Here is a 57,671-nt window from a genome sequence, read left to right on the forward strand (position 1 = left end):
TCTTAACATTCATCATCGTACTGCCGAATGTGTTAACACTCACCTTGACCAATGGCTTGCCAAAATACCACGGCACCTCTTAATGTAACATCCTGCTGGAGGTCCTTAACCACTGCAAGGGTCGAACGATAGTTAATGGGTAAATAGCTAAACGAGCTTTGCCATTTCATATTTATTTTCCTCCACCATTTAATTGATAATGCCATAAATCATCACTTGGAATATACTTGATCGGAACTTGGTGCTTAGTTAGGTCACCAAGCCAATCTTTAGCGTACTTGGCCCCTAACTCCTCAAAGTTAAAATGACCAGGATTAATGCAGGCCATTTGCTGGCCAAGTTGCAGGCCATCGCGGATATAGGAAAGCACCGTCCAATCAACCGTTTCGCCTGGAATTATTAAATGAACATCGTTTTCCTGCATTGTCCTAATAATTTCTGTCGTATAATCTGTCCATGAGCCATTATCCTTATAATGTGCTGAAATGAATGCACCGGGATAAATATGACCGGTAAAAGATAACCGCTCAAATTGATCATCAGGATTTCCGACATACCGTAATCCGTTTAGCCCAATTTTTTCGATTAATTCTTCACTTATCTGCCGCAACGTTTTTGGTTGGGGAAAATTAACCGTGTAGCCAAAAGGAATGGGCTGTTTTTTGTCTAAATAAGGTAACCACTCTAAATATTTAAGAACACCGTGAAAAATACTATCGGGTTTATTTGCATGCATATGATCATGGTCACGAACCAGCACAATATTATTATCCTTAATTAACTTAATCTTTTGATCATACACTTTGCAGTCAAAGTCAGCTTTCCACTCGGGCCAATCAGGTGTCAGATAGGAAACCGTTTCATGTACAAATAACAAATTAGCACCTAATTTAGCCGTCTTTTTAATAACATCGACTGTTGGTACTAGTGCGGTAACAACCCCCGTACATTCTTGGTCTGTATTACCAAACTTAACGCCATCGCACCCGGTATAATCGGCACCGAGATCGGGATGGTAGGCTTTAATACTTTTCAAGATTTCATTGATTTTCATTTTCATTCCTCCAAACTGATCAACTATAAGATTAGCTAAAAGCGCTTAATTAATCTTTGCATTTCTTGACCGGTAATTTGTCATTTTTTGCGATACTTAGTTACTTAACTCATAAATTCATACCAAAAGATCCCTAAAAAAGAACCATTCAGAACTTTATTTAAAATTCTGAATGGTTCTTTTTTATTATGATGAACTACCTGACTCATCCGTTTCCTAACTATTAAGTGTCAAGAAATCTACGAATACCTCATCAGGCGACTGGCAACTTTTTCCGATTTCTCCTTCATCCCCGCTTGGTACCATTGCATAATTGTGCTATTTACGCCCCGGCTAAAAATACTTTTGCCGGGTAGCTAACCTCCCGATCAAAGTTAATTGCAGTATCTTGAAGTTTTGACTGGAGGACTACGTTCATTAACATCGGGGCTGAATAATTAGCATAGACCAAGTTAGGGTACTTAGCACAAAACCGGCAGGATTCCAAAAACACCTGATAAATTTGCGTCGCCGGGGGCTGCTTACCGTGGCAGGCAGCCATCAAAGCATTAATTTCCTGCCGGTAACGTTCGATGATTATATCAGCAAGAATATGATAATAGCGGTAAAAGGTCGTACGTCCGACCTTCGCCTCCTGGCAGAGAGCCGATACGGAAATATCATTTAACCGGTGCGCCTTCAGTAAGCGGCAGAGGCCTAAAAATAATAGGTCGCGACTTCCCTGCTGACGAGTTGTTTTCTTCACCATTTTTCTTCCTACTATTCCCAAATCTGGAACATCTTTTGCCGATCCTGTTCTACTTCATCCCTTGATATAGACATGGTTTCCGCCCCAGGCTAAACTAAAATTAAGTTACGCGTGACAAATTAAAATGAGGTGATCAGATGTCAAAAAAATGGATAACATTTTAAAATCAATGCGCCAAATGGGAGCGGGGATGTTCAATCAGGGAGCCATCGCTGCTGGACTCTCCCTTAAGTCATTCAGCGAATCGTTCATTGAGTAACAGGCCGGGTCATTAAAAAAGAGGCTGATAATGAAATCTTTGTAAAATTCATTGCTTTCGACCGGTATTTTATTCTAATCCGTTAGTTATACCCTAAAACGAGGATATCGCTTTGCCTGAATGTGCCCTCATTTCCATTAACCTGGAAAGAACCACGAGAATCATGATTAACAATAATTACAATTACAATTCCACTTTCCTTAATTTCACACGAAGAAGGAAAAAGTTCTTCAATTTTAATATCCATTTTCTAACCTCTACTAAAATAGCTTTTGAAAGATTTTCTTCAAAGCGGTAAATATATCGTTACAATCGACAATTACAATTAAATTTCACTATCTCTACTTTAGCAACTAATGGTATTCTAGTAATAGTAACTTTTTAAGGATGATGAAAATATGAGTCAACGCGTGACTATCGCAGACGTTGCGAAAGCAGCTGGCGTCTCCGTTACCACGGTCTCTAGAATTATTAATGGCCACTATGAAAAAATGCGTCCAGCAACCCGTAAACGGGTAGAGGACGTGATCAGCAAACTACACTTTGTACCAACTGCCTCGGCCCAACGGCTCCGCCAAAATCAGGGCCACGTGATTGGTGTTTTAGTCGGTGATATTTCAAACCCCTTCTCCTCCCTCCTCGCCAAGGGAATTGATGACGTACTCAAGCAGGCCGGCTATGACATCTTACTGATGAATACTAATAACTCGCTTGATACTGAAAAACGAGCTCTACAACGGCTCTACCAGCAACAAGTTGATGGGATTATAGTTCAACCTAACTCAGGACACTTTAACCAGTTTGCCAATGTCGTTAAGTCTAACATCCCCCTCGAAATCGTTGACCGGGAAGTTTGGGACTTACCCGTAAACGTTGGGACAGTAACTAGTGCCAATAAGGATGCCTGTTACCGCCTTGGCAAGCTCCTCGTCGATCGTGGCTACGACAATATTATTGCCATCAGCGCCCACTTTGCAGAAGCCTCCGGACAGATCCCACGAATTGCCGGATTGGAGACCGCCGCAAATGATTTTGGCCTCTCTTACCATAATATTGAAACCCGTGGCCACGACCGTCAGTGGCTTTCGTCCGCCTTTACCCACCAACTCGCTCAGCTAAGCGGTCGAACCGCTGTTATTTCCTTGATGGGGCCAGTACTGTTTGACCTTCTGAGTATTTTCAGGGAACACCACCTCACCTTTCCCAAGGATTTTGGGTTAATCAGTTTTGACGATTGGGAATGGTCCCAATACGTCGGTAACGGTATCTTCCTCTTAAAACAAGATATGGAGTTAATGGGCAACTATGCGGCCCACCGCTTGCTTACCCAGGTCGAAGATGGACGAATTGCCGGTGGAACTACCATTTTACCAGTTAAGATTGTGGACCACCCTTCAATATAAGCTTTATTACAGCGGTTACGTAGTATTTTAAACCAAATAAAAACTGGACCAGCGCTACTAGCGTTAGTCCAGTTTTTATTTGGTTTATCTCTTATTAGCCTTCAAATGCATCCGTCAATGGCGGTACCACTTGCTTCTTCCGTGATACAACCCCTGGCAGGTTCATCCGGTTGTTATCGTCCAACTTGTGGTTAAAGGCTGCTTCAACCTTGTCCTTGTTGTCACCAACAACCAGCAGTTCTGAATCACTGTTCAGGATGTTCGTTGCAATTAAGATGAAGAGTTGGTAACCATTTTGGTCCATTAATTCCTTCATCTTCTTTTCAAGGTCAGCTTGACGCTTGAAGACATCTTCCAATTCAACGGCGTTTACTTGGCCGATCCGCATCTTAGTGCCACCAAGTTCAAAGGTCTTGGCATCACCATCAACGATTTCGGTATCAGACTTAGCATCAACGTTAGCACCAGCCTTCAACATTTCAACCCCGTACTTGCTGTAGTCAGCTACACCAGCAACCTTTGCCAGGTACTCAACGGCTTCGCGGTCATGGTCAGTCGTTGTTGGTGAGTTTAACAGCAGGGTATCAGAAATGATTGCAGAAAGCATCATCCCAGCTAAGTTAGCAGGAATGTCAATGTGCTTTTGCTGGAACATTTCAGTTAAGATTGTTGAAACACAACCATATGGCCGAACAGTTGCCCACAGTGGTTGAGCAGTATTGAAGTTTGCGATCCGGTGGTGGTCAACCAGGTGGGTAACCGTTACCTTGTCAATGTCACTAACACTTTGTTGAGGTTCGTTATGGTCAACCAGCATTACCTTATCAACTTCATTTGCAGCAGTCTTGATCACCCGGGGTGCCTTCATGCCAAACTTGTTTAATGCATATTCGGTTTCGGGGTTTGGTTCACCTAAAGCAACTGCTTCTGTTTCATAACCAAGTTGGTTTTGGAAGTATGAGAAAGCCATCGCAGCTGTAATTGCGTCAGTATCTGGCTTTTGGTGTCCAAAGACTAATTCTTTTTCCATATAGTGATTCCTCCATTTTTCCTTCCACTGGCCTAACAAGAACCGTTGTGAAGAATTATTCAATAACTATTCTATCATGATTAAGTACCGGGTGCGAAATATTGGTCAATTAATTCCGCCCTTCAAAATATTTTTTCAATATTTGCCACATTTTGGCATGCTGACGATTAAAGAAATGTGGTGGTTCACCTGCGATTGAAAAGTACTTCGTGGTTACCGTCTCTGATGGTTTAACCGCATAGTGGTGATCATCCACCGCCCGAACCAGGTAAAAAGCATTAACCGGCTGCACCTGGTCACCATTCGGGTACGTATACTGGTCGTCATCTTGCATTTTCAACAGCTTAACCGGGGTCACCGCAATCCCAGCATCCTCCTTGAATTCACGCTGGACCGTTTGGGCAAAGGTTTCACCAAAATCCATGTAACCACCTGGGAAACCCCAATCGCCCGTGTCCGCACGTTCCTGCAATAAAACTTCTTGTCGATCATTCACCAGTGCACCCGATGCACTAGTAAAAATAAGGGGCCGGTGACCGACCGCTGCCCGAACATCCGCTACATATGCCATATTAACCCTCCTTAAGAATTATGATTCTCACGGGCCTGGTCAAGGTAGCTCCGTAAGTAGAGTTGACATGCCACCATCCGCAGCAGGTTATCAAGTACCCGCTTCTCTTCACTATCTTCGGTACCAATTTCTGGTAAATCCGGACGGAGGCCAAATGCATAATTATAATTCTCCTCCAGCTTAGCACAGAAGTAGTCATATGCCGTCTTAAAATCATGCGTCCGTTCCTGAACCTGTAATAAGAAACGCAAATCATCGGCTCCCAGAGCCCGCCGACAAGCGGCAATAAAAATTAAACGTGCTAGTTGGTCACGACCATAACGGCGGTTTTGCGGGTGCTCCACTAGCCCCCGTTTGACGTAACTACTAACGGTCGTACTAGAAAGATGGAGGTCCGGTACGCTATCAAAAGTACTGTTCACATAACGCGTTACCTGTTCTAAATAGAGCCCTAACCGGGGCAGGTCATCGTACCGGGGTAAAATCAACTCGCGCGCTGCTAACTGTACTTGGCGTTCAACTATCCCCATCGTATTCACCTCATTTTAAACAAAAGGGAACCAGCATCAGTAAACTAGTTCCCTCCTTTATTAATTACTTATTTAACAATGATTGTTGCTCCGGATCATTTAAGACATTCGTCTCTTTAACCCGAATTTTTACTGGTTGCCCCTGTGTTTCAGTATCAATCACAAAGGTACCATTGGACTTAATTGAGCCAAGGTGGTGGTCGCTAACTGCCACATCCTGGAAGAGTGGTCGGTCAGTTATCACTTCAAAGGACCCCGCAAAGTCGGCGTCGTAGGCTAGGAAGTCCGCGATCCTGTGCGGATGACTCTTCAACCGGTGGAGAACTAATTCACCACGGCGGGCACGAGCACCAACCGCAATTTCATCAACCGGCATTTCCTTAAATGCACCACGTTGTGTAATTGATGCAACCCGTTGACCATCAGCAACGATTACCAAATCGGCTAATACGTCATCATCCTTGAGGTTAATTGCCCGTACACCAGCGGTTCGAATCCCCGTAACCGGAACATCGGCAATATCAAAGCGGACTGCATAACCATCACGGCTAATTGCCAGTAACGACCGGTTCTCGTCACTAGGTTCATAGTAATCGACACTCACTACCCGTGTGTCCTTGCTCTTTAATTTAACCGCAACGCTAGCATGGCTCTTGTAACGTGAACCAGGCCGGTAGTCAGTATAGGCGGACTGCTTAACTTGACCATCCGATGTACCAAAGATGAAGGTACCCGGTAATTCAAGCTTATCAAAGACCATGGCCTTAATAATCTCTTCGTCCTCCGCTAGGCCGATTGTCTGCGAAATGTGCTCACCAGTATCCTTCCACCGGGCATCAGCCAATTCATGGACTGGCCGGTAGATCACGTGTCCTAGGTTAGTAAACATGAAAAGGTGGGCCAATGTATTCGTATGGGCAACAAAGAGTGGGTAGTCATCTTCCCGTAAGCCATTCTCATCAATTGAAGAAGCCTTAAACGAACGAATGCTACTCCGCTTAATATACCCGGCATGTGATACAAGGATTACGCAGTCTTCATCGGCAACGGTAACCTTCGTATCAATTTCAAGTTTTTGAACATGGTTCTCAATCTTGGTCCGCCGTGGGTTGGCAAATTCCTTTTTAACTGCCTTCATTTCCCGTTGGACAACCTTTGCTAGTTCATCATCATTGGACAAGATCAATTGATACTCATCAATTAAATCATTCAGGTGTTGTTGTTCATCTTCCAGCTCTGTCACATCGGTATTAGTCAACCGGTACAATTGCAAGGTAACAATTGCCTCCGCTTGTTCATCAGTGAAGTCATACTGGTCAACCAAGTTTTGCTTTGCATCCTTCCGGTTTTTACTTGCCCGGATGGTTTTAATAACCTGGTCAAGGATTGACAGGGCCTTGATCAGCCCTTCAACAATATGAAGCCGGTGTTGGGCCTTTTTTAAGTTATAGTTGGTCCGCCGCCGAACGACTTCCTTTTGGAATGCTAAGTACGAGGTCAAAATATGTTTTAACCCCACCCGCATTGGTCGCTGGTCGTCGATCGCCACCATATTAAAGTTATAGTTAATCTGGAGGTCGGTATTCTTCAACAGGTAGTTTAAGATCCCCTCAGCATTGGCGTTACGCTTCAACTCGATCGCAATCCGTAAACCACTCCGGTCAGTCTCATCACGTGCCTCAACAATTCCTTCAACCTTCTTGGCTAAGCGCAAATCGTTGATCCGCTTTACTAATTGGGCCTTATTAACCTCGTATGGAATCTCCGTCACGTTAATCTGTTGACGACCGCCACGAAGGTCAACAATTTCAGTCTTTGCCCGCACGACAATCCGTCCACGGCCTGTTTGGTAAGCCTTCTTAATTCCATCGACCCCTTGAACAATCCCACCAGTTGGGAAGTCAGGACCCGGGACAAATTCCATTAGCTTATCAAGGCTTGCATCCGGGTGCTTTAACAAGTACATCAGAGCATCCAGGACCTCACCCAGATTATGGGTAGGGATTTCCGTTGCGTAACCAGCCGAAATACCAGTTGCACCGTTAACAAGCAAGTTAGGAATCCGTGCTGGCAAGACCGTTGGTTCTTTTTCTGTATCGTCAAAATTCAACGTCATTTCAACGGTATCCTTATCAATATCTTGAAGCATTAGGCCGGCAATCTTGCTTAAACGGGCTTCTGTATACCGCATTGCGGCAGCTGGATCACCATCCATCGACCCATTATTACCGTGCATTTCAACCAGCGGTTCCCGTAGCTTCCAGTCCTGACTAAGCCGAACCAGGGCTTCGTAAATTGAACTGTCACCATGGGGGTGGAAGTTACCCATGACATTACCAACGGACTTTGCCGACTTCCGGAAGCCCTTATCGTAAGTATTGCCATCCTTATTCATCGCGTACAGGATCCGCCGCTGCACCGGTTTTAACCCGTCACGAATATCCGGCAGGGCCCGCTCCTGGATAATTGATTTGGAATAACGACCAAAGCGCTCACCCATTAACTGTTCGAGCGACATGGTTTCAATCTTTGCGTCTCTCACAAAACTGGTTCCTTTCTCTTACTCTATCTATTGTTTCAAATGCTTCTTGCTTGCAACCAATTCATCTGATTCTTGGTCATCACTAAGGGTAAATTGAACATTATCTTCAATCCATTCCCGCCGTGGTTCAACCTTATTACCCATCAAGGTAGTTACTCGCCGTTCAGCTAACTCGGCATCCTCAATCCGCACCCGAATCAGTGTCCGGGTTTCTGGATTCATGGTTGTCTCCCAAAGCTGGTCAGCGTTCATTTCCCCAAGGCCCTTAAACCGTTGGAGCTGAGCCGTCTTCCCCATCTTCTTGGTTAACTTCGTCAGTTCTTCATTGGTCCAAGCATAGGTAATCTTCGTCTTTGCACCCCGACCCTGCTGTAAACAGTAGAGCGGTGGCAAGGCAATGTAAATCTTGCCTGCTTCAATCATCGGCCGCATGTACTTATAGAAGAAGGTTAACAGCAAGATTTGGATGTGGGCACCATCGTCATCGGCATCCGTCATGATGATAATCTTGTCGTAATTAGAGTCTTCGACGTCAAACTCAGAACCGGCACCAGCACCAACCGTGTAGATGATTGTGTTTAATTCTTCGTTTTTTAAGACATCGTCAAGCTTGGCCTTTTCAGTGTTCAAGACCTTGCCCCGTAATGGCAAAATGGCCTGGTACTTACGGTCACGACCTTGCTTGGCTGAGCCACCGGCGGAATCACCTTCGACAAGGAATAGCTCATTCTTTTGGGCATTTTTGGACTGCGCTGGCGTCAGTTTACCAGAGAGGTTCCGTTCTTTCCGGCTCTTCCGCTTACCGCCACGCGCTTGGTTCCGTGCCTTGCGGGCAGCTTCACGTGCTTCACGCGCTTTTAGCGCCTTGCGAATCAACATCTGGGCGAAATCGCCGTTTTCCATCAGGGCATAATTTAATTGTTCACTGACAATATTGTCGACAATCTTCCGCGCCTCTGGTGTTCCCAGCTTATCCTTTGTCTGTCCTTCAAATTGGAGAAGACGTTCCGGGATCCGGACAGAGATAACGGCTGTTAACCCTTCTCGGACATCGCTACCTTCCAAATTCTTTGCATTGTCCTTCAGCAGGCCAACCCGCTTTGCATATTCATTGAAGGTCTTTGTCCACGCATTCCGAAAACCAGCCTCATGGGTACCACCATCAGGCGTCCGGACATTGTTAACAAAGGATAGTAAGGTCTCAGAATAACCGTCATTATACTGGGCTGCAACTTCAACCTCGACCCCTTCATCTTTGCCATCAAAGTATAGGATCTTGCCCAGGGTATCCTTTCCTTCATTTAGGTAGGAAACAAACTCTTGGATCCCATCATTAAACTGGAAAACGTCCTGCTTCTCTTGACCCTGCCGTTTATCAGTCAGGATGATCTTAATTCCCTTTAAGAGGAAGGCTGACTCGCGCAGACGGTTAACAAGGGTGTTGTAGTCATAAGTAGTAGTGGTAAAGACGCTCGGGTCCGGCTTAAATGAAACAGTTGTTCCGCTGCCCTCCCGCGTCTTGCCAAGCTTCTTAAGGGTGCCCACGGGCTGCCCACCGTTTTTAAACTTTTCCTGGTAGCGAACGTGGTCACGGACAATTGTTAATGTCAGCTTAGTAGAAAGAGCGTTGACGACGGAAGCACCAACCCCGTGCAAACCACCAGAAGTCTTATAGCCATCTGCCTGGCCAAACTTACCACCAGCGTGAAGGACCGTCATAATAACTTCGGGGGTTGGTTTGCCAGAAGCGTGCATCCCCACTGGCATCCCCCGACCATGGTCCTGAACCGTAATCGAATTATCGGCTTCAATCGTAACGCTAATCTCATCACCGTAACCAGATAATGCCTCATCAACAGCGTTATCAACAATTTCATAAACCAAGTGGTGAAGACCCCGCGCATCGGTTGACCCAATATACATTCCGGGCCGCTTACGGACGGCTTCAAGTCCTTTCAACACTTGGATTGATGATTCATCATATTTAACCTTTTTCGTGGTCACCAACATGACCTCCCATATCATTAGTAAACATATGTTCGATAAAATAATTTTACCATGGCCAGCAAGCACTAGCAACTTTTCTTAGCCGGTCACCGTAAAATAGTTACAGTATTGATAATACTCAAATTCCCGTTTTTTCGCAAACTCGATTCTTAATTTTGCTGGTAAAGCTACCGTCACTTAAGATTTCATGGTATCCTAATTATTTGATAAGCAAACTATTTTGAGGAGCATTTTAATTATGATAATAAAAATCGTCGGGATGGTTGTGATTGCCTACTTGCTAGGTTCAATTCCTTCTGGCCTGTGGATTGGACAAATATTCTACCATAAAGATATTCGAAAGCTAGGCAGTGGCAATATCGGTACTACCAATACATTCCGGACTTTGGGCCCCAAAGCTGGGGTGGTGGTCCTCTTCATGGATATCTTGAAAGGGACATTAGCTGCTAGTCAGCCTTATATGCTTGGTGTCAGTCATTCCGTTAACCCACTTATAATCGGGTTATTCGCTTCCCTTGGGCATACGGTTTCTATTTTTGACCACTTCCACGGTGGCAAGGCTGTTGCTACTAGTGCTGGGATCTTACTAGCGTATAACCCGCCACTGTTTGGCCTCGCCTGTGCAATCTTCATCGGCACAATGTTGTTGACATCTATGGCCAGTGCCGCCAGCATTATTGGCATTACTTCAATCTTCATTATTGCCCTGTGCATCCACGATTGGATCCTATCCCTGGTTGCTGGTGTACTGACTGCCGTGGTTCTCTACCGTCATAAAAGCAATATTAAACGAATCTTTACTGGTAAAGAATCGCTAGTTCATTTTGGCCTTGTTTATTACCTTCAGCAAAAGCGCCAGAAATAGCCAGGTCAAAAGCAAATCAATATGTACTTTCAAAAAGGGTCCAGAGCGCGGCAATTATAGCTGCACTCTGGACCTTTAGTAATTTAATCTTATTTTAGAATGGCCTAATACTAAAGTGGTAATCAGCACTTTGACCAGGTGCCAACCGTGACATTGCTTGCTTATGCAACAGCAAGCCGTCCGCATTGACATTATCCGCAATTCCCCACCACGGCTCAACACAGGCGAAGTTTGCCTTGGCTGGGTAGGCAGACCACAGGCCCACATACTTAGTACCCTTCGTTGTCACAGTGACACCATGCTGACCAGTCTGGTCAGTTAGCGTCGCCGCAAAGTCACTCCCCCCTGTCTTGAAAATGATCGCGTCATTATTAAATAATTCATGGTTCAACATGAAAGGCTTATGCATATCAATCAATTTGGGATGGCCAGAATCATTGTATGGTCCGTGAAGAACAACACGTGAATATTCTTCGGCCGGCTCAACACTAAATTGAATATTCTCAAAAGTGCCCGCACTAGTCAACGGCATGTTAAAACCGGGATGGGCACCGATGGCATAAATTAATGAATGGTCACCGGGGTTGTCAACTTGGTATTGGATTGACAAGCGGTCACCATCGAGACGGTAGCGGACTTGAAGGACAAAGTCAAATGGGAACACCTTATGAGTCTCATCATCATCCCGCTGTTCTAATAATACCTGGTCAGTTTGCTGGTTAATTACTGTAAACTGACGGTCCCGTGCAAAACCGTGTTGGGTTTGGTGATAACTTTGGCCATTAAAACGGTACTGGTCATCCTTCAACCGTCCAACAAACGGAAAGAGGATCGGTGCTTGCCGTCCCCAGCTCTTAGCGTCACCTTGCCAGAGATACTCAATCTGATTATCACGCCGCTTAATGCTGTGGAGCTGTGCGCCAAGTTTATTGATTTCAACCGTTAATTCGTCATTCTGCAAAGTAATCATATTCAGGCTCCCTTTTTGATAAGCGTTTAACATACAGTATATCCAAAATCCTTCACCTGCACAATACCAGATCAGAATAGCGCTTTCAAGCAATTATAAAGTAAAAGCTAGTAAAACTTTACCTAACAGTTTTACTAGCTTTTCACTATTTTTGTACTGCTTCTTCATAATCACCATTTGGACAGATAACCTGCTTGCCGCCCTTGACCTTTTTCTCAACCAAAAAGTGGCCATCCTTTGGACAGTTACGGCCAATTGGCTTATCCCATGAAACAAAATCGCAGTCAGGGTAACGGGAGCAGCCATAGAATACCCGGTTCTTCTTCGACTTCCGTTCGACCACTGTTCCTTTTCCGCAGACAGGACAGGTAATCCCAGTATCCTTAACAATTGCCTTCGTGTTCCGGCAGTTAGGGAAACGGGAGCAGGCGTAAAACTTACCATACCGCCCCATCTTTACCACCATCGGTGCACCACAGATGTCACAGTCAATCCCGGCAAGCTCATCCTTCATCTGGATCTTGGCTACTTGCTCTTCAGCGGATTTAACCTCTTTTGAGAATGGTTGGTAGAAGCTGTCGACTACCTTGACCCAGTCTTGCTTACCAGCTTCAACCTGGTCCAGCTCTCCTTCAACATCCGCAGTAAACTTGGCATTCACGATGTCAGGGAACTGCTTTTCGATGATCCGGTTAACAATCTCTCCGAGTTCGGTTGGCTCAAAGTGACGGGAAACAAGCCGAACATAGTACCGCCGCTGAATCGTATCAAGTGTTGGAGCGTAGGTTGAAGGACGGCCAACACCATTGCTTTCAAGGGTCTTGATAAGTGCCGCTTCAGTGTAACGAGCCGGTGGTTGGGTAAAGTGCTGGGCTGGATTATCACTAATCATCCGTGCCTGGTCACCCTCGTTTAATTCTGGCAAGATATTATCCTTGTCATCGCCACGCTTGTAAATCTTTGTGAACCCTGGGAACTTGACTTTTGAACCATTAGCCCGGAAATCAACCCCGTTTTGTTGGAGGTTGACGTTCATTGTATCAATGACTTCCGGCGTCATCTGGCTAGCCACAAAGCGGGACCAGATTAAGCTATAGAGTTTATACTGGTCATTAGTCAAAAATGGCTTCATTTGCGCCGGTGTCCGGTGAACGGAGGTTGGACGGATGGCTTCGTGCGCATCCTGTGCTCCTTCTGGCAGCTTCCCCTTGATTGGTTTAACGGCTGCGTATTCACCACCGTACTGCTCATGAATGAACTGGGATGCTTCGTGCTTAGCAACTGAAGCAATCCGCGTCGAATCGGTCCGCATATAAGTAATCAACCCGACTGCAGCTCCCTGCTTAATGTCAATTCCTTCGTACAGCATCTGAGCTGCCATCATTGTCTTCCGGGTCCGGAAATTAAGGCGACGGTTAGCGTCCTGTTGCATGGTTGACGTCGTGTATGGCGGCTGTGGCTGCCGGCGCCGTTCCTTTCTCGTTACCTTGGTAATCGTAAAGTCTTGTTTTTTATCTAACTTACCAAGGATCTTTTGCACTTCATCATTATTAGCTAGCTTAACCTTCTTGCCATTTTGACCATAGAAAGTAGCCGTAAATTTATCCTTACCGTGCTTAAAGTCAGCATCAATCGTCCAGTATTCTTCCGGCTTAAAGTTCCGAATTTCATTTTCCCGTTGGATAATCAGGTTCAGGGCAACTGACTGGACACGTCCAGCACTAAGCCCCTTCTTAACCTTCTTCCACAGAATTGGGCTAATTGAATAACCAACAAGACGGTCAAGGACCCGCCGTGCTTGCTGAGCGTCAACCAAGTCCATGTTAATGGTCCGTGGTTCCTTAAAGGCGTTCTTAACCGCATCCTTAGTGATTTCATTAAAGGTAACCCGGTTCTTTTGGTCATCATCAAGCTTGAGGATGTTTGATACGTGCCAGGCAATAGCTTCCCCTTCACGGTCGGGGTCAGATGCCAAGTAAACGGCCTTGGCGTTCTTAGCGTCCTTCCGTAATTCCTTAATCACGTCACCCTTGCCACGGATTGAAATATAGTCTGGCTGATAATTATTATCAACGTCGACACCCATCCGGCTCTTTGGTAAATCGCGAACGTGACCAAGACTAGCAACAACCTTATATGAGCGACCGAGAAAACGGCCAATGGTCTTTGCCTTTGATGGTGATTCCACGATCACCAGGTTCTTTTTTACTTTAGCACGACGACGCGTTGTCTTTTTCTTTGGCGCCGTCTTTGTTGTCTTCTTAACTGTTTTGGTTGCCATGAAATAGGCTCCTCACATTTAAATTTTTTCTTCATTAATACTTCTATATTATTATTCCATAATACTTCTATATTATTATTCCATGTGACGGTGATCTGTCAAATAGAAAAACTGATTTTAAAGATTTTTGTGAGGAAAGTTCTACTTAAACTAGGAGAGAAATTCGTCAAGCAAGTCTTGTGCCCGTAAGATCGGTTTAGCTCCTGCCGCAATTAATTCATTACACCCTAACGAGCGAAATGTATCAATCCGCCCGGGAACTGCACAAACGGTCCGGTTTTCTTCCAGCGCAAGATTAGCAGTTATTAAGCTCCCGCTCCGCTTCTTAGCCTCTATCACCACCACCACGGAAGATAGCCCTGCAATAATGCGGTTTCTTTCTGGAAAATGGTATGCCAACGGCGGTTCACCACGTCCATACTCCGATAAGATCAGCCCTTGCTTTGCTACTGCCTCGTATAATGGGCGGTTTTCTAACGGGTATACCCGGTCAAGGCCACAGCCAATAACGCCGATTGTTGCTCCATTATTGGCAAGTGCCAGGCGGTGACTCATCCCATCCACCCCCTTCGCTAGCCCACTGACAACCGCAATCTGGTGTTTAGCTACCTGGGGAATTAGTCCCCGCAACACTGTTTCTCCATAAGCTGACATGTCCCGTGCACCGACCACGCCGAGCTGCGGACAGCGAAGCAAATCAAGGTTTCCCTGATAATAGAGGACCAATGGTGGGCAAAAGGTCTCACGTAATTGTGGCGGATATTCTTCATCAACAATCGTAATCTGGGGGTACTGCTGGTTCAGCTCAACCGTCTGTGCTAGCTCTTCGCTCGCCCAGTTATTAAGCAGTGCTTCCTTCGCATTGGGCCCCAATTGTGCTTGCTCAGCCAAGAATTCAACCCGGCTAAAGCAACGGTGTTTTTGTGCCACTTGCCAAAGTCGCATCTTACTGACCCGACCAAGGCCCCGGCACAAGCTAAGTTGTTGTAAAAATTCTCTGACGGTTAACATAAAAAAGCCTCCTGTATATAAATACGGAGGCCTTTATCATCTGCATTATAAATACTTGGGAACCGGGTTAAAAGACCGCCGGTGAATTGGCGTCACACCGTATTTCGCAAGGCCAGCCAAGTGTTCCTTGGTACCGTAACCCATGTTTTCCGCAAAGCCATAGCCCGGGTAAACTCGGTCATAGTCCTTCATTAAGTGGTCACGGTACTCCTTAGCAACAATACTGGCCGCAGCAACACTAATGCTCTTCTGGTCCCCCTTAATCAACGTCGTCTGGTGATAATCAAACGGTAGCGGTACCGCATCAACAATTAAATGGTCCGGTCGGTGGTAGAGGCTATTGACTGCCCGCATCATAGCATCCTGGGTGGCCGCATAGATATTCATCTTATCGATTACTTCACGGTCATTAACCGCAATGCTGACTTCAACCGCTTCATCGACAATCCGCAGGTACAAATTCTCCCGCTCGTGACGGGTCAACTGCTTTGAATCAGTTACCCCAACTAAGTCAAAACTAGGGTCTAAAATAACCGCACAGGTCACCACCGGGCCAGCTAATGGTCCACGGCCAACTTCGTCCATTCCGGCAACATACTTACACCCTTGTGCCCACAGCTGGTTTTCATATTTAAACCGCGCCTGAAAAGCTTGGCGGGCAGCTTTCCGCCGCTCAACCTGCCGCTGGTGTTGCCGCAGTGCCGCCTGAACACCTTTGCGCGAATCTGCCTGTAATTCCTGCAAACGGGGATCAGTAAGGTTATCAATTGTCGCCAACAATTCCTTTACCTTGCTAACCGTCATCTTACTCATTAATGCCATCCTCATTTAAATCGGCCGGAACTTCCATCGTGATGGGTCCTAGTTTCCCCTTGCGCAGGTCAAATATCAACCGTTCACTTGCCCGGTCGTAGTCATCACGAAAGCCCATTTTCTGCGTAATCGTCAGTAGAAGGTCTGGATTCCCCACCGCCGCATCAAGATCAGTATCAGATAAACGGTACCGTTTCTTCAGTAGTTCTGGTTGGTACTGACGCAAGTAATCCAGGGCAAATAATGCAACATCATCCTTAGGGTAAAGGCTGTCCTTAATTGCACCAGAGAGCGCCAGCATTACCCCTTGCTTTTGGCTTACAAACTTATGCCATAAAACACCTGGGGTATCAAGCAGTTCCAATTCAGCAGACGAACGTAACCACTGCTGACCGGTTGTCACTCCCGGACGGTTTCCAGTCTGTGCAACATTTTTCTTAACCAAGTGGTTCAGGAGCGTTGACTTACCGACATTTGGTACGCCAACACACATTGCCCGGATTGGTCGCTTCTTCATCCCCTTTGCTGCTTCTTCCGCCATCTTATCACGCAAAATTTCTTTGCTCTTGGCCGTCACCACTTTTGCAACATTGTGTTGGCGGGAATCAAGGGCCAGCGCTGGCTGACCCTTTTCAGCGAAGAATTTAAGCCACTGTTGGAGCCGCTCTTGGTCTGCCAAGTCTGTCTTTGTCATGATCAGTAAACGGGGCTTTTCTCCCGCAGCTAGTGCCACCTCGGGGTTTTGTGAAGAGTAAGGAACCCGGGCATCCACCAGTTCAAATACGATATCAACCAGCGGCATTTGTTCACGAATTTGCCGAAGTGCCTTTGCCATGTGGCCAGGAAACCATTGAATTGTCGCCATCTTTATTCCTCCCCTAATTCATTGCATCCAGGTATTTTTGCCAAGCAGTATCAAAAATGGTCATTGATGGCAAGTAGTCCGCATTTTCTTCTAAATACTTCGAGATTTCATCAAAGTCCTCCGACTGCTTAGGAAAGGTGGAATCGAGAAAGGCGTTATTAGCAAATTGTTCGACTTCATCCGCACTATTTGGATTCCGCTGCGTCATTAAGTAGCGGTAAAAACTATCACGATTCATTATTAACTCCTCCTTACTTATTATCCGTTGGAACAGTGATCAAAAACTTGAATCGTCCAGCCGGCATATTAATTTCCTGTGCCGAGTACTTCAGTGCCCGCTTCTGACTGTATTGGTTTAAATCCAACAAAACGGTCTTCTTTTTAGCGTTGATCTTTACCCAATCAGGAATATTGTAATTCTTAGCAATGTAGCCCATTACAAATTTAACAGGAATATTGAGGCGGCCAACTGATAACCCCTTCGCCTTCAAGAGAACATTCCCATTTGTTTGGCGCTCCGGAATGAAATTGATAGCAAAGCGAATTTTAGCGCCGAGGAACTTGGTATCCCCCGTCAAGGTCGCATATTGTTTTCCAACCAGGAAATTGTACTTGACTTGCTGGCCCTTCAAGAACCGGTTTAGGTAGTTGGCAGCTAATGCATTCACCTGTTTGCGGTTAAGCTCAACTGTTACTGAAGCATCGCTCGGTTTAACCTTTCGTGCAACTGCTGGTGTCGCAGTTGGCGCTGTAACCTTATTAATAACCGTCCCCGTTGCAATTACAATGACTGCAAGAAGGACAATAAAGGCCCACTTCCACCAGTTAACTCGTTTATTTGAATTATCTTTTCTCGTTTGCTCGCTCATAATCTACCTCTTAACATATTCCCAGCTGTTATGTTTATTCATTACCTTAAATAGGCGGTTGGCCATTTGCTGATAACCACGGTGGTTAGGGTGGAAATTATCCTCAGTAGAGATGTATTCATTCAAGTTATGATCCTTGTTTTTCATGATATTAATTACCCGTCCCTGGGTAACCTTCCCCTGGTTGGCCTGTTCTTCTTTTTGCACCAACTGTTGGCGTTGGGCTGTCGTCTTGTACTGACCCCAGGACATCAAATGGTTAATATTAACAAAGTACATCCGGTGGTATCCCTTCATTACCCTTTGCGTTGTATCATTCCACTTACTAATTGAATCGTTAATCGTGTCGACATCCGGGAAGTAGGTATACACTGGATTATAAATACTCAGGATAAAAATTGGTGCATGAGGATTTTGCTTCCGAACCGCAGTTAAAAGCTTGTTTAAGCTCTTTGTGTACGTCTGCTCAGCTTGGTCAACGTCCTTATTGACGGTCTTTGGTGAATTCAAGATATTCTTTTCCAGGTTCTGCATCAGGTCATTTCCACCTACCGTCATGGTAATTACATCCGCATGACGGAGGTCCTTGCGCATTTCTTTTTGTGAACTTAACCGTGCAAGGATTTGATCAGACCGGTCACCACTAACACCATAATTTGCTGTTTCAACCGTTGTCTGGCGGTAACGGTGCTCGATCTTCTTTTTTATAATCCCCACGTAACCGCCATTTTTCTTTTCATCCCCCTGCCCATAGGTAAGGGAATCCCCAACGGCTACCAAATGGACGTTTTTCTTTTGGACATACCGCGGCTTGGCCTGCTGGTTATTCACTGAAGATGGTTGGTGCATGAAATACCAGCCACCTCCACCGATAACGATTAAGATTACCACCGCGATTAAAAGCCACCACTTCTTTTTCACGGATTCCGTCCTCCTTAACAATAAGAGACTGGGAAGAAACTCTTTTTCTTCACAGTCTCTTGTTTTTTCTCCGAATATTATACAGCAATCACGGGAAAAATGAGTCCCTAAAGTCTAAACTAGGACAAACGCCGGCCCGGTCTGTGCCAACGTCTGTCCTAGCTTAATCTAACCGGGGCCTCACGGAGCTTTTCCCAGCTTCCATCTTTTATTCAGTATAGTATAACAAGCAGTTGGCACCCATTCCAGTATGAGTAGCAATAATTGGAACGGTTTCCCGAACTACGATTTTAATATCAGGGTACATTTCTTCCAGGCGGGACTTCAAGCGCTCAACTTCTTTATCCCCTTCAACGTGGGAAATGCCAATCCGAACAGGCTTAGGGCCATCCTTCATTTCGGTTAGGATCCGGTCCCATTCCTTGTGAATTGCCTTAATTCCCCGGCCTTTCATTGCAATATGGATCTGACCGCCATAAACCTGGAGCATTACCTTGATGTTTAACAGGTTTGACAAGGCACCAGCAAACTTGCTGACCCGACCACCAGCAACTAGGTTGTCGAGGTTATCAATTGCCAGGTAGAGCTTGGACTTGTCCAGCACTTCCTTCATCTTGGCGATCGCCTCATCAACGCTTCCACCGTTTTCAAGCACCTTAGCAGCGGCAACAATTTGGAACGCCATCCCCTGGTCAGTCGTCTGGGAATCATAAACTGTTACCTTGGTCTTAGTCATCGTGGCAGCTTGTTCTGCAGCGTGGACAGTCCCACTGATCGATTCCATCATTGTGACACAGAGAACCTCGCTACCATCGGCACCTAATTTATCAAACGCATCGACAAACTTACCAATCGGTGGCTGTGAGGTCTTTGGCAGTGACTTGGCATTCTTCATTAACTCGGGAAACTGGTCATTGCTGATCGTCTCACGTTCAACATAAATCGTGCCATCAATCATAACCGTTAATGGTACAATTGTGATATCATACTTTTTTATTTCTTCATCAGTCAAGCCAGCTGATGAATCACAAACGATTTTTACTTTTGACATGGAAAAATCCACTCTCCTTGCCGTTAATTATGTGTTATAATTTTATCTAGTTTTGAAAACCATATGTTTAGTCTTCAAAACCATTATAACTAAATCCAACTATTTTTAAATAGTTAATTTCGTTTTTCATAGTAATAGTATACCAAAAAGCCCTTCAGAATTCATCGCTGATTGGTTTTGAAAGGAGTAATGCCACTTGGTAGGTAAAGAAAAAGCAGATCTAAAAACACTTTTAATCGAGATCGGTAACGCAATTAGTCACGGTATCGGCGCCGCACTTGCAATCGCTGGCCTGGTATTCTTAATCATCCGGGCAGCCCATACAGGTAGCCCTATGCGGATCGTTACTTTTACTATCTACGGGAGTATTTTAGTCCTCTTTTACCTCTCCTCCACCCTTTTTCACGCACTCGTCTTTACACGAGCAAAACACGTTTTCCAGGTTTTCGACCACTGCATGATCTACATTCTGATTGCCGGCACCTACACCCCCTACTGCTTAGTCGCAATTAAGGGCTGGGAAGGCTGGACAATGTTTGGCGTCATTTGGGGATTGGCTGTGCTTGGCGTGATTTATAAGAGTATCTGGCTTAAGCACAAGAGCAAGCTCTCCACCTTGGTTTACGTTCTCATGGGCTGGCTATGTATTTTTGCCTTCTTCCCACTCTGGAATGCCCTCGGACCGGTTGGCTTCGAGCTATTGCTCGCCGGTGGAATTACCTTTACCCTTGGTGCCCTGCTTTACAGTCGACCAACGGCATACACGCACCTGATTTGGCACTTTTTTGTTTTGCTTGGCACCGCATTCATGTACTTTTCAATCTTATTTTACGTGTAGGACCCACTTTTCAAACCAGCAGACTAGCGTACCGTTTTCTTTAACTGGCTGCCGGTCAACTAATTGCCACTGATCATAATCGATCGGTGGCATTTTTGTATCACCATTAAAGCGGCCGTTGATCACCGTCCGTGTTAACACATTTGCTAATGGCAGCAATTGTTCAAATAAGCGGGCACCGCCAATCACCATCACTTCTTCATCACTTGAATCAAGCCATTCCTGTAAGGCGAGTAGTGAAGAAAAAGTCTGGATCCGGTCATCAGCAATATCACGGTGGGTTAGGACAATATTTAACCGTTTTGGGAGGGGACGACCAATTGAGTCATAGGTACTCCGCCCCATCACAACTGGGTGGCCCATCGTTTCTTCCTTAAAGTGGTGCAGGTCGGCGCTCACATGCCAAGGCAACCCGTTATCTTTGCCGATCCACCCGTCAAGGTCTTCGGCCCACACAAAATTAATCTTCGCCATACTTCCTCCTTAAACCGCTACCGGAGCCTTAATTGCAGGCTCATGCGTATAGCCATCCAACTTGATATCACTCATTTCATACTGGTCAATCGGTTTAGGCTCAGCAGGCAGGATTAACTGTGGGGCAGCGTGTGGTGTCCGGGATAGTTGTTCCTTAACCTGGTCGAGGTGGTTCAGGTAGATGTGAGCATCCCCTAGTGTATGAACAAAGTCACCTACTTCTAGTCCGCACTGGTGGGCAATCATATGGGTCAACAATGCATAACTGGCGATGTTAAACGGTACCCCAAGAAAAATATCAGCACTCCGTTGGTAAAGCTGGCAGCTCAGCTTACCATCATTAACGTAAAACTGGAACATCGTATGGCATGGTGGTAAGGCCATTGAAGGGACATCCTCTGGGTTCCACGCTGACACAATCATTCGCCGTGAATCAGGGGTTGTCTTGATTTGGTGGATAACATTAGCAATCTGGTCAATAGTTTGGCCGTTGCTGGTCTTCCATGCCCGCCACTGGCTGCCATAAACCAGACCTAGGTCACCGTATTTTTTGGCAAACTCATCATCGTCTAAGATCCGTTGACAGAACTCTTTTTTCTCTGCCAGGTACTGTTTCTTGAATTCCGGATCTTTTAACCAGCGATGACCAAAATCAGTCATATCAGGGCCATGATATTCATCACTTTCCACCCATTTTTTAAATGCCCATTCATCCCAGATATGGTTCTTATGTTGGAGAAGGAAACGAATATTAGTGTCCCCCCGTAAGAACCATAATAGTTCACTCTTAATTAAGCCGAAGGGCACCTTCTTGGTTGTGAGGATTGGGAAACCCTTTGAAAGGTCAAACCGCATCTGGTAACCAAAGACTGACCGGGTTCCCGTGCCAGTCCGGTCCGACTTTTCATGACCATATTCTAATACATACCGTGCAAGGTCCAGGTATTGCTGTTCGTTTTGATTTTCTGCCACTTTAACGCACTCCTTTACTATTCAACATAATTACTGAGATAATCCCACCGCTCGGTCTTCTCGTCAACTTCTTTTTGAACCGCATTTAGTTCCTTTTGTAATGACGCCAGCTTTGGGTAATCATTTGCCGCTTCGGCCATTTGCTTTTCTAAGTCCTTTTGCTTTTGACTGAGTTTATCGAGATCCTCATTAATTTGATCCCATTCAATCTTTTCAGCATACGTTAACTTAGTCTTCTCCGCCGGTTTTTCCTTCTTCGGTGCCGCTGGCTTAGGTGCTTTCTTGGCACTGGCCTTTTCTGCCTGGGCAGTTTCTTTTGCTTCCTGTTGCTTTTTTAGGTAGTCAGTAAAGTAACCGGTGTAGCGTTCAATCTTACCCTGGCCGTGGAAAATTAGTAGGTCGTCAGCAACTTTATCGAGGAAGTAACGGTCGTGTGAGACAGTAATTACCGTTCCATCAAAGTTATCTAGGTAGTTCTCCAACACCGTTAAGGTCCCGATATCAAGGTCATTTGTCGGTTCATCAAGCAGGAGGACATTTGGCTGCTGCATTAAAATTTTTAGAAGATACAGCCGCCGCTTTTCACCGCCAGATAATTTACGGATTAAGGTTCCGTGCATGAAGCGGGGAAAGAGGAACCGTTCTAGTAGTTGGGTAACACTAATCTTATTGCCGTCCTTATCAGTGACGCTATCCGCAACCTCGGTTAGGAAGCTAATCATCCGCTTATCGTCATCAATTCCCTCAGTTTGCTGGGTATAATAGCCAAGCTTGACTGTCTCACCAATTTTCAAAACACCACTATCTAGTGGTACCCGTTGAGCAATTACATTTAGCAGACTAGTCTTACCAGCACCGTTTTCGCCGGTAATTCCAATCCGATCACCGGCCTGAACCAGCCAGTTGAAATCGTTCAGAATTTGGTGGTCACCAAGTGCAAGGTTGGCATCCTTGAATTCAATTACGTCCTTCCCCAATCGCTGGGAGCCAAGGTTGATTGAAATATCCTCATCGGTCTTAAGGTTGCCAACTTTACCTTCTAGTTCGTGGAAACGATTAATCCGGCCCTTTTGCTTGGTTGACCGTGCCTTAGCACCGGTCCGCATCCAGGCCAGTTCCTTTTTATACAGCTGTTGGTTTTTCTGCTCAGTTTCCTTGGCAAGTTCTACCCGTTCAGCCTTCTTTTGAACAAAGTCTTGGTAATTTCCGTCGTAGTGATAAAGTTTACCAAATGATAATTCCCAAATATGATTAGTAACCTGGTCTAGGAAGTAACGGTCGTGGGTAACAACAACGACCGCACCCTTGTAGCTAGCAAGGAAGTCCTGAAGCCAAACTACGGAGTCAAGGTCCAAGTGGTTTGTCGGTTCATCCAATAGCAGGAGATCTGGTTGCTGAATCAAGACCTGTGCCAAACCAACCCGCTTACGCTGACCACCAGAAAGATTGCCAATCTTTTGACTGGTGTCCTTAATCTTCAACTGGGTTAGGATCGTTTTAATTCGGCTGTCCGCCTCCCAGGCATCTTCCTGGTCCATCTTCGCCTGCATTTTAGTATAACGGTCAATTGCCCGGTTATCTTCAGGATGGGCACTGAAATTAGCTAGTGCTTGTTCATAAGCACGGATCGTCTTAAAAATTGACTGGTCACCAGCAAAGACGGCCTCCATGATCGTCTTGTTTTCGTCTAACTCCGGTTGCTGCTTTAAGTAGCCAATTGTGTAATCATTTGGTGTCGTAATCTGACCGCTTTCCGGGCTAACCTCGCCGGCAATTACGTTTAATAAACTTGTCTTGCCACTACCGTTAACCCCAATCAGTCCTACCCGGTCATTTTCGTTAATGATAAAGTCAACATGGTCAAAGAGTACCTTTTCACCATAGGTACTGGTTAACCCCTCTGCCTTCATTGTTTGCATATTCTTCTTATCCCTCTTCTTGTTCTAACTCTATTGCACGGCTTAGTAGTCGGTCTGCTTGGTTTTCGAGCTGCCCTGTTACCACTTCTTGTGTAAGCTGTTGGATAATTTTTCCTAGCATTGGACCAGGCTTAATGCCAGCCTGCTTGATCAACATCCGGCCATCAACCGCCAATTCCTTACTGCTTTTTATTGGCAACCGGTCATAGCTTGTCTTTAACTGGTCAGTTGGTTCCTGCCACCCGTAGATAGCGGCAACCTGGTTTGCATCATTGAGAACGTCCCAGCCAGCAGCAAACAGTGCCGTCGCTGTCAGTTCATGGTGGCGGAATGCATTTACCGCCGTCACGATTTCTTTTACCTGCTTAATGGTATCATTGGAAGTCTTCCACTTTTTTAAGAAGGCATTGACTGCATTACCATCAAGACCCAGCTGAACACACATAAGTCCCCATACCTGGTTAGTATTCTGGAGGTGCCAACCATTGCCATTTACCAACAGGGCGCTTAATTGATCCTTAGCATTTGCTAATTCGGGGCAATACTTATAAAGACCCGTTTCCAGGAAGTCCTTCAACCCGGCCGGTGGGTTTTGCCCTAGCAAGAGCTTCTCAAACTCCACCCGGGTTCGCTCGACCGCAATTTTATCTAACAGGTGGGCATTATGCTTGATCCCCGCCAACGTCGGTGCATCAATTACAAAGTCGAGTTTGCTTGCAAAGCGAACCGCGCGCATCATTCGTAGTGCGTCTTCATTAAAGCGCTCATTGGGGTCACCAACAGCCCGAATCAGGCGCTTTTTCAAGTCGCCCAACCCATCAAAGAGGTCAACTACTTCCCCGTTCTCACGTAACGCCAGGGCATTGATTGTAAAGTCACGCCGCTTTAAATCTTCTGCTAACGAACGAACAAAGGTTACCTTATCAGGACGCCGATAGTCCTGGTAACCAGACTCAGTTCGAAAGGTGGTCGTCTCGTAACCCGTACCATGGTCAAGGATCATCACCGTTCCATGTTCGATCCCGGTATCCACCGTTCGTTTAAAAATTGTTTTAATCTCGCTGGGATATGCGCTGGTAGCGATATCAATATCATGAATTTGATCACCTAATATTGTGTCACGTACACAACCACCGACAAAATAAGCTTCAAAGCCGGCATCTTCAATTTTTTGTAGAACCGGCCGTGCAGGCTCAAAAATTGGTGGTAACTTTTTAATTATCATTGAATCAAATCCTTACTTAAATTTGTAATTAACCAGTACTGATTATAGCAAATCAGCGCCGTACCTGTGAACGGTTTGTTTCTTTTACTGTCTTTTGTTGTGTGCTATAGTTAAAGTAAATAATTTCTTGGAGGTGTCAAAATAATGGACTACCCTTACCAACACGAATTCCGTCTTTTCCTCCGCCAGCAGGGTCTGGCCGACCTGACGATTAAAACCTATGATAGTAGCCTAACTAACCTCTTTAATTTTCTGCTGGCCAACCGACCACAGTACGCAGCCGCGCCAAGCCTCAAGAACCTAGCTGAAGCCGATGTTCGAGCATACCTTGACTTTCTCCAGGGTGATCGTGGTATTACGATGACCACTTATAACAAGATCCTCTCCCAGCTGAACCGTTACTTTCGCTACCTTTTCACCCACCAGTTAATTACAACTTACCCGACCCTCACCCTGCACGGGCGGGCAGTTGCACCTAATCAGCGGCTCTCAACCAAGTGGCTAACCAGACTTAACCTAATTCTAGCCGATGACCACCTCCACTATTACACCCGCCTGGTCCTCCTCCTCAGCAAGCACGGCTTTACGGTGGGGGAATTTCTTCAACCTGGTTTTTACCAGGTCTGGGACCAGCTTGTCCTTGCTAACCAGGATGAAGAGGATTTCCGTCAACAGTTTAACCAGTTTATTGCTCCCCGTCAGAAACTACAGGGGTCGCCTGACTTGTTCTTAAAGCAACGCTTCCAGCCAGCGAACCCCCGCTTAACCAATGCCGCCCTTCATAAGTTCCTCCACCGGGATGAGGAATACATTGGTTTTAGTCTCGCACCAAAGTACCTTCACCAATCCTACGTTTTAACCTACATGAAAGAACACCGCCAGGACAGCGACCAGGAACTAGAACAAGCATTAAAACTCGATCCTGCCTCCCTGCTGTACTATAAGCGACTATTAATTACGTCTAACTAGTCGTCAGTTATATGGCTTCCACAATACGAACAGCCCTCTAGCGTCAAGGCGTTAGGGGGCTGATTTAATATATGCTGTTTAATTTTTCGATGGCGTTGGCCCTATGTCAGCGTTTGTTTTCTGACTAATAATCCTCATACTCATCCAGTAAGTCTTGCATCTCGGTATCAGTTGGCTCCAGGGCCAAGTACTCATGCAGGGCCGGCAGCAGCTGATCACGTTGGCCAGTTTCCTGGTAAAAGCCAATCAACTCGCGTAAGAAGGTTGGATTATCATCATATACCTGGGCTGCGGCCTGGTAATACTTACTTGCTAGGTCAAACTTCTCTAACCGTTGGTATGACCGTGCCAAATTCCAGTAAACCTGCGGGTCCACCTCATCATCTTTAATCAATGGCGAAAGCAGGTCGACGTTTTCCTTATCTTCGTGCTGGTGAAGCAAGAAATTGCTGTACTGCAACGTAATCGTTAAGTTATCAGGGTCCAGTTCATGTGCCCGTGTTAAGTACTTCCGCATTAGCTTAGCGTTACCCAGGTGACTAACAATTTCTGCGGCCTGCGCATAAAGGTGCTCGTTGTACTGGTCGACCCCGAGTCCGTCTTGAACCGTGGTTAACGCTCGCTGGTACTTATTCTGCTTAGAAAGTGCCTCGGCAAGTGCCGGATAGGCAGAAGCGTACTGGTCATCATCCTTGATCAGGGCCGTAAGCTCCTTAACCGCTTCATCAAGCTGGCCCAAGTGGAGCTGTGTCAAACCGGTTTGAAAACGGATATCACTCGTCCGGTATTCTGGTTTGACCTGTTGGAGATAACCAAGTGCTTGTTTAAACTGACCACTTTGTGCATAGCTCATTCCTAGGCGACCCGCAATGTCAACCTTAGCAAAGTCGGTATAGCCATGCTTTATTAAGTCAAAGTAGTAGTTAATTGCTTCATCAAACCGGCCCACCAAAAAGTAAAACTCACCAAGGGCAAACTCAACCGCTGGCTCATCTGGTGCTAGTTGGTATGCTTCCTTTAACTTCTGCTCGGTAATCTCAAAGTCCTCTTCTGTCTGGTAAAGGTCTGCCGCAACTAGCAATGATTCGAGGTATGCTGGTGAAGATGGTTTAACCTGGGCGAGGTATGACAGCGCCTCATCATTATGTCCCTCATCAATTGCAATTGTTGCTAAGTTTGTCCGTAATTCATCCTCATCTGGATACCGCTGTAAAAGCGTTAAGTAAACACGCCGGGCCTGGTGCAAGAACCCCATTCCATATAGTTCCTCACCAAGGCTGAAAAGCATGTCGTCGTCATCATTGGCAAGCGCTTGCCGAAAACTGCCGTGCGCATCGGCTAACTGGCCATTTTGCAACTGGTCTAACATTTTTTCTGAATAGGTCAATTACTGGTCCTCCTCGTATATTAACTGTTTTTACTATAGCATATTGGCAAAATAAACGGTGGGAAAAACAACCTGTGACGCAACCCGGTTAAGGCGTGATGACTAGCATAGGAATGAACTAGCAATTTCCCTAGCTAGACCCTAGGACCTGGGTTATGGCACGCGATATCTTGGTAATATAACTAATACAAAGAGACCGTGACAAAACTCAGCTTTGTCACGGTCTCTCATTCAGTTTAAACTGTTAAATTACTTAACAGCATCCTTTAAAGCTTTACCAGGCTTGAAAGCTGGTACCTTGCTTGCAGGAATTTGGATTTCTTGTCCAGTTTGTGGGTTACGGCCCTTACGTGCAGCACGTTGACGTACTTCGAAGTTACCGAAGCCGATCAGTTGAACCTTTTCCCCCTTGGCCAATGATGCTTGAATTGAACTGAAGACAGCGTCAACAGCAGCAGTAGCATCCTTCTTGGTCAAGCCAGTTGCAGCAGCAACATTGCTTACTAATTCTGCTTTGTTTGCCATATGTTTTCACCTCCCACAATTAGTGCAGACGCACTAACGCACAATGTTAATTTTGAGTGGTCCAAAATTAACGAAATAATTACGAGGAGTTCGTATCATTTCATTTTTAAGATTAGCATAGTGAAACCCTACTGGCAAGCGGTTTTAGAAAGATTTTCGTGCATTTTAGGCTTTTTTATAAATTTTCTTACTGCCGCTGGCGCTTAATCAGGTGAAGCGGTGTCCCCGTAAAGTCGAAGGCCTGTCTAATTTGATTTTCCAGGTACCGTTCATAAGAAAAGTGCATTAGTTCAGGATCATTGACGAAAACAACAAAAGTAGGTGGCGCCGTCGCAACCTGGGTAGCGTAAAAGATCCGCAGACGCTTACCATTTTGGGTAGGTGTCGGGTTAGCAGCGATTGCATCCATAATCACGTTATTTAAGACTGAAGACTTAATCCGGCGTTCATGATGCTCATTAACCTCTTCAATCATCTCCGGCAACTTGTTTAACCGCTGCTTGGTCTTGGCCGAAACAAAGATAATCGGTGCATAGCTCAAGTACTGGAACTCATGGCGAATAAGGTTAGTAAAGTCAGTCATTGTCCGGTGGTCACGGTTTTCAATTGTATCCCACTTATTAACAACAATTATGACCCCACAACCAGCTTCGTGAGCATAACCAGCAATGTGCTTATCAAGTTCCCGAATTCCTTCTTCCGCGTTCAGAACCACTAAGACCACGTTGCTATCATCAATGGCACGCATCGCCCGCATCAGTGCGTAGTGTTCAGTATTTTCGTAAATTTTTCCTTGCTTACGAATACCGGCAGTATCAATCATGGTAAATTCTTGACCGTCAGCACTTTGGAAACGAGTGTTAATTGCATCCCTGGTAGTCCCCGCGACATTTGAAACAATTACCCGATTTTCACCGAGAATGGCATTAACCAGCGATGACTTACCAACATTTGGCCGTCCAATTAAGCTAAAACGAATGCTACTATCATCTTCATTATCCGCATTTTCTGGGAAGTGATGAATAACTGCATCTAAGAGGTCACCAAGCCCGACACCATGAACACTTGAAACCGGGTATGGTTCCCCTAAGCCCAACGAATAGAAGTCATAAATATCACTCCGTCGCTCGGGATTATCAACCTTATTGACCGCCAGTACCACCGGCTTATCAGAACGGTAAAGAATCCGGGCAACCTGTTCATCATCATCTGTTACCCCACTTTCAATATCAACTACAAGGATGATAACGTCTGCTTCATCGATGGCGATTTCTGCTTGTTGCCGAATCTGTGTCAATAATGGTTGGTCCGACATTTCAATTCCACCGGTATCAATCATATTAAAATGTTTACCAAGCCATTCACCGTGAGCGTAAATCCGGTCACGAGTAACACCAGGGGTATCTTCAACGATTGAAATCCGTTGACCCGCAATTCGGTTAAAGAGGGTCGACTTCCCAACGTTTGGTCGGCCAACCACTGCAACAACGGGATTTGCCATTTATTTCACCTTCCTTCAAAGAATAAAAAGGAAGTAACCACAGACGTGCCACTTCCTCCTTAAAATTATTTATGATTTTGCTGAAGAAATTACTTCAAGTTCTTCAATTGGTCACCAATCAAGTCACCCATTGAGAAGCCAGATTCTTCTTCAGGAGCGTTGTTCATCGCACTCCGGTTGCTGTTCCGACGTGAGCGACGACGACCACGGTAGTTTTCACCGTTATCGTTGTCTTCACCCTTTGGACGTTCTTCAAGAGCCTTCATTGAAAGACCAAGACGTTGACGTTCAGGGTCGACATTCAGAACCTTAACCTTAACTTCTTGACCTGGCTTCAGAACATCAGCTGGTGTAGCAATGTGCTTGTGTGAAATTTGGGAAATGTGTACCAAGCCTTCAACACCAGGGAATACTTCAACGAATGCACCGAAGCTAGTAAGACGCTTAACAGTACCAGTTAAAGTACTACCAGCTGGGGCCTTTTCTTCAATGTCATCCCATGGGCCAGGAAGAGTTTGCTTGATTGAAAGTGAGATCCGTTCACGGTCTGGATCCACGCTCAATACCTTAACCTTAACTTCTTGACCAGCAGACAGAACATCTGAAGGCTTGTCGACGTGTTCGTAAGAAATTTCAGAAACGTGAACTAAACCATCAACACCACCAAGGTCGATGAAGGCACCGAAGTTAGTCATCCGGGCAACCTTACCTTCAACAACGTCACCTGGTTCTAATTCAGCAAAGATCTTCTTAGCTGCTTCTTCGTGTTGTGCCTTAACGATTTCCTTGTGGGAAAGGATCAGACGGTTTTCACTCGGTTCAATTTCGATAATCTTGAATTCAAGTTCTTGACCCTTGAATTGGTTCAAGTCTTCTACATAGTGATCAGTGATCATTGAAGCAGGAACAAAGCCACGTACTCCAGCATCAACAACTAAACCACCCTTAACTGCTTGGGTAACCTTCGCAGTGATGGTTTCACCATCATCGAACTTCTTTTGGATGTCATCCCATACCTTGCGGGCTTCGAGACGACGGTGAGAAAGTAAGTAACTACCATTTTCCTTATCGTTACCAATCTTAGAGATGACAACTAAGTCTAATTCGTCACCTACTTTAACTGCATCATTGATGTCTTCAACTGGCTTGGTTGATAATTCCTTAGCAGGGACAACACCTTCAACCCCTGCATCTTTAATACCAACGATAGCTTGGCGATCGTCATCGATTGCCAATACTTCACCCTTAACAACATCGCCCACCTTTACAGTTTCGATGCTATCGAGTGCCTTTAACATATCGTTCTTGTTTTCGTTGTTTTCAGCCATTAAAAAAATCCTCCTTGCAACAATCAACTCTAGCTATCATTCTACTAAAAAAGTTTGTCCTTTTCCAGTGTTTAACCCAATTCATTGAGAGTTTTTTTGATGATTGTGCTAATTTTGTCAACAACCTGGTCGATTGTCAGCTGGGTAGTATCTAAACGAATTGCATCGGGCGCCTGGGTTAGTGGCGATACCTTTCGTGAGGAATCCTTTTTATCCCGCAATTCAATTTCTTTTTGTAGTTCTTCTAAAGAAGCAGTTTTAATCCCCTTGGCCTTATTTTCAACATACCGCCGACGGGCACGCTCATGGGCAGTTGCGACCATAAAGATTTTAACGGGAGCATCAGGAAGGACAGTTGAGCCAATATCACGCCCATCCATTACAATTCCCCCTTCTCGGGCAATTTGCCGCTGAAGGTTAGTCATTTCTTGCCGAACTTCCGGAATTGCTGCTACTGCCGACACATTTTGATCAATCCGCCCCTGGCGAATATCGGTGGTTACCTCTTCACCATTGAGGAAAACCTTTTGTTCTGGTTCTCCCGGAGCAAAGCTGATTTTAATTTCCTGTGCAAGCTTACTAATTTGTGCAGTATCTTCCATTGAAATTCCACGGTTAAGTGCTGCAAGTGTTACTACCCGGTACATTGCTCCCGTATCACAATAAACATAGTGGAATTTCTTTGCGACTAGCTTAGCAACGGTGCTTTTCCCCGCAGACGCCGGGCCATCAATAGCAACTTGAATTTGCTTTTCCATAACTTGTTTTCTCTCCCTAAATTAACGAACTCGAATTTGTTGACCAGGATGGACAGTTGAATTAACTGACAGGTTGTTTAACCGTGCCACTTCTTGAGCAGACATCCCGTTTCGTGCTGCAATGCGGTAAATACTGTCGCCACGCCGGACCACTGCATACTGGCGGCTTCCCTGACTGACACTGGTCGAACTAGTGCTAGCTGACCGACTACTAGTTACCGCGGAGCTGCTTGATGTTAAACTGCTACTCTCTTCACTCCTACTGACAGAATGCCGACGACTAGCAGAACTCACTCGATGAGATTGACTTTTTTTACTACTCGCCGAAGCAGTTTGCTCGGTCTGTACTGGATGGTTAAACGACTGCTTATTATTAATCCAATAAATTAATGGCGTCGCTGCTAGTACAATAATCAAGACAATTAAAACAGTGGTGATGGTTGAGCTATGTGATTCTTGTTTCCGCCGCTCAGTCCGTGACAAGTGACCTGTACTGTCGAGATTCTCATTATCGGTAAACTTCTTATCCCACAATTCATCATTTTGTTCACGACTTTCCTCACGTTTTTCACTCATGGCTTAACCTCCCCTCATTTCAAAGTTAACATTCTGATTGTAGCGCACTAATTTACTGCTTGTCTAGGTTGGAAAAGTGGAAGTTGGATTCTTTATCAAGATTTAATAAGCGCTGAAGCTGGGTATCCCACCGTTCGTTTTTCTTTGGTACTACCGTTGTCTTTCGTGGTGGCAGCAACGGCTTTGAAAGCCAACCAGGTTCATCAATATCACAGCAATCTGTCTGTTCAACTGTCGATTCACCAAAGTAAGCAAGGATGAATTGCCGTCGACAGCTAGTTAAGCTTGCATACTTTTGCATTTGGTGCAGCTGCCAAGCAACCTGTGACTGGCGCTTGCCAAAACTTTCCCGTAACTGGCTAATTGAATAGTGGTGGCGGATGTAAAAGTCAAAGAGTTCATAATCTGGACCCAGTACCCGCCGATCTGCTTGTCCCTGTTGAACTTTTTGGTATAGTCCAGCGGGTGGAAGTTCAGTAGTCGTTAACTGACGTGCTAATTGTTCATCCCCAGGAGCGTATAGTAAAACGGCCGCACTTTGTTGGCCATCACGACCTGCCCGGCCAATTTCTTGCACATAGTTTTCGAGGCTGGTTGGCAGGTGGTAGTGAATAACAAAGCGAATATCATCCTTATCAATTCCCATTCCAAACGCACTAGTCGCACAAATCAATTGTAGTTGATTATCCATAAATTGCTGCTGGATGCGGAAACGTTCGGCAGATGGCATTCCGGCATGGTAGGCCGCCACTGCAAGCGTGCTATTTTCACGAAGCCATTCCGCCATTTGGGTAGCTAACCGGCGACTAGCAAAATAAACAATTCCTGCTCCCGGTAAAGTTGTTACCAGTTTTAACAACGTCGTTTGCTTTTCGTCAGAACTGGCCAATTCACTTGCGGCTAAAAAGATATTCGGACGGTTGACTGAACGCACAATTGTTACTACTTGTTCAGCTGAAAGACCCACCTTAGTTAAGATATCATGCCGAACACGAGGGGTGGCAGTTGCTGTTAGTAACAACGTCACGGGATCGTCCAATTCGTGCCGTAGCTGTTTTAAGAGTAAGTACTCCGGACGAAAATCGGGGCCCCACTGGGAAATGCAGTGTGCTTCGTCAATCGTCAGCAAACTTAACTTAGTTCTTTGTAACGCCCGTACCACTTCCGGGTTAGCAAGCAACTCCGGTGATGCAAAAATAAATTTAGCCTGACTCAGCTGTGACAACTGCTGCCGCCGATCTTGACCACCACCACTAAGCATGAGAACCCGTTTTTCACCATTCCGGTGTAGACGGTCAACCTGGTCCTGCATTAACGAGATCAGCGGTGACACCACCAGTACAGGGCCCGGCAATAAGTAGGCCGGTAACTGGTACAGGAGTGACTTTCCACCACCAGTTGGCAGGATAGCCAGGGTATTCTTGCCCGCTAACAGGGCCTTGATGGTTGCCAACTGTCCATCACGAAAATGCTCATAGCCAAAGTGCTGTTTGAGTACCTCGTAAATTTTAGCATCATTCATTGGTCTGACTCCCCTGCAAAATCTGGTAAAGACGGAAATAGAAAAAGTCAGCATTTGAATCCGCCGACCAACTCGCAAATTGCCATTCGGTAACGGGTCCCTGGTAATTTTGGTCAAGGTATTGACGGACCTTTATTGGCAAAAGTTGATCCCAGTTTAACAACTGGGGCATTAGAATTGCCGCCGTTAAGAGGTGTTCACGAACCGTGCTTACTTTGAGGCGCCGTTGACGGGCAACCTCCGTAATCGTCCTTCCACTGCTAACCATTTTGAATGTCCGCCAATTACTTGGTGACAGCGGCGTTGCGGACAGCAAGGGCTTAATTAGGCAGGCAAGCGGGCCATTGGTTGCCCGTGAAAAGGCACAGATAGCAAGGGCGAGGTCATGGGTTAGCGTAATTCCATCAGCAACATTCAATTGGAGGTGGTTGCATAACTGGTCAAGTGTCCACCCCGTCTGTCCATGGCCAATCAACTGATTTACTAGTGCCAGCGGCAAGCGCTCATCTTCACTCTCCAGCGAATTCATTAGTAACTGGAGCTCGGCGTTAACATCCCCTACCAGGTGGTCAGAGCCGAAGTGGTTAAACCATGACTTAACCTGTTGCTGCTCAGCAAATGAAATATTAAGTGGGACGTAGTGACGATTGTGATAAGAAAACTCAGAGACCACTTGAAAGCCCAAAAGAAACCGTAGAAAGGCTACCTTGGTATTTGCTAACCAATACCAGGAATAAAAGGCTGGCTCATACACTGGCGGCTGTTCTTCCTGAAAGCTAACTCCCGTTGTGGTTAGCTTAACCTGGTTATCCGCAACCACTTCAACCAGGCCCGCCGCTTGTAACTCCCTCAACTCAAAGTCCAACTGGTCCTGGTTGGCTTGGCGACGAGCACCTAGCCACTCCAAGATGCCATACTGCTGCGCCCAAAAAAGGTTAGCGACGGTGCGGTGACTGGTCAGTACATTTTCGATCACCCTTATTCGGCGTGGCTGGCGATAGCTACACAGCCGTAGTAAATATGTATTCAACCTTGTCACCCCTATCACTTAAATTATCTACACTAGTATAATACGCTAAATAATCACTAGCGGCACTAAAAAGGTGTTGGAACAATAAACCAAGCCCTTAATTAATGGTTTACTTTAAAAGCATCAATTGATTAACAAACCTTCGTTTTAAAAACAAAAGAGCCGTCACACAACCTAGCACTTAGACTCTCAAGTCCCAGGTTGTGTCACCGCTCTCCATTAAATTTTATGCCGTTGTAGCCATTGACGAAGGTGCCCCGCGATCAATGCGAAGACAACCGTCACTAACAAACCCTTGATAATGTTAAAAGGAAGAACGCCAACTGCCACTAGCTGGGCCACCGGCATCGTTGACTGCCAGTGCCAAGCAGCCATGTATAGCGGCGTCAGCACCCACAAATTAAGCAGTGACATTACCACCGTCAGTACAACTGTCGATAGTGGAATGGCAACCATCATCTGACGTTTAAACGACCAGTCCTGGTGCCGCCATACAAGGCAAAATGGGATCAGTAACGCCAGCGATGAAATAAAGTCGCTGCTAACCCCAATCAGGTCCCCAACCGAAAAACCGTTAACCATTGCATGCAAGAGGCACTTGATCACTGCAATCATCACCCCCGCAAAAGGACCATAAATATAACCACCCAGCAATACTGGAATATCTGAAAAATCAATTTTCAGGTAAGAAGCTACCGGGATAACTGGAAACTCAAACAACATCAGGATAAATGCAAGTGCCCCTAAGCAGGCCACCCCCACCATCCGTTGAATCCGTTGGTGCGATACTGTCATAACAAAACAACCTCCATTATTGGAAGATTGTTTCCTTCATTGGCCCACCCCATAAAATAAAAGCGCTGTCGATACACTGGTACCCACAACGCAATTATTCCATAGAGATCTTCTATATACCAGACTTTACTGTCGGCACTGGAATTTCACCAGATCAACCGTTCACACGGGTTGCGGGCTTTAACCGCCGGTCGGGAATTACACCCTGCCTTGAAGAAACCAATCTTGTTAAATTTTACACTTACATTATAGCGGACAACAAAAGCGCTGTCAATGAAGAAGGGCCAGCTACATTCCCTTTAGCTTTTTAACCTCTTCTGGCCGCAGTTCCCGGTAATCACCCGGTTGGACGCCCTGTAGGTTTAAAAAGCCATAACTCTCCCGGTGCAGCTTCATCACTGGGTAGCCGACCGCCTCAAACATCCGCTTAACCTGGTGGTAATGGCCTTCATGAATTGTAATCTGGACAATACTTATCCTTTTTGCCCGGTCCGTCTCCTTAAGGCGGGTCTTTGCTGGTTTGGTCCGGTGGCCATCGACTTTTACCCCTAACCGCAACTGCTTAAGTGCGTCATTGGTTATTAGCCCCTTTACCTTGGCAACATAGGTCTTATTAACCTCAAACTTGGGGTGCATTAGCTTATTTGCTAAATCACCATCATTAGTTAAGAGCAGGATACCTGTGGTGTCATAGTCCAGTCGGCCCACTGGATAAACCCGTTCTTCAATCTCGTCATCCTTGAGAATATCTACAACGGTCCGCCGCCCCTTCTCATCATGGGCACTTGAAATAACTTCGCGTGGTTTATTTAAGAGGTAGTAAACGTGTTTTTCCTGGTGGATCGGTACCCCGTCAACCTCAATTTTATCCTTCGCCGCTACCTTGGTCCCTAGCTTCTTAACTGTTTCACCATTGACCGTTACCCGGCCCGCAGTAATTAGCTTTTCGGATGCCCGTCGCGATGCAACCCCCGCTTCGGCCATCACCTTTTGTAATCGTTCCATTAGTTATCCTCCTCTTGGTGTCGTTCACGTGACTGTAATGCCTCTAAGAAGAGGTCACCACTTAAATCACTCTCATCAATTTCATCCTGTGCTGGTAAGGCTGGTAGCTCTGCCAACGATGCCAAGCCAAAATAGTCAAGAAAGTTATTCGTCGTAACGTAAAGAAAGGGCCGCCCCGGCGCATCAAGCCGCCCCTTAGTATCAATTAGTCCCCGTACCATTAACTTCTGGATCGCACCCGAACTCTGAACTCCCCGAATACTATCGATTTCTAGCCGGGTGATCGGCTGCCGGTAAGCAATGATCGCTAGTGTCTCTAACAGGGCCGTTGTCAATGGCACCGTTAACGGCACCTCAAAATAATGTTTAATCACTGGTGCCAACGACTGCTTGGTTGCTAGTCGAAAAGTATCATCACTTTGCAGCAGGACAAGTGCCGATTCAGGGTCAGCCGCATACTTATTGCCAAGGTCGGAAAGAATCTTGCGGATTGCTGGTTTCATAAAACCGGTGATCTTTGCCAGGTCACCAAGTGTAATTCCTTCATCTCCCGAGATAAATAATAATGCCTCAATCTGCGCCTGATTCGTCGCTTTCGTCGTCAATATCTTTTCCCTCCACTAAAATAATTGGTCCAAATAATTCCGCCTGCTGCATTGCTATCCGGTGGTGCTTGCTCAATTCCAGTACCGCCAAAAAAGTTGTTACCAACTGGTCGCGGTTACGGTCACGGGCAAATAATTCATCAAACCGGACCGGGCCCTGTTTGACCGTTGCGATAACTGTTTTCATCCGTTCAGCAACTGATACCTTCTCGGCCGCTACCGTCTCAATGACTGGCTGGGCCAAGCGGTGGTTCTTTAATACTTGTATAAAGGCCGCTTGGAGCTGGTCGATCGTTACCCCTGGTTCCACATGGGGGCTAACCATCTCCCGTGGGACATGCATCGCTGGCCGGGTATATTCCTGCCGCCGAAATTCTTCCTTGTCCTTCAGCTGGTTAGCTGCATGCTTATACCGTTGGTACTCCAATAGTTGCTCGACCAGGTCCTCTCGCGGATCATCGACCTCTTCCTCCTCGTCCACTTCTTCCGGCTGTGGCAGTAGCATCTGACTTTTGATGTTCATCAGTGTTGCGGCCATCACAAAATAATCACCAGCAATTTCAAGCTGGTGTGCCTGCTGCTGGTGTAGATAATCCAAGTACTGACTAGTAATCGTGGCAATCTTTATGTCATAGATATCCATCTTGTTTTCCTTAATCAAGTGGAGCAAGAGGTCAAGTGGGCCCTCAAAGTCTTCAATCTTAATCGTTGGCTGGTAAGGGTGCTCGGTTAATGCTTTATCATTCATTGTTTTGCTCCCACGTCGTAATCAGCGGCTGGTTGCGGATTGTCCCCATCAGCCTTTTTCCCGGATACTCCTCTTGCAGTGCTGTTAGAAGCGCAAAGACATTCTTGCCTGACCGTTCACTCGGGGTAAACGAAATTCGGCGAAGCAACAGGTAATTGTCCCCCTCTTCAACAATTGCAACCGCAATAAAATGGTTATCTTCACTATCTTTCCATAGGTAAACCGGGTAGTGTCTTGCCAATGCCCCTGTTAATTCATCCGTAAACCGGTTATAGTTCCGTAATTCCGGCACTAGTGACAAGAGTCCCATCACGATTTTTTCATAATCTTTCCGGTACCGAACTAACAAACTCTTCACTCCTTATTTCCATGGTTGGTGACGCGCATAATCCGCGCTTAACTCCTGGACCGTCATTTTGAGGTAGGGCTTTAGCACCCGCATTTCACTATAGCCCAACATTTCCTGGACTAACCGTGTGTCCGCCCCATTATTCAACAGGTGAACTGCAAATGAATACCGGAGAGTCTGCGGAGTTACCCGCTTATCGATTCCCGCAGCACTTACTCGTTCTCGTAAATTCTTCCAAATTCCCTGCCTTGTCAGCTGCTTCCCATGGGCGTTGACAAACACTGCTTGCTCATCATCATTTGCCAGCTGGGGTCGAACGTCCGTTAGGTAATTTTGCAGCGCGGCAACCGACGTATCGCTTACTGGCACCAACCGTTCGCGTTTAGTAGCGTTCCCCAGTCGGATCATCTTAACATCGAGGTGCAGGTCGGTTAGTTGGAGCTTTACAATTTCACTAACCCGCATCCCCGTTGCGGCCATCAAAGCGATCAGCGCACGGTCACGTTTGGCCAGCTGTCCTCGTGCTGGCAGCGCCAATAAGCGTTCAATCTCGTCCTCACCCAAAATGACCGGCTGGTTGTTTGCAACTACTTGCTCATTATCCACTAAATCCATCGGGTTAAACTGAAGGTGGTGGTGCCGAATCAAGTAGCGGTAAAACTGCCGCAATGCAGACAAGCGCCGATTAATGGTCGCCGTGGAGCGTTGCTGATCCTTTAATCTCGCAACTAGGTTTAAAATCAGGTACTGGTCAACCGCTGGCCAGCTGGCGACACCCTGACTAGCAAAAAAATCAGCAGCCTGGGTGAGGTCCCGCCGGTAGCTCGCAATCGTGTTTGCTGACCGTCCCTGTTCATCTTTTAAATATGCCAGGTAACTGCTGATAAGCTCGTCCATAATTACGCTTCCTTATCCAAAAGTACAAGGTCGGTCTTAGTCTCTTCGACCAGGCCCGCCTTTAACAAGTGGCCAACTGCCCGTTTAAACTGTCCCTTGCTAATACCAAATACCTGTCGAATTAACTGCGGGTCACTCTTGTCGGTATATGGTAAGCGGTGGTTAACATCATGCTTGAGCATCGTTAGCAGCATATCGGCATCCTCACCAATTGCTTGGTAGGCCCGCGGCTTTAACGACAAATTTAAGCTACCGTGCGAGGAAAGGCCGATCACCCGTGCCTTAACTCGCTGACCCAACCGTGGTTCCTGGTCACGTTCGCTTGGGTGGATAAAACCGAGCTCGTAGTTATCGGTAATCACGTGGGTACCGTTTAACTTCAAGCGGTAAACCGTCGCCATGATATCATGGTTCATTTCCCGCTTTGATGGCGCGCCGGTAATGGTGTGGTAAATCTCATCATCCGCAAGCTTACCCCAAATCCGATCCTTGTCATCAACCTGGAGAGCGATCATCAAGCGATCACCTGGTTGTGGCCACAAGTGCTTTAACTCTGGCAGGTCATCCAGCGAAACGACGATATCCTTATTAGGGAGACCGATATCAACAAAGACCCCTAAGTCCCGGCGAACGCTAACAACTGTCCCGTAGTCATAGTGGTCAACACGAACCGTTGGGATGTGCTTGCAGGTCATCTGCAACTGGTGGTCTTCATTCTCATAGACGAACCCCCGCACCTGACCACCAATGTGCAGTACTTGCGGGCTTTCATCTTTTGGCAACCGGTAAGTCTGACCATTCCGGTCCGGTTGAACAAAATAGTCCTGCTCGTTTTCATCAATCATCACTGCAGAAACAACTTTACCTAATGCTGAATTCATTTTCTACCCCGTTCTTCTTATTTAATACTGCTTATTATTTTACACGGCATTAATTAGTTTGACCAGCATGCTTTTCCACAACTAATAGGGAGCACGTGCAGGTTTCTGCCAGCTTAACAAAATTTTTTAAAAGAAAAAAGGCTGAGTAAATTCCCAGCCTTTTTTGATTGCAATTTAACTAATTCAAATTAGTCAATTGTCTTAACACGCATCATGTTAGTTGCACCTGGTACACCCAAAGGAACACCAGCAACAATGATGATCTTGTCGCCCTTCTTAGCAAAGCCAAGTTCAACAGCCTTCTTAGCAGCTAAGTCGAACATCGTATCAGTGTTCTTCATTTCGTCAACAACGTATGGTTGAACACCCCAGTTGATCATCAATCCACGTTCTACCCGTTCGTTTGGAGTAAGTGCAACGATGTCAGCGTTAGGACGGTACTTTGAAATCATCTTAGCAGTGTAACCAGAAGCAGTGTAAGCAACAATGGTGTGAATGTCCATGTCCTTAGCTGCGTTAGCAACAGCTGAACCAATGGTTTCAGTAACATCTGACTTGTCCCAGTCAAAGGTTTCAGTACCGAATTCCCATAAGTGCTTTTCAGCCTTGATGTCGATTGCGTTCATCATTGCAACTGATTCTACAGGGTAGTCACCATTAGCACTTTCACCAGAAAGCATGGTTGCATCAGTACCATCAAAGACAGCGTTAGCAACGTCAGATACTTCGGCACGAGTTGGACGTGGGTTTTCTTGCATGGAGTCAAGCATTTGGGTAGCAGTGATAACTGGCTTACCTAATTCGTTACAACGCTTGATCATGTGCTTTTGAACGATTGGCACATTTTCAGCAGGAATTTCAACACCCATGTCACCACGAGGAACCATCAGACCATCAGAAACTTCGATGATTGATTCGAAGTTGTCGATACCTTCTTGAGATTCGATCTTTGGGAAGATTTGAACATCTTCCATGTTCTTTTCCTTAAGAAGGGCACGGATATCTTCAACGTCTTGTGGCTTCCGAACAAAGGATGCAGAAATGAAGTTGATCTTGTTATCCAGACCAAAGCGAATATCGCTAGAATCCTTTTCAGTAATACCTGGCAGGTTGATTGAAACACCAGGAGCGTTAACACCCTTCCGTGAGCCAAGAACACCATGGTTCAAAACCTTGCAGACAAGTTCCTTGTTAGCTTCATCCTTTTCTTCGATTTGCATGTCGATCAGACCATCATCGAAGAGAACGTGACCACCAACATGGGTGTCATCGTACAGGCCAGGGTAAGTAACAGCAATCTTGTCATGAGTACCTTCGATGGAAGCATCCATTGAAATACGTACTTCATCACCAATGTTGTATTCGATCTTACCTTCCTTTTGAACAGTAGTCCGAATTTCGGCACCCTTAGTATCAAGCATGATACCAACGTGCTTGCCGGTAATTTCTTCGGCCTTCTTAACATTTTGCATCCGGCCCAGGTGTTCTGGGTGGTCACCGTGTGAGAAGTTGAAGCGGAAAACATTTGCGCCCGCTTGAATCAACTTAACGATTGTATCTACATCAGTACTTGCAGGACCAAGGGTACTTACAATCTTGGTTTTCTTCATAAATGAATCTCTCCTTTTGCATTTATGCATCAACTGCGGTCTGCCATTTTTGCATCCCTCATTTGTACACTTGTATAATAGCACTTTTTAAAATTGGTGTCTGTAATTTTTGCTCAAAAGTTCGCAAGAAAACGCTACCAATCCAAAAATATTATTATTTCTCATTGTGCTTTAATTTTTCAGTTGCTGAAGAACAACATTAGCTTCACCTAAGATTGCCGTTAAACCAGCCTTTGTTTCCGCTGAAGCGTTCATCCACCGGCTTGATGGTTCAAGCAGTTTTGTGTCCGTATGCGGGTAGTACAGCAATACCGGAATATTACCCCGGTGTGAATACATGAACTGGTGCAGTTTGGTTGATACTGCTGGTTGATCATAATCCGCCGTTATCCGTAATACCCACCGCGTAGCTGGAATTAGTTTTTTCTGCATTGTAGAAGCACTTTGAATCGACTCAGCAACAACCTGCAAGCCGTGTCCTGCCCGCTCCTCAGTTTTCCCACTAACTACCAGGATTTTATTCCGGTCTAGCAGTTCTTGAAAGCGCTGGTATTGCTTAGGAAATACCGTAATATCAACAATCCCGCTCTCGTCTGAACCATTAACAAAGGCCATGGGGCGATGGTCCTTCTTGGTATAGATTGTCTTCACCCGGTTAGTAAAGATAATCAGGGTGACCCGCTGGTTTGGTTGTAAGTCGGTAACCCGAACTGCCTGGAGACGACTCGCTAATTGCTGGTACTGACTAACTGGATGGCCGGAGAGGTATACTCCCAGGTATTCATTTTCCTTTGCCAAGCGTGTCGTTAACGGGAATTCCTGCTGCCGTTCGATTGATGATTGCAGGCTGGGATCGTCTTCAAAGCCGGCCAGCATCCCCACCAGCTCAATCCCCGTCAGTAGTTTTGGCAGGCTATTGATCATTTCCGCCCGGTTATAGCCCAGCCCATCAAAGGCTCCCGCATAAATTAGCGGGGCAATCACTTCTTCTTTCTGCCAGCGGTCAGGGAGACGGTTAATAAAGTTGCGAATATCTTTAAACGGACCATTTTTCTCCCGTTCACTAATCAAATCAGCGACGAAATCGCGGCGAACGCCCTTAACTGCCGTAAAGCCAAAGTAGATTTGACCATCCTTGGTACTAAAGTTCCCCTGGCTCAGGTTAATCCGCGGCCCATTAACCTTAACTCCTAATCTCTGCGCATTAGTTATGTGTTGGCGCAGTTTCGTTAGGTTGCTTTCAGCATTTAATAAGGACGTGTAAAACTCCGTTGGGTAATGGCACTTTAGGTAGGCCATTTCAAATGCCATCTTCGAGTAAGCAACGGCGTGTGACCGGTTAAAGCCATAGTTGGCAAACTGATCAATGTAGTCAAAGACCTGTGCGGCTAGCTGTTCACTGTACCCATTTGCACGCGCTCCGGCCATGAACTTAGTCCGCATGCTATCCATGGTCTGCCTCTTCTTCTTGCTCATTGCCCGCCGCAGTAAATCGGCCTCGCCAAGTGTAAAGCCCGCCATTGCTGACGCTAATTGCATTACCTGTTCCTGGTAAACCAGAATCCCATACGTGGGCCCAAGGATTGGCGCCAGTGAAGGAGCAGGTAGTTTAACCGCCTCGTGGCCGTGCTTGCGCGCAATAAAGTGGGCAATGTTTTCCATCGGGCCAGGCCGGTACAGGGCATTGACTGCCACAATATCTTCAAAACGGTCCGGCCGTAAACTGGTTAAGACATTCCGGATTCCACTAGACTCGAATTGGAAGACCCCATCCGTCATCCCCTGCTGGAATAGCTTCATTGTTGCCGGATCATCTAATTTAACCTGACGAAGGTCAAATTGTGGTTCCCGCTTTCGAATCAGCTGGATTGTATTATCCATAATTGAGAGGTTCCGCAAGCCAAGAAAGTCCATCTTTAATAGGCCTAATGCTTCCACCGTATCTTTAGGAAACTGCGTCATTAAAAGACCGTCACTGCCATTTTGCAGGGGTACAATCTCATGCAGTGGCTGTTCGGACAACACAATTCCGGCCGCATGAGTCGAATAATGACGTGGCAACCCCTCCAGCTGCTGGGCAACATTAAAGAGGAGCCGCAGCTTGGGGTGGTCAGTCAGTAAGTTTCTTAGTCGTTGTGACTCATTAACCGCTTGGCGCAAAGTAAAGTGAAGGTCTTTTGGTAGGGCATCCAGTAGTGATTCCGTTTCATAACGGGTCAAATCAAACACCCGACTGGTATCGCGAATTACCTGCTTAGCTGCCAGCGTCCCAAAGGTGATAATCTGGGCCACCCGGCGATGACCATACTTGTGGTGAACATACTGAAGAACGTCACCCCTGCGATTATCAGGAATGTCCAGGTCAATATCCGGCATCTGTGCCCGTTCGGGATTAAGAAAACGTTCAAATAAAAGATGGTATTTAAGCGGGTCAACTTCCGTAATTGCAAGGGCGTAAGCAACCAGCGAACCAGCTGCTGACCCCCGTCCTGGGTCGGTAGTGATTTTTGCACGGTGGGCAAAGTTCATTACATCCCACACAATCAAGAAATAGTCATCAAACCCCATCGCGTGGATTACGCCAAGTTCACGTTCCAAGCGCTGACGGTAGTCATCTACCGTGAATCCCTTGGCAAGCGTTCTTGTTTTCAACCCATCAACACATAGTTGGCGAAGGTAATCTGCAGCACTCAGTCCATCGGGAGTCGTAAAGTGCGGTAAGACCGGAGACTGAAATTTCATCTCTACGTTACACTGGTCAGCAATCGTTGTCGTCGCTTTAATTGCATCGGCTAGCCCCGCCTGCTGGTAATCTGCCACAACCTCTTTTTGCTCTGCTAGAAAATTAGTACCGGTGGTTTTAGCCTGCTCCTCAATTTCAGAAAGCTGAGCCCCTTGCCCAATTGCTTGCAGCGTCTTAGTCGCAAACAAGTCCGTTGGGTTAAGATAATCTACCGGATTGTTGGCCACTAGTGGTAAGTGGTGCTTATGAGCAAATTCTTGCAGTGAAAGGCGCTCAACTGAATCCATTTGAAGGTTAATCCCAAGGTAAAGGTTCTGCTGGGTCTGCACATTGTAAAACGAGCGTAGCCATTCCCCACCCTGACGCAAGAGATTAAATAAGTTTACCTGGGCCGGAATAATCACTACTAGGTCGCTCAAGAATTTAGCTAAGTCATCCAGGGCAAGTGGTAACTGCTCCCGCGTCCGCGTTTGGTGAAACGTTGAGAGGTCCATTAAGTTGCGGTAACCCTGTTGGTTCTTTGCCAGCAGGGTCAGCTTCAATGTGGTCCCATCAACGCCCGGAAGCCGGGTAACTAGTTGAAGCCCAATCAGTGGTTTTAAGCCCGCTCTCTTGGCCGCATTATAAAAATCAACGGCGCCGTAAAGAATATTCTCGTCAGTTAGGGCCAGTGCCGTATACCCCCGTTCAACTGCCGTTTGAACAAGGTCGTTGATTCGAATGGGGCTTTTAAGCAGGCTAAAACTGCTATGTACTTCTAATGGTACGTAATTCAACGATTGCCACTCCCTTCCTTAAAAATTATAACAAAAGATCCCCTAATTGATTATTTTTTACCCCTTTGTTTCTATTTTAGTTGTGTTAAAATAGTCATTATACAGAGGGGATGAAACTAATGAATGTGCTGTCAAAAAACATCATCGCTGCACTGTGGGGATTGATCCTTGCTGAAGTGTTAGCATACATCACTTCCCAACTTGAAGGGATGACACCAGACTATAAGTTAGTTGCAATTATCGGTGCTGTAATGGCAATCATCGCAGTTAATTGCGTTAATGCTATTACCGGTAAGGCCGATCCTGCTAAACAAGAAAAGTAAATTAAACTTTTTTCGTTAAAAATAACGGGTCACGAAATTTCGTGACCCGTTATTTTTTTATTTATGTTGCTTAAGATTCAGTTCATTGATTTTGAGCAAGACATCAACGGCCTTTTCCATCGTCTGCAGTGAAACGTATTCAAAGCGGCTATGCATGTTTTCACCACCAGCAAAGAGGTTTGGCGTTGGTAAACCCATGTAAGAGATCGTTGAACCATCAGTTCCCCCACGAACGGGATAAATATCAGGCGTAATGCCAAGTTCTTCCATCGCCTGTTTTGCTAACGCCACTACCTCCATGTGGTCCTTTAAGGCGTCTTTGAGGTTGTAATACTGGTCGTAGAGCTTCATCGTTACCCGCTTTTCACCTAGTTCAGTATTTAAGCAGTCAACCACCCGTTCAAGCATGTGCTTGCGTTCTTCGAAGGTTTGCCGGTCATGGTCACGAATCAAGTAGGTCATTGAAGCATGGTCAACCGTCCCATCAAACTTGTACAGGTGGAAGAAGCCTTCCCGACCGGCCGTCCGTTCAGCACGGTCATGGGCCGGCAGACTATCATGAAGGTCAATTGCTACCTGGATGGCATTAATCATCGTCCCCTTAGCTACCGCGGTATGGACATCCTTTCCGGCAATTTCAATTTCTGCCTGGGCCGCGTTAAAGGTTTCGTATTCCAGTTCCCCTAGCGGACCAGCATCAACTGTGTAGGCAATATCAGCCCCAAAGTCAGCAACATCAAAGTGGTCAGCGCCAGTACCGATTTCTTCATCTGGCCCCAGGCCAATCTCAATTTCGCCATGCTTAATTTCAGGATGGGCCATCAAGTATGCTGCCATTGTCACAATTTCGGCAACCCCCGACTTATCATCGGCCCCCAACAAGGTGGAACCATCAGTTGTAATCAAGGTATCACCCTGATACTTCTTCAGTGATGGAAAATCAGCAACCGTTAACTGGTACTTGCCATCCGGGTCAAGGTTAATATCTGAATGCCCATCATAGTTTTTCACGATTTGGGGGTTGACGTTGTGAGCGTTAAAGTCCGCGGTATCAACGTGGGAAATATAACCAATTTTGGGCACTTGGTAATCAACGTTGCTGGGAATCGTCGCCATCAGGTAGGAACTCTGCTTATTAATGTGAACATTTGTAAGGCCGAGGTCCGTTAATTCAGCAGCCAGGTCGTTTAAAAAGGCTGTTTCCTTGGGATCAGATGGGATGGTTGTCGATTCAGGGTTAGACCGTGTTTCAGTCTTAACATACTTTAAGAACCGGTCTAGAAGGCCGTCATATTGTTCGTTTGCCATTTAAATCGCTCTCCTTACTTTTTAACAATAAAGTTAAATGGATCAGTGTTAATACTATTTTCAATGATGGTAAAGTCCCAGCCATCATTTTCCGTTTGCCATTTCTTGAAAAGAAGCGCTAACTGGTGTTCACAGACCGCTTCAATGTGGTGACCAGGGTCAACGACTGTTAAGTGGTTGGCAATCATATCATGGGCAAAGTGGTAGCTTACATCCCCCGTAACATAAGCATCGGCACCGCACTTAACCGCATTGGTATAGAAGTCTTGACCAGCACCACCTAACACGGCCACCCGCTTAATCTTTTGTTGCGCATCGGCTAGATTAGTGACCAGGCGTAAGCCAGCCACATTAAACAGTTGCCGACAATGGTCAGCAAATTGCCGCGGCGTCATTTCCCCAGCAATGTTACCAACCCGTCCCATTCCAACTGGTTCACCAGTGATAGGGTCATTTCCAGCAGGAACCAATGGCTGGCAATCACGCAAGCCTAATTTTGCGGCTAGCCAATCATTCATTCCACCATTGGCAGTATCAAGGTTGGTATGTGCAGCATAAACGGTAATGTGGTGGGCAAGCAGCTTGGCATACATTGCATTTTGCGGGTTGCGGGTATCCAAGTCGCGGGCAGGGTGAAACATTACCGGGTGGTGGGCAAAAATAAAGTCGACTTCCTTATCAATTGCTTCATCAATTGTCTCTGGACGAACATCAAGGGTCGTCATCAGTCGTCTTAATGGCTGGTCAGGGTTGCCAACTTGTAACCCCACGTGGTCCCACTTTTCGGCCAGTTGTGGACTAGCAAATTGTTCAAAGCGGTTAATCAAATCTGTCCCCGTAATCATTTCAGTGCCTCCTTAACAAGCGCAATTCGATCTTTCAACTGGTTAATCCGGTCAATGGGTGGCTGTTTAGCATTCGCCATCTGTGTTAAAACCCCTTCTTGACGTTTAACATAGTCCTGCCACTTGCTGGTAAAAATCGGCCCCTTTTTTTCCAAAAGGAATGGACCGAACATCAACTCATAGTAACTATATGAAAATGGGACCGGTGAAGGTTCAGCGACAATAATTTCATAAATGTGGTCATCCTCTTCGACTAACTGTTCCGCCATGATCTGGTAATGGTTAGCTAGGAGCCATGACCGTAAGCGGTACTCGCCAACATTTGGTTGAAGAACTAGCCGCTTTACCCCTTTTAGGTGTTCCTTGCCGCGTTCTAAAATATCAGCAATCAGTGCACCGCCCATTCCGGCGATAACCACTGTGTCAACCTTATCCTGGGGCTTAATTGCAGCCAGGCCGTCTGCTAGGCGGGGGATAATCTGGTTAACCAGACCATTTTCCTTAATCTCTTTTTCCATGTTCTCATAAGGACCGGCTACCACTTCACCAGCAACGGCAAAGGAAATTTTCCCCTGCAAGGTTAAAGCTGCTGGCAAGTAGGCATGGTCGGACCCAATATCAGCCATTCGGGCGCCAGTTGGTATGAAGGCGGCCACCTGTGCTAGCCGTTTTGAAAGATGTTGTGCATCCACGATATCATTCTTCCCTTTTTAATTATTTCAAAGACAATTATACCAAAAGTAAGGGAGCGGTGATACAACCGGTTCGGCCTGCAACACGCAGCTAGTAGTTTGTGGCACGCAACATCTTATTTGAAGCCAAAAAAGGTCCTGTAACAAAACTGGTTTTTGTCACAGAACCCCACTGAATATTACGCTGTAATTACGGCATTCTTTATTCGAGCCCCTTAACAAAGGCACCAATTCGCTTTAGGCACTCTTGAATATCTTCTTCTGATGAAGCGTATGAGAGTCGAATATAACCTTCGCCACCAGCACCAAAGGCACTCCCCGGAGTTACCCCTACTTTTGCCTTTGTTGCTAAGTCACGGGCAAACTTTTCGTCATCATTGCCAAAAAATTGCGGAATCTTGGCAAAGATGTAAAAGGCACCCTGGGGAGTTGCCATGTCAAAGCCAAGTTTAGTTAAGCCATCAATTACCATATCCCGCCGCTTCCGGTAAGATTTACGGAAGGTCAACGGGTCATCAAGTCCGTTGGTAAGTGCTTCGGTTGCGGCTGCTTGAGTACTATCAGTAACCGTTGTTACCAAGTAGCAGTGCATCTTTAGGATACTCTTCATAATTTGTGCTGGTCCAGCAACGTAACCTAGTCGATAACCAGTCATTGCGTGCGACTTTGATAAGCCTGAAATTAAAATCGTCCGTTCTGGAATGAACGATGCAATCGAGTAGTGATCAACACCATAAACTAAGTCACTGTAAATTTCATCGGCAATCACAAATAAGTGATGCTTCTCAATCACTTTAGCGAGACTTTCCAGCAGCTCTTTTGGATATTCACGGCCAGTAGGGTTGCTTGGATAGTTGAGCAGAACAGCCTTTACCCCTGCTCCTTCCTTTGCAATAACCTCCTCCAAATGTTGTGGAGTTAAGACAAAGTTATCGGCGGAGGTGTCAACCTGCACCGCTGTTGCCCCGGTCATTGCAATTAATGGGAAGTACAGGGCAAATGCAGGGGTCGGCACGATTACCTTGTCGCCAGTGTTTAAGAGGCTAAACAGGGTTGCATCTAAGGCTTCAGTAGCCCCTACCGTAACTACCACTTCACTGTCCGGATCATAATCAACGTCTCGTGTCTTTTTCAGGTAGGCACTAATTGCTTGGAGTAATTCCGGCTTCCCTGCCTGGGGGGCATAATGGGAATCATCATCCTGGATACTCTTAATGGCAGCCTGTTTGACGTGTTCAGGAGTATTCATATCCGGTTCACCAACAGTTAATTTAATAATTCCGGGAATCTTAGAAACTTCTTTATCAAAAGCCCGAATTCCTGATGGCTTCAATGCTGCTAATTTATGGCTCACCGTACCATATAAATCTGATGATAATTCTGGCATATTCTTCTCTCCTCTTAAATGTCCCATGCGACTAATATGTCTTTAATTCTAATATTCACATGAAAATGAGTCAAGATTTTTCTCATTTTTTACTCATTTTATTAGCCATAAAAAATGAGCTAGGCAAAAACCTAACTCATTATTTTGCGTATTTAATTAGTAACGGCTATTCCAAGAAGTCCTTTAACTGCTTTGAACGTGATGGGTGACGAAGCTTCCGAAGTGCTTTTGCTTCGATCTGCCGAATCCGTTCCCGGGTAACACCAAAGACCTTCCCGACTTCTTCCAACGTCCGTGTGCGGCCATCATCAAGGCCGAACCGCAGCCGTAATACGTTTTCTTCCCGGTCGGTCAAGGTATCTAGGACATTTTCAAGCTGCTTCTTCATCATCTCATAAGCAGCATGGTCCGCTGGACTAGTTGCATCCTGGTCTTCGATAAAGTCACCAAGGTGGGAGTCATCCTCTTCACCAATTGGTGTTTCCAGTGAAACTGGTTCCTGGGCAATCTTCAAGATATTCCGGACCTTTTCAGTTGGCATATCCATTTCAGCACCAATTTCTTCAGGAAGTGGTTCCCGGCCAAGGTCTTGCAGCAATTGCCGTTGGATCCGGATTAATTTGTTAATTGTTTCAACCATGTGGACTGGAATCCGGATAGTCCGGGCCTGGTCAGCGATAGCACGGGTAATTGCCTGCCGGATCCACCAGGTAGCATAAGTGGAAAACTTAAAACCACGCCGGTAGTCAAACTTTTCAACCGCCTTCATCAAGCCCATGTTACCTTCCTGAATCAGGTCGAGGAATTGCATCCCCCGCCCAACGTAACGTTTTGCGATTGAAACAACCAACCGCAAGTTAGCTTCTGCAAGCTCTTGCTTGGCAACTTCATCCCCCTGTTCAATCCGCAGGGCGAGCTTTACTTCTTCGTCGGCGGTCAACAGGTTAACCCGACCAATTTCCTTTAAGTACATCCGAACAGGGTCGTTAATTTTAACCCCTGTTGGTGCAGAGGTATCCTTCATTGCCTTTTGTGACAGCTTTTCAGTTGCCTTCAGGGCCCGTAGATCAGGGTCACCATTTTCATCAACGACGCTGATACCTGCATCTTCAACGTTTTGCAGGAGGTTATCAATCCCATCAGCATTCAGTTCATATGGTTTGGCGAGTTTTTCCGTCAATTCATCATAGCGAATTTCCTTTTGCTTCTTGTAGTGACGGATTAATTTACCAACAGCAGTATCATACTCTTGTTGGTCAAAATTATCGCTATTTGAAATAACAAGGTCCTTCTTCTTACTCTTTGCCATAATTAATTAGTCTCCTCTGCTTTATACTGTTGTTGCTTTTTCAATAAGTTCACTAACTTAACCGTCAGCTGCATTACTAATTCATTATTATTCAACGCACTAGCTTCGTTTAATTCCTTTTTGACTTGCCCAATCTGGTCAGCCAGTGGGGTCTGGTGCATGATGATCCGCATACAGTCATCAATCACTGCCATTTGAATTGCTGGATTGACATTTAACTGCTCCACCTGACTGAGGGTCGTCCGCAGTTCATCTTCGCCTAGATAATTAAGAAAGTCCGCCACGGAATAGTCACCATGCTCAGTAAAGTAACTTGCTGCTAGCAGGTACAGTGTTTGGTACTTTTCGTGGACAAAGTGAAAACCATCTTCAGCGGTCACATGGGCCCAGGCCTCTTGGCTATGGAGCATGTAATACAAAAGCATCTGCTCCGCCAACTCGGTTCGACTCACCTTAACACTTGGCTGCTGAGCCGTCGCGGGAACGCGCTGTTGACTTGCTTGCCGTTGGTAGTTTTGGCCCGGCGTTGACGTCTTGATTCCCAATTGTGAACGAAGTTGGGTCAGCTGACTCATCAATGCCGCCTTATCAAGCGAAAATTCTTCCGCTAACTTTCCCAGGTACATATCCTGTTCAAGCGGGGCCGACACCCGCGCAATTACTTTCAAAACCTGGTCCAGGTAGTTAATCAATTCACTTTGGTTCTTCAAGTTATGGCCATTACGAAGAAAGCGCAGGTAGAAATCAACGGTTGTTTCTTCCTGGCTTGCCAGGTAATTTCTAAACTTTTCCGGCCCATACTGTTGAACATATTCATCAGGGTCAATGCCCGCCGGCAGCTGGACAACCCGCACCTGCATATTACCAGTTTGCTGTCCTTCAACCAGTTTGATTGCCCGGTCAATCGCATTTTGCCCAGCGCTATCACCGTCGTAGCAAATATTAAGCTGAGGTGCTATCCGCCGAATAATGCTAACCTGTTCTTCCGTAAAGCTAGTCCCCATAGAAGCAATTCCACTCTGCACCCCGGCACCAAATGCCGAAATAACATCCATGAACCCTTCAAACAGGTATAGCTTACCATCTTGCCGCACTGCCTTGCGGGCAACATCGAAATTAAACAGTGTCCGCCGTTTATTAAAGATTGGTGTTTCCGGACTATTCAGGTACTTTGGCAGGTCGGTATCCGCCGTATTTAGCAAGCGGCCAGAAAATGCAATCACCTGCCCACGACGGTTTTTGATCGGGTAAATAACCCGCCCACGAAAACGATCGTGGAGTTTTCCTTCCTGGTCCTCGACAAAAAGTCCTGACTTACGCAAAATTTGGTAGTCAATCTTTTGCTGGTCACAATATGCCTTGAGGATTTCCTTATCCGGAGCAAAGCCCAACTGAAACTGGTCGATTAGCTCCCGCGAAGTCCCCCGCTTAGTCAGGTAGCGCAGACCCGCCTCACCAGCCGGTGTATTAACCAATAGGTGGTGGTATAGCTGGGCAGCCTTTTCGTGGAGGTTAAGTAGTTGACCGGTCTCACTATTTACTGGTGTAGCACTTGACTGTTCACTACCAGTATTGGTGTACTGATCAGGAAGCGTAATCCCGGCATCCTTTGCAACGGCAGCAACTGCCTCGACAAAACCGATATGCTGATAATCCATTAAAAACTGAAAGACATTCCCACTCCGTCCGCAACCAAAGCAATGGTAGTACTGCTTTTCTTGGTTAACGGAAAATGACGGTGTTTGTTCGTCATGGAACGGGCAGAGGCCAGTAAAGCTCTTACCAGCCTTCTTAAGCTGAACGTAGCGGCCAATTACGTCAACAATATCAACTGAATTACGCACTTCGTCAATTACATCGCGCGGTATTTTCGCCATTGAACCACCCCACTTGTCAACCTGCGTACAGTAACGAAAGGCCGCAACCCAATGGAATGCGACCCTCCTTTACTTATCTAATCCACAATTCACTTAATATATATGATACCACAAGTCGGCAGTAAAACAATTAAAAAGGCCTACTTAACAATCAAATCGTTTAAGTTCCCCATAATCCGTGCCAGACGTGCCAAAATACCTAACTGAGCTAACCGGTTATTCCGAACCGCTTCATTCTTGTCCATGATCATGTTCTCATCAAAGTATTCGGTAATGACTGGTGAAAGTTCACGAAGGGCCGTAAAGTTTTCCGCAACTGTCCGGTCATCAAATTGCCCTTCCACGTCATTAACTGCATCGTAAAGTTTTTGTTCCGATGGGTTTTCAAACAAGTCTGGGTTAACTTCCTTAGCCGCGTTCTTATCACCCTTCTTGGCAATCCGAATTACTCGGGTGAGGGCTTCAATCCCGTCCTTAAAGTCAGGATCATCCTTGTGTTGATCAATTGCAGTAGCAGCTTCAAAGATTCCTTCGATATCATCATTTTGCGTATCAGTTACCGTGTCAATGATATCATGACGAAGCTTTTCGCCGCTAAAGAACTGCTTGACCCGGTCAAGGAAGAATTGCCGAACTGCGGCGATATTCTTATTCAGGTCGAAGCTTGTTTCAACATTGGCAGCGGCGAGAGCCTTAATAAGTGCTGGCTGAATTCCCAGCAGTGATAAGTGCCAGCCGCGGACATTGATAATCCGGACAATTCCAAATGCTTGCCGCCGCAATGCATATGGGTCGTTTGAACCTGATGGGATCATGTCAACTGCAAAGAAGCTCAGGATACTGTCAAGCTTATCTGCGATGGCCAAGATCGCACCGAGCTTTGATTGTGGTAATTCACCCTCAGCAGAAATTGGCATGTATTGTTCGCGAATAGCTAATGCAACATCATCCTTTTCACCAAAGATTCTGGCATAGATTCCACCCATGATTCCTTGCAATTCAGCAAATTCACCGACCATCTGGGTAGTTAGGTCAAACTTGTAAATGTGGGCAGCACGGTCCAGGTCAGCTAATTCATCATCAGTTAAGTTAAGCCGCTTACCAATTAGTTGGGCAATCACTGCCGTCCGTTGCATCTTGTTATACATGGAGCTGATCTTGTCATGGAAGCTGACCCGCTTGAGGCGTTCAACATATTGATCGATTGTCAGCTTTTGGTCTTCTTCATAGAAGAACTTGGCATCTTCCAGCCGTGGCACCAGAACCCGTTCATTCCCCTTAATGACATTTTCCAGGTGTTCCTTATTACCATTTCGTACCGCGATAAAGTTTGGCAGCAGGTTGCCGTCGTGGTCGCGAAGGTAGAAGAAGCGTTGGTTATCCTTCATTGAAGTGATCAATACTTCGTCTGGCAATACCAAGTACTTCTTATCAAAGGAGCCGGCAAAGGCAGTTGGCCATTCAACCAGGTTGGTAACTTCTTCCAGTAAGTCTGCATCCTTATCGATTACCCAGTTGTGTTCTTCAACAATTGCGTCAATCTGGTCAATGATTACTTGTTTCCGCTTAGCTGGATCAACGATCACAAATTCTTTGTACAATTCGTCAGCATAGTCGCTAGCATTTTGCAAGTCAATATTATGACCCAGGAAACGGTGACCACGGGTTGTCCGTCCGGCTTCAACATCAAGGATCTTAAATGGCACTACCTGGTCGTTAAGCAGGGAAACCAACCAGCGAATTGGCCGAATAAATTGAAGGTTATTGTACCCCCACTTCATTAACGTTGGAAAGTTCATGCTGGTAATTACTGCGGGCAAGTTCTTTAATACTTCAGTAACCGGCTTACCGGCAATGTGCTTTTCCACAAACACATATTCAACGCCCTTGACATCCTTAAACTCAATGTCATCGACACTTGCTCCCTGGCCCCGACTAAAGCCGATTGCGGCCTTGGTCCAGTTACCATCAGCGTCTTGAGCAATCTTTTTTGCTGGTCCCTTAACAGATTCGTCAACATCCGGTTGCTTGTCAGCCAAACCGGAAATCAGCAGTGCCAGCCGCCGTGGGGTTGCATATTCCTTGATTTCATCAAAGGAAATCCTTTCATCTTTCAGGTAGTCAGCCACCCGCTTGTGCAACTGCTTAATACTTGGCGTTACAACATGGGCTGGCATTTCTTCAACACCAACTTCTAATAAGTATGTGTTAGCCATGTTACTTATCCCCCTTTTGCGCTTTCTTAGCTTTCTTGGCAGCTTGTTTTGCAGCCCGCTGCTTAGCCTTTTCGGCCTTCTTGGTATATTCAGCTAACGTCTTTTGCCGTAGTTTTTCATCATGGATTAATGGGAAGCCCCGTTTGCGACGTTCTTCAACGAAGGCCTTGGCAATTGACTTTGCCATGATCCGAATCCGGTGAAGGTAACCTGCTCGTTCCGTAACGGAAACTGCGCCACGAGCATCTAGTAAGTTAAAGGTATGACTGCATTTCAAAACATAGTCATAGGCAGGGTGGACTAACCCCAGCTTAATTAACCGCTTGGCCTCGGTTTCATAGTTATTGAAGGCTGCTAAGAGCATGTCCTGGTTACTTTCTTCAAAGGCATACTTAGAATGTTCATATTCTGGTTCCTTGAAGATATCACCGTAAAGGACACCATCCGCCCATTCCAGGTCATAGACAGAATCCACATTTTGGATGTATTCGGCTAACCGTTCTAGGCCGTATGTAACTTCAGAAGCAACCGGGCTCATTGGCAATTCACCAACTACTTGGAAGTAAGTAAACTGAGTGATTTCCATTCCGTCAAGCCAGATTTCCCAACCAACACCGGCACAACCCATCGATGGGTTTTCCCAGTTATCCTCAACGAAACGAATATCATGTTCCAGCGGGTCAATCCCTAATTCCTTCAAACTCCCCAGGTAGAGGTCCTGGATGTTATCCGGTGATGGCTTCATAATCACCTGGAACTGGTGGTGCTGGTATAAACGGTTTGGGTTTTCACCATACCGCCCATCAGCTGGCCGCCGTGATGGTTCAACGTAGGCTGCGTTCCAAGGTTCTGGCCCGATTGCCCGCAAGAAAGTGTATGGACTCATTGTCCCTGCACCCTTTTCATTATCGTAAGCCTGCATCAACATGCAGCCTTGCTTTGCCCAGTATTGTTCAAGCGTAAAGATAATATCTTGAACACTTAACTTCTTCGTTGTCATCTGAATACTTCCCTTCATATAAAAATCCCTACAGTTACGGAGTTCGTAACTGCAGGGACGAGATTAATTCGCGGTTCCACCCTGCTTTTTTGCGTACGCGCAAAACAGCTTAGTTTAAAGCGGCTGCTAGAGTGCCAAACAACGATCCTTTTAACGGGGCTTTCACTTTCCCCCGCTCGCTGAATAAAAGATGACCGTCGCCCATCTCCGTCAATGCCATGGATATTCAATTTAGTGTTACCAATAAACACGTTTTATAATAGAAAAACTTTGCCAGCTTGTCAATCATCCAGGTTCAATTTTCCCATCTTTTGTTCCAGTCGGTGCATCTGCTGGATGAACCGTTTACTCTTCAGACGAAGGCCTACCTGGTCGTCATAAATGGTATCCAAGACTAGCTGGAGCCGTTGCTTGGTAAAATCATTGACCTTGATGTTATTTACCCGCTGGAGGTTAAGCCGGGCAAACTGTTGCAGATAGTAAACCGTTCGCCGGTCAAGGTGAAAACGTCGGTCATCCAAATACCAGTGCTGCTTGCAAAGCATTCCACCGTATTGTTCGGAAAAGTCTAGCAAGCGGTCCGCCCGTCCACAAATCACACAGCGATCCCAAGTTGGTGCAACCCCAAAGACATTCAACAACTGGGTTTCAATTACATTCGTCACAACTTGCTCATCTTGCCCACGATTGATTAATTCGAGCGCTGCCGCCACCTGGTTAAACCAGCCGCCAATTGACTGGTTATCCGGAAAGGCATGGTCTACTAGGGAAAGAATATATGTTGCATAAGCATTCCGGCTGAGGTCGCCAGCGATCCCATGATACTGGTGCGTTTCACTAGCAGTATTGATAAAGCTAAGGCCATCATCAGCTAACGAGCCAATATAAGTCCCGTGAGTAAAGGGAAGGATGTCACTGGCCATCTGAAAGCCCCGCTTCTTTCCATCACGAACGTAAAACATTGCTGGACCAATTTTATCGGTAAGCATTTTAATCAGGAGGTCACGCTCACGATAGTCGCGCCGGTAAATGATGATGCCACGAAAATCAGTCGTTTCTCGGGCCACACTACCGCCTCCCCTTTTTGCTTAGTAGTCCTTATTCCGGTAACCGTAATCCTTCAGCATTGCCGACTTGTCCCGCCATTTTGGCACCACTTTTACCCATAATTGCAGGAATACCTTATCACCAAGCAGGTGCTCAATATCTTTTCTGGCCATTGTCCCAATCTTTTTAAGCATCTGCCCCCGCTTGCCGATAATGATCCCCTTTTGTCCCGGACGTTCAACAACAATGTTGGCGGAAATATGAATATGTTCTTCATCTTCCCGCTTGACTGAAGTAACATCGACGGCCACCGAGTGGGGAACTTCATCCCGTGTCAGCATGAAGACCTTTTCCCGAATCATTTCAGCAATTACAAAACGCTCAGGGTGGTCAGAAATCTGATCATCAGGATAGTACTGGGGACCATTTGGCAACCCAGTCACT

Annotated in this window: 54 protein-coding genes and 1 riboswitch (1 of these 55 running past the window's edge); of the genes, 5 read left to right on the plus strand and 49 right to left on the minus strand. The window is 46.0% G+C overall.

What is annotated here, in order from left to right; translation table 11 throughout:
• Positions 1–32: 32 nt before the first annotated feature.
• The 4 genes from QOS07_RS03350 to QOS07_RS03365 all read right to left on the minus strand — a co-directional run bounded on the left by QOS07_RS03350 (position 33) and on the right by QOS07_RS03365 (position 2,308).
• Positions 33–170, minus strand: a complete 138-nt coding sequence (locus QOS07_RS03350; protein WP_283587593.1) for a hypothetical protein — start codon at positions 168–170, stop codon at positions 33–35.
• 2 nt (positions 171–172) lie between these two features.
• Positions 173–1,054 (minus strand): Nif3-like dinuclear metal center hexameric protein, encoded by an 882-nt coding sequence (locus tag QOS07_RS03355; RefSeq protein WP_283587594.1) that lies wholly within the window; start codon positions 1,052–1,054, stop codon positions 173–175.
• 322 nt (positions 1,055–1,376) lie between these two features.
• A complete protein-coding gene (locus tag QOS07_RS03360) occupies positions 1,377–1,802 on the minus strand; it encodes a TetR/AcrR family transcriptional regulator (RefSeq protein ID WP_283587595.1) in 426 nt (141 codons plus the stop codon).
• 341 nt (positions 1,803–2,143) lie between these two features.
• A complete protein-coding gene (locus QOS07_RS03365; protein ID WP_283587596.1) occupies positions 2,144–2,308 on the minus strand; it encodes a hypothetical protein in 165 nt (54 codons plus the stop codon).
• Between the two features lie 151 nt (positions 2,309–2,459).
• Between QOS07_RS03365 and QOS07_RS03370 the strand changes: the two genes are divergently transcribed.
• Entirely contained in the window at positions 2,460–3,464 is a 1,005-nt protein-coding gene (locus QOS07_RS03370; protein ID WP_283587597.1) for a LacI family DNA-binding transcriptional regulator, read from the plus strand.
• A 94-nt stretch (positions 3,465–3,558) separates the two neighbouring features.
• On the opposite strand, the gene QOS07_RS03375 is transcribed toward QOS07_RS03370, so the two are convergent.
• From QOS07_RS03375 to parE, 5 genes are all read right to left on the minus strand, one after another.
• Positions 3,559–4,494: a manganese-dependent inorganic pyrophosphatase gene (locus QOS07_RS03375; RefSeq protein WP_283587598.1), complete on the minus strand. Its 936-nt coding sequence runs from the start codon at positions 4,492–4,494 to the stop codon at positions 3,559–3,561.
• 109 nt (positions 4,495–4,603) lie between these two features.
• Positions 4,604–5,065, minus strand: coding sequence for an NUDIX hydrolase (locus QOS07_RS03380; RefSeq protein WP_283587599.1), 462 nt, complete (start codon positions 5,063–5,065; stop codon positions 4,604–4,606).
• Between the two features lie 11 nt (positions 5,066–5,076).
• Positions 5,077–5,595, minus strand: a complete 519-nt coding sequence (locus tag QOS07_RS03385) for a DUF1836 domain-containing protein (protein ID WP_283587600.1) — start codon at positions 5,593–5,595, stop codon at positions 5,077–5,079.
• Positions 5,596–5,659: 64 nt separating this feature from the next.
• Positions 5,660–8,137 (minus strand): DNA topoisomerase IV subunit A, encoded by a 2,478-nt coding sequence (gene parC / locus QOS07_RS03390; protein ID WP_283587601.1) that lies wholly within the window; start codon positions 8,135–8,137, stop codon positions 5,660–5,662.
• A 27-nt stretch (positions 8,138–8,164) separates the two neighbouring features.
• Complete coding sequence (gene parE, locus QOS07_RS03395) at positions 8,165–10,141, minus strand: DNA topoisomerase IV subunit B (RefSeq protein WP_283587602.1); 1,977 nt, start codon at positions 10,139–10,141, stop codon at positions 8,165–8,167.
• 241 nt (positions 10,142–10,382) lie between these two features.
• On the opposite strand from parE, the gene plsY reads away from it, so the two are divergent.
• Entirely contained in the window at positions 10,383–11,009 is a 627-nt protein-coding gene (plsY, locus tag QOS07_RS03400; protein ID WP_283587603.1) for a glycerol-3-phosphate 1-O-acyltransferase PlsY, read from the plus strand.
• Between the two features lie 94 nt (positions 11,010–11,103).
• On the opposite strand, the gene QOS07_RS03405 is transcribed toward plsY, so the two are convergent.
• From QOS07_RS03405 to QOS07_RS03445, 9 genes are all read right to left on the minus strand, one after another.
• Positions 11,104–11,979, minus strand: a complete 876-nt coding sequence (locus QOS07_RS03405) for an aldose 1-epimerase family protein (protein WP_283587604.1) — start codon at positions 11,977–11,979, stop codon at positions 11,104–11,106.
• A 145-nt stretch (positions 11,980–12,124) separates the two neighbouring features.
• The gene (gene topA / locus QOS07_RS03410) at positions 12,125–14,260 is read right to left on the minus strand and encodes a type I DNA topoisomerase (protein WP_283587605.1); all 2,136 of its coding nucleotides are present in this window, start codon (positions 14,258–14,260) and stop codon (positions 12,125–12,127) included.
• Positions 14,261–14,410: 150 nt separating this feature from the next.
• Positions 14,411–15,271, minus strand: a complete 861-nt coding sequence (dprA, locus tag QOS07_RS03415) for a DNA-processing protein DprA (RefSeq protein ID WP_283587606.1) — start codon at positions 15,269–15,271, stop codon at positions 14,411–14,413.
• Positions 15,272–15,316: 45 nt separating this feature from the next.
• Positions 15,317–16,084 carry a ribonuclease HII gene (locus QOS07_RS03420; RefSeq protein ID WP_283587607.1) on the minus strand — a complete coding sequence of 256 codons (768 nt, stop codon included), beginning with the start codon at positions 16,082–16,084 and terminating at the stop codon, positions 15,317–15,319.
• Entirely contained in the window at positions 16,077–16,949 is an 873-nt protein-coding gene (gene ylqF / locus QOS07_RS03425) for a ribosome biogenesis GTPase YlqF (RefSeq protein WP_283587608.1), read from the minus strand. The genes QOS07_RS03420 and ylqF overlap by 8 nt, the downstream gene beginning before the upstream one ends.
• A 13-nt stretch (positions 16,950–16,962) precedes the next feature.
• Positions 16,963–17,187: a YozE family protein gene (locus QOS07_RS03430; RefSeq protein ID WP_283587609.1), complete on the minus strand. Its 225-nt coding sequence runs from the start codon at positions 17,185–17,187 to the stop codon at positions 16,963–16,965.
• Between the two features lie 13 nt (positions 17,188–17,200).
• Positions 17,201–17,818: a YpmS family protein gene (locus QOS07_RS03435; RefSeq protein ID WP_283587610.1), complete on the minus strand. Its 618-nt coding sequence runs from the start codon at positions 17,816–17,818 to the stop codon at positions 17,201–17,203.
• A 3-nt stretch (positions 17,819–17,821) separates the two neighbouring features.
• Positions 17,822–18,739 (minus strand): SGNH/GDSL hydrolase family protein, encoded by a 918-nt coding sequence (locus tag QOS07_RS03440; RefSeq protein ID WP_283587611.1) that lies wholly within the window; start codon positions 18,737–18,739, stop codon positions 17,822–17,824.
• A gap of 208 nt (positions 18,740–18,947) precedes the next feature.
• A complete protein-coding gene (locus QOS07_RS03445; protein ID WP_283587612.1) occupies positions 18,948–19,790 on the minus strand; it encodes a DegV family protein in 843 nt (280 codons plus the stop codon).
• A gap of 196 nt (positions 19,791–19,986) precedes the next feature.
• Between QOS07_RS03445 and trhA the strand changes: the two genes are divergently transcribed.
• Positions 19,987–20,628 carry a PAQR family membrane homeostasis protein TrhA gene (gene trhA / locus QOS07_RS03450; RefSeq protein WP_283587613.1) on the plus strand — a complete coding sequence of 214 codons (642 nt, stop codon included), beginning with the start codon at positions 19,987–19,989 and terminating at the stop codon, positions 20,626–20,628.
• Here trhA and QOS07_RS03455 read toward each other — a convergent pair.
• Genes QOS07_RS03455 through QOS07_RS03470 form a run of 4 tightly spaced genes read right to left on the minus strand, consistent with a single transcriptional unit; the run spans position 20,614 to position 25,218 of the window.
• The gene (locus QOS07_RS03455; protein WP_283587614.1) at positions 20,614–21,102 is read right to left on the minus strand and encodes a dihydrofolate reductase; all 489 of its coding nucleotides are present in this window, start codon (positions 21,100–21,102) and stop codon (positions 20,614–20,616) included. The genes trhA and QOS07_RS03455 overlap by 15 nt on opposite strands.
• A gap of 9 nt (positions 21,103–21,111) precedes the next feature.
• Positions 21,112–22,074 (minus strand): thymidylate synthase, encoded by a 963-nt coding sequence (locus QOS07_RS03460; RefSeq protein ID WP_283587615.1) that lies wholly within the window; start codon positions 22,072–22,074, stop codon positions 21,112–21,114.
• A gap of 17 nt (positions 22,075–22,091) precedes the next feature.
• Entirely contained in the window at positions 22,092–23,993 is a 1,902-nt protein-coding gene (locus QOS07_RS03465) for an ABC-F family ATP-binding cassette domain-containing protein (RefSeq protein WP_283587616.1), read from the minus strand.
• A gap of 7 nt (positions 23,994–24,000) precedes the next feature.
• On the minus strand, positions 24,001–25,218 hold the full coding sequence (locus tag QOS07_RS03470; RefSeq protein ID WP_283587617.1) for a CCA tRNA nucleotidyltransferase: 1,218 nt from the start codon (positions 25,216–25,218) through the stop codon (positions 24,001–24,003).
• Between the two features lie 144 nt (positions 25,219–25,362).
• On the opposite strand from QOS07_RS03470, the gene QOS07_RS03475 reads away from it, so the two are divergent.
• Positions 25,363–26,187, plus strand: coding sequence for a phage integrase N-terminal SAM-like domain-containing protein (locus QOS07_RS03475; RefSeq protein ID WP_283587618.1), 825 nt, complete (start codon positions 25,363–25,365; stop codon positions 26,185–26,187).
• 124 nt (positions 26,188–26,311) lie between these two features.
• Here QOS07_RS03475 and QOS07_RS03480 read toward each other — a convergent pair whose 3' ends face one another.
• From QOS07_RS03480 to dnaE, 17 genes are all read right to left on the minus strand, one after another.
• A complete protein-coding gene (locus QOS07_RS03480; protein ID WP_283587619.1) occupies positions 26,312–27,574 on the minus strand; it encodes a tetratricopeptide repeat protein in 1,263 nt (420 codons plus the stop codon).
• A 249-nt stretch (positions 27,575–27,823) separates the two neighbouring features.
• Complete coding sequence (locus QOS07_RS03485; protein WP_047770053.1) at positions 27,824–28,099, minus strand: HU family DNA-binding protein; 276 nt, start codon at positions 28,097–28,099, stop codon at positions 27,824–27,826.
• A gap of 187 nt (positions 28,100–28,286) precedes the next feature.
• Positions 28,287–29,600 (minus strand): ribosome biogenesis GTPase Der, encoded by a 1,314-nt coding sequence (gene der, locus QOS07_RS03490; RefSeq protein WP_283587620.1) that lies wholly within the window; start codon positions 29,598–29,600, stop codon positions 28,287–28,289.
• Positions 29,601–29,689: 89 nt separating this feature from the next.
• Positions 29,690–30,928, minus strand: a complete 1,239-nt coding sequence (rpsA, locus tag QOS07_RS03495) for a 30S ribosomal protein S1 (RefSeq protein WP_283587621.1) — start codon at positions 30,926–30,928, stop codon at positions 29,690–29,692.
• Positions 30,929–30,999: 71 nt separating this feature from the next.
• Entirely contained in the window at positions 31,000–31,686 is a 687-nt protein-coding gene (cmk, locus tag QOS07_RS03500; protein ID WP_283587622.1) for a (d)CMP kinase, read from the minus strand.
• Positions 31,687–31,707: 21 nt separating this feature from the next.
• Positions 31,708–32,262, minus strand: a complete 555-nt coding sequence (locus QOS07_RS03505) for an SAG1386/EF1546 family surface-associated protein (RefSeq protein ID WP_283587623.1) — start codon at positions 32,260–32,262, stop codon at positions 31,708–31,710.
• 52 nt (positions 32,263–32,314) lie between these two features.
• The gene (locus QOS07_RS03510; protein WP_283587624.1) at positions 32,315–33,784 is read right to left on the minus strand and encodes a RecQ family ATP-dependent DNA helicase; all 1,470 of its coding nucleotides are present in this window, start codon (positions 33,782–33,784) and stop codon (positions 32,315–32,317) included.
• Positions 33,777–34,823, minus strand: coding sequence for a helix-turn-helix domain-containing protein (locus tag QOS07_RS03515; RefSeq protein WP_283587625.1), 1,047 nt, complete (start codon positions 34,821–34,823; stop codon positions 33,777–33,779). The genes QOS07_RS03510 and QOS07_RS03515 overlap by 8 nt, the downstream gene beginning before the upstream one ends.
• A gap of 210 nt (positions 34,824–35,033) precedes the next feature.
• Positions 35,034–35,609: an ECF transporter S component gene (locus tag QOS07_RS03520; RefSeq protein WP_283587626.1), complete on the minus strand. Its 576-nt coding sequence runs from the start codon at positions 35,607–35,609 to the stop codon at positions 35,034–35,036.
• 103 nt (positions 35,610–35,712) lie between these two features.
• Positions 35,713–35,831: riboswitch (FMN riboswitch) on the minus strand.
• A 66-nt stretch (positions 35,832–35,897) separates the two neighbouring features.
• On the minus strand, positions 35,898–36,614 hold the full coding sequence (locus tag QOS07_RS03525) for a pseudouridine synthase (protein WP_283587627.1): 717 nt from the start codon (positions 36,612–36,614) through the stop codon (positions 35,898–35,900).
• Positions 36,614–37,222: an SMC-Scp complex subunit ScpB gene (gene scpB / locus QOS07_RS03530; RefSeq protein WP_283587669.1), complete on the minus strand. Its 609-nt coding sequence runs from the start codon at positions 37,220–37,222 to the stop codon at positions 36,614–36,616. Before scpB ends, QOS07_RS03525 begins: the two co-directional genes overlap by 1 nt.
• Positions 37,185–37,967: a segregation and condensation protein A gene (locus QOS07_RS03535; protein ID WP_283587628.1), complete on the minus strand. Its 783-nt coding sequence runs from the start codon at positions 37,965–37,967 to the stop codon at positions 37,185–37,187. The genes scpB and QOS07_RS03535 overlap by 38 nt, the downstream gene beginning before the upstream one ends.
• Positions 37,960–38,316 carry a reductase gene (locus tag QOS07_RS03540; protein WP_283587629.1) on the minus strand — a complete coding sequence of 119 codons (357 nt, stop codon included), beginning with the start codon at positions 38,314–38,316 and terminating at the stop codon, positions 37,960–37,962. The genes QOS07_RS03535 and QOS07_RS03540 overlap by 8 nt, the downstream gene beginning before the upstream one ends.
• Positions 38,317–38,328: 12 nt before the next feature.
• Positions 38,329–39,213: a tyrosine-type recombinase/integrase gene (locus QOS07_RS03545; protein WP_283587630.1), complete on the minus strand. Its 885-nt coding sequence runs from the start codon at positions 39,211–39,213 to the stop codon at positions 38,329–38,331.
• 2 nt (positions 39,214–39,215) lie between these two features.
• Positions 39,216–40,094, minus strand: a complete 879-nt coding sequence (locus QOS07_RS03550) for a CvfB family protein (RefSeq protein WP_283587631.1) — start codon at positions 40,092–40,094, stop codon at positions 39,216–39,218.
• A 188-nt stretch (positions 40,095–40,282) separates the two neighbouring features.
• Entirely contained in the window at positions 40,283–41,704 is a 1,422-nt protein-coding gene (gene pyk, locus QOS07_RS03555) for a pyruvate kinase (protein WP_283587632.1), read from the minus strand.
• Positions 41,705–41,875: 171 nt separating this feature from the next.
• On the minus strand, positions 41,876–45,223 hold the full coding sequence (gene dnaE / locus QOS07_RS03560) for a DNA polymerase III subunit alpha (protein ID WP_283587633.1): 3,348 nt from the start codon (positions 45,221–45,223) through the stop codon (positions 41,876–41,878).
• 119 nt (positions 45,224–45,342) lie between these two features.
• Between dnaE and QOS07_RS03565 the strand changes: the two genes are divergently transcribed.
• A complete protein-coding gene (locus QOS07_RS03565; protein ID WP_283587634.1) occupies positions 45,343–45,546 on the plus strand; it encodes a YjzD family protein in 204 nt (67 codons plus the stop codon).
• A gap of 57 nt (positions 45,547–45,603) precedes the next feature.
• Here QOS07_RS03565 and pepT read toward each other — a convergent pair whose 3' ends face one another.
• The 10 genes from pepT to era all read right to left on the minus strand — a co-directional run.
• Positions 45,604–46,854, minus strand: coding sequence for a peptidase T (pepT, locus tag QOS07_RS03570; RefSeq protein WP_283587635.1), 1,251 nt, complete (start codon positions 46,852–46,854; stop codon positions 45,604–45,606).
• 14 nt (positions 46,855–46,868) lie between these two features.
• Positions 46,869–47,699, minus strand: a complete 831-nt coding sequence (locus tag QOS07_RS03575) for a Nif3-like dinuclear metal center hexameric protein (protein WP_283587636.1) — start codon at positions 47,697–47,699, stop codon at positions 46,869–46,871.
• Complete coding sequence (locus tag QOS07_RS03580) at positions 47,696–48,391, minus strand: tRNA (adenine(22)-N(1))-methyltransferase (RefSeq protein WP_283587637.1); 696 nt, start codon at positions 48,389–48,391, stop codon at positions 47,696–47,698. Before QOS07_RS03580 ends, QOS07_RS03575 begins: the two co-directional genes overlap by 4 nt.
• A 202-nt stretch (positions 48,392–48,593) precedes the next feature.
• On the minus strand, positions 48,594–49,778 hold the full coding sequence (locus QOS07_RS03585) for an aminotransferase class I/II-fold pyridoxal phosphate-dependent enzyme (protein ID WP_283587638.1): 1,185 nt from the start codon (positions 49,776–49,778) through the stop codon (positions 48,594–48,596).
• Between the two features lie 166 nt (positions 49,779–49,944).
• Positions 49,945–51,087, minus strand: a complete 1,143-nt coding sequence (gene rpoD / locus QOS07_RS03590; RefSeq protein WP_283587639.1) for an RNA polymerase sigma factor RpoD — start codon at positions 51,085–51,087, stop codon at positions 49,945–49,947.
• A 2-nt stretch (positions 51,088–51,089) separates the two neighbouring features.
• Positions 51,090–52,964 (minus strand): DNA primase, encoded by a 1,875-nt coding sequence (dnaG, locus tag QOS07_RS03595; RefSeq protein ID WP_283587640.1) that lies wholly within the window; start codon positions 52,962–52,964, stop codon positions 51,090–51,092.
• A 140-nt stretch (positions 52,965–53,104) separates the two neighbouring features.
• Entirely contained in the window at positions 53,105–55,180 is a 2,076-nt protein-coding gene (gene glyS / locus QOS07_RS03600) for a glycine--tRNA ligase subunit beta (protein WP_283587641.1), read from the minus strand.
• 1 nt (position 55,181) lies between these two features.
• On the minus strand, positions 55,182–56,180 hold the full coding sequence (glyQ, locus tag QOS07_RS03605; RefSeq protein WP_283587642.1) for a glycine--tRNA ligase subunit alpha: 999 nt from the start codon (positions 56,178–56,180) through the stop codon (positions 55,182–55,184).
• A 281-nt stretch (positions 56,181–56,461) separates the two neighbouring features.
• A complete protein-coding gene (recO, locus tag QOS07_RS03610; protein ID WP_283587643.1) occupies positions 56,462–57,247 on the minus strand; it encodes a DNA repair protein RecO in 786 nt (261 codons plus the stop codon).
• 21 nt (positions 57,248–57,268) lie between these two features.
• Positions 57,269–57,671, minus strand: the 3' end of a protein-coding gene (era, locus tag QOS07_RS03615; RefSeq protein WP_283587644.1) for a GTPase Era. 503 nt of this gene lie beyond the right edge of the window; the window shows 403 of its 906 coding nt (coding positions 504–906); the start codon falls outside the window, past its right edge; the stop codon is at positions 57,269–57,271.

This window comes from Limosilactobacillus viscerum (genome assembly GCF_947387525.1).
In the GTDB taxonomy this organism is placed as follows: domain Bacteria; phylum Bacillota; class Bacilli; order Lactobacillales; family Lactobacillaceae; genus Limosilactobacillus; species Limosilactobacillus viscerum.

Bases quoted from the DNA above. Each gene is read 5' to 3' on its own strand.
- QOS07_RS03350 (WP_283587593.1), bottom strand. From the start codon at position 170: ATGAAATGGCAAAGCTCGTTTAGCTATTTACCCATTAACTATCGTTCG.
- QOS07_RS03355 (WP_283587594.1), bottom strand. From the start codon at position 1,054: ATGAAAATCAATGAAATCTTGAAAAGTATTAAAGCCTACCATCCCGAT.
- QOS07_RS03360 (WP_283587595.1), bottom strand. From the start codon at position 1,802: ATGGTGAAGAAAACAACTCGTCAGCAGGGAAGTCGCGACCTATTATTT.
- QOS07_RS03365 (WP_283587596.1), bottom strand. From the start codon at position 2,308: ATGGATATTAAAATTGAAGAACTTTTTCCTTCTTCGTGTGAAATTAAG.
- QOS07_RS03370 (WP_283587597.1), top strand. From the start codon at position 2,460: ATGAGTCAACGCGTGACTATCGCAGACGTTGCGAAAGCAGCTGGCGTC.
- QOS07_RS03375 (WP_283587598.1), bottom strand. From the start codon at position 4,494: ATGGAAAAAGAATTAGTCTTTGGACACCAAAAGCCAGATACTGACGCA.
- QOS07_RS03380 (WP_283587599.1), bottom strand. From the start codon at position 5,065: ATGGCATATGTAGCGGATGTTCGGGCAGCGGTCGGTCACCGGCCCCTT.
- QOS07_RS03385 (WP_283587600.1), bottom strand. From the start codon at position 5,595: ATGGGGATAGTTGAACGCCAAGTACAGTTAGCAGCGCGCGAGTTGATT.
- plsY (WP_283587603.1), top strand. From the start codon at position 10,383: ATGATAATAAAAATCGTCGGGATGGTTGTGATTGCCTACTTGCTAGGT.
- QOS07_RS03405 (WP_283587604.1), bottom strand. From the start codon at position 11,979: ATGATTACTTTGCAGAATGACGAATTAACGGTTGAAATCAATAAACTT.
- topA (WP_283587605.1), bottom strand. From the start codon at position 14,260: ATGGCAACCAAAACAGTTAAGAAGACAACAAAGACGGCGCCAAAGAAA.
- dprA (WP_283587606.1), bottom strand. From the start codon at position 15,271: ATGTTAACCGTCAGAGAATTTTTACAACAACTTAGCTTGTGCCGGGGC.
- QOS07_RS03420 (WP_283587607.1), bottom strand. From the start codon at position 16,084: ATGAGTAAGATGACGGTTAGCAAGGTAAAGGAATTGTTGGCGACAATT.
- ylqF (WP_283587608.1), bottom strand. From the start codon at position 16,949: ATGGCGACAATTCAATGGTTTCCTGGCCACATGGCAAAGGCACTTCGG.
- QOS07_RS03430 (WP_283587609.1), bottom strand. From the start codon at position 17,187: ATGAATCGTGATAGTTTTTACCGCTACTTAATGACGCAGCGGAATCCA.
- QOS07_RS03435 (WP_283587610.1), bottom strand. From the start codon at position 17,818: ATGAGCGAGCAAACGAGAAAAGATAATTCAAATAAACGAGTTAACTGG.
- QOS07_RS03445 (WP_283587612.1), bottom strand. From the start codon at position 19,790: ATGTCAAAAGTAAAAATCGTTTGTGATTCATCAGCTGGCTTGACTGAT.
- QOS07_RS03455 (WP_283587614.1), bottom strand. From the start codon at position 21,102: ATGGCGAAGATTAATTTTGTGTGGGCCGAAGACCTTGACGGGTGGATC.
- QOS07_RS03465 (WP_283587616.1), bottom strand. From the start codon at position 23,993: ATGCAAACAATGAAGGCAGAGGGGTTAACCAGTACCTATGGTGAAAAG.
- QOS07_RS03470 (WP_283587617.1), bottom strand. From the start codon at position 25,218: ATGATAATTAAAAAGTTACCACCAATTTTTGAGCCTGCACGGCCGGTT.
- QOS07_RS03475 (WP_283587618.1), top strand. From the start codon at position 25,363: ATGGACTACCCTTACCAACACGAATTCCGTCTTTTCCTCCGCCAGCAG.
- QOS07_RS03485 (WP_047770053.1), bottom strand. From the start codon at position 28,099: ATGGCAAACAAAGCAGAATTAGTAAGCAATGTTGCTGCTGCAACTGGC.
- der (WP_283587620.1), bottom strand. From the start codon at position 29,600: ATGGCAAATCCCGTTGTTGCAGTGGTTGGCCGACCAAACGTTGGGAAG.
- rpsA (WP_283587621.1), bottom strand. From the start codon at position 30,928: ATGGCTGAAAACAACGAAAACAAGAACGATATGTTAAAGGCACTCGAT.
- cmk (WP_283587622.1), bottom strand. From the start codon at position 31,686: ATGGAAAAGCAAATTCAAGTTGCTATTGATGGCCCGGCGTCTGCGGGG.
- QOS07_RS03505 (WP_283587623.1), bottom strand. From the start codon at position 32,262: ATGAGTGAAAAACGTGAGGAAAGTCGTGAACAAAATGATGAATTGTGG.
- QOS07_RS03510 (WP_283587624.1), bottom strand. From the start codon at position 33,784: ATGAATGATGCTAAAATTTACGAGGTACTCAAACAGCACTTTGGCTAT.
- QOS07_RS03520 (WP_283587626.1), bottom strand. From the start codon at position 35,609: ATGACAGTATCGCACCAACGGATTCAACGGATGGTGGGGGTGGCCTGC.
- QOS07_RS03525 (WP_283587627.1), bottom strand. From the start codon at position 36,614: ATGGAACGATTACAAAAGGTGATGGCCGAAGCGGGGGTTGCATCGCGA.
- QOS07_RS03535 (WP_283587628.1), bottom strand. From the start codon at position 37,967: ATGAATGATAAAGCATTAACCGAGCACCCTTACCAGCCAACGATTAAG.
- QOS07_RS03545 (WP_283587630.1), bottom strand. From the start codon at position 39,213: ATGGACGAGCTTATCAGCAGTTACCTGGCATATTTAAAAGATGAACAG.
- QOS07_RS03550 (WP_283587631.1), bottom strand. From the start codon at position 40,094: ATGAATTCAGCATTAGGTAAAGTTGTTTCTGCAGTGATGATTGATGAA.
- pyk (WP_283587632.1), bottom strand. From the start codon at position 41,704: ATGAAGAAAACCAAGATTGTAAGTACCCTTGGTCCTGCAAGTACTGAT.
- QOS07_RS03565 (WP_283587634.1), top strand. From the start codon at position 45,343: ATGAATGTGCTGTCAAAAAACATCATCGCTGCACTGTGGGGATTGATC.
- pepT (WP_283587635.1), bottom strand. From the start codon at position 46,854: ATGGCAAACGAACAATATGACGGCCTTCTAGACCGGTTCTTAAAGTAT.
- QOS07_RS03575 (WP_283587636.1), bottom strand. From the start codon at position 47,699: ATGATTACGGGGACAGATTTGATTAACCGCTTTGAACAATTTGCTAGT.
- QOS07_RS03585 (WP_283587638.1), bottom strand. From the start codon at position 49,778: ATGCCAGAATTATCATCAGATTTATATGGTACGGTGAGCCATAAATTA.
- rpoD (WP_283587639.1), bottom strand. From the start codon at position 51,087: ATGGCAAAGAGTAAGAAGAAGGACCTTGTTATTTCAAATAGCGATAAT.
- dnaG (WP_283587640.1), bottom strand. From the start codon at position 52,964: ATGGCGAAAATACCGCGCGATGTAATTGACGAAGTGCGTAATTCAGTT.
- glyS (WP_283587641.1), bottom strand. From the start codon at position 55,180: ATGGCTAACACATACTTATTAGAAGTTGGTGTTGAAGAAATGCCAGCC.
- glyQ (WP_283587642.1), bottom strand. From the start codon at position 56,180: ATGACAACGAAGAAGTTAAGTGTTCAAGATATTATCTTTACGCTTGAA.